The organism is Glycomyces sambucus (assembly GCF_900102815.1).
GTDB classification, from domain to species: Bacteria; Actinomycetota; Actinomycetes; order Mycobacteriales; family Micromonosporaceae; genus Glycomyces; species Glycomyces sambucus.
The window spans coordinates 622,195-677,928 of sequence record NZ_FNGF01000002.1; the positions used below are offsets into that span (position 1 = coordinate 622,195).

The 55,734-nt window shown below is 73.2% G+C and carries 50 protein-coding genes (1 of these 50 only partly in view); 14 read left to right on the forward strand and 36 right to left on the reverse strand.

The features are described 5' to 3' along the window. Positions 1-799, reverse strand: the 5' portion of a protein-coding gene (locus BLS99_RS08040; RefSeq protein ID WP_091046555.1) for a glycoside hydrolase family protein. The gene continues 170 nt to the left of window position 1, outside the view; only the first 799 of its 969 coding nucleotides appear in the window; its start codon is at positions 797-799; its stop codon lies beyond the left edge, outside the window. 224 nt (positions 800-1,023) lie between these two features. On the opposite strand from BLS99_RS08040, the gene BLS99_RS08045 reads away from it, so the two are divergent. Genes BLS99_RS08045 through BLS99_RS08065 form a run of 5 tightly spaced genes read left to right on the forward strand, consistent with a single transcriptional unit; the run spans position 1,024 to position 6,764 of the window. Next, the gene (locus tag BLS99_RS08045; RefSeq protein WP_091046558.1) at positions 1,024-2,061 is read left to right on the forward strand and encodes a LacI family DNA-binding transcriptional regulator; all 1,038 of its coding nucleotides are present in this window, start codon (positions 1,024-1,026) and stop codon (positions 2,059-2,061) included. An 8-nt stretch (positions 2,062-2,069) separates the two neighbouring features. Continuing rightward, complete coding sequence (locus tag BLS99_RS08050) at positions 2,070-3,665, forward strand: FAD-dependent oxidoreductase (RefSeq protein ID WP_091047826.1); 1,596 nt, start codon at positions 2,070-2,072, stop codon at positions 3,663-3,665. 39 nt (positions 3,666-3,704) lie between these two features. Continuing rightward, the gene (locus BLS99_RS08055) at positions 3,705-4,973 is read left to right on the forward strand and encodes an ABC transporter substrate-binding protein (RefSeq protein WP_091046561.1); all 1,269 of its coding nucleotides are present in this window, start codon (positions 3,705-3,707) and stop codon (positions 4,971-4,973) included. Further along, positions 4,970-5,917: a carbohydrate ABC transporter permease gene (locus BLS99_RS08060; protein ID WP_091046564.1), complete on the forward strand. Its 948-nt coding sequence runs from the start codon at positions 4,970-4,972 to the stop codon at positions 5,915-5,917. The genes BLS99_RS08055 and BLS99_RS08060 overlap by 4 nt, the downstream gene beginning before the upstream one ends. Continuing rightward, a complete protein-coding gene (locus BLS99_RS08065; protein ID WP_091046568.1) occupies positions 5,907-6,764 on the forward strand; it encodes a carbohydrate ABC transporter permease in 858 nt (285 codons plus the stop codon). The genes BLS99_RS08060 and BLS99_RS08065 overlap by 11 nt, the downstream gene beginning before the upstream one ends. Before the next feature lie 70 nt (positions 6,765-6,834). On the opposite strand, the gene BLS99_RS26120 is transcribed toward BLS99_RS08065, so the two are convergent. Then, positions 6,835-7,116 (reverse strand): hypothetical protein, encoded by a 282-nt coding sequence (locus BLS99_RS26120; RefSeq protein WP_091046571.1) that lies wholly within the window; start codon positions 7,114-7,116, stop codon positions 6,835-6,837. 111 nt (positions 7,117-7,227) lie between these two features. Between BLS99_RS26120 and BLS99_RS08075 the strand changes: the two genes are divergently transcribed. Together BLS99_RS08075 and BLS99_RS08080 are read left to right on the forward strand one after the other, a co-directional pair. Then, positions 7,228-8,856 (forward strand): phytoene desaturase family protein, encoded by a 1,629-nt coding sequence (locus BLS99_RS08075; RefSeq protein WP_091046574.1) that lies wholly within the window; start codon positions 7,228-7,230, stop codon positions 8,854-8,856. A gap of 9 nt (positions 8,857-8,865) precedes the next feature. Then, positions 8,866-9,534, forward strand: a complete 669-nt coding sequence (locus BLS99_RS08080) for a DNA alkylation repair protein (RefSeq protein ID WP_091046578.1) — start codon at positions 8,866-8,868, stop codon at positions 9,532-9,534. Here the strand turns inward: BLS99_RS08080 and BLS99_RS08085 are convergent. From BLS99_RS08085 to BLS99_RS08095, 3 genes are all read right to left on the reverse strand, one after another. After that, a complete protein-coding gene (locus BLS99_RS08085; protein ID WP_091046581.1) occupies positions 9,531-10,907 on the reverse strand; it encodes an NADP-dependent succinic semialdehyde dehydrogenase in 1,377 nt (458 codons plus the stop codon). The genes BLS99_RS08080 and BLS99_RS08085 overlap by 4 nt on opposite strands. Before the next feature lie 127 nt (positions 10,908-11,034). Continuing rightward, positions 11,035-11,439, reverse strand: coding sequence for a DUF7144 family membrane protein (locus BLS99_RS08090; protein ID WP_091046585.1), 405 nt, complete (start codon positions 11,437-11,439; stop codon positions 11,035-11,037). A 95-nt stretch (positions 11,440-11,534) separates the two neighbouring features. Next, positions 11,535-13,895 (reverse strand): acetate--CoA ligase family protein, encoded by a 2,361-nt coding sequence (locus BLS99_RS08095; protein WP_091046589.1) that lies wholly within the window; start codon positions 13,893-13,895, stop codon positions 11,535-11,537. Positions 13,896-14,089: 194 nt separating this feature from the next. Between BLS99_RS08095 and BLS99_RS08100 the strand changes: the two genes are divergently transcribed. Further along, complete coding sequence (locus tag BLS99_RS08100; protein WP_091046593.1) at positions 14,090-14,731, forward strand: response regulator; 642 nt, start codon at positions 14,090-14,092, stop codon at positions 14,729-14,731. Positions 14,732-14,746: 15 nt separating this feature from the next. On the opposite strand, the gene BLS99_RS08105 is transcribed toward BLS99_RS08100, so the two are convergent. From BLS99_RS08105 to BLS99_RS08150, 10 genes are all read right to left on the reverse strand, one after another. Then, on the reverse strand, positions 14,747-15,967 hold the full coding sequence (locus BLS99_RS08105; RefSeq protein WP_218126350.1) for a GAF domain-containing sensor histidine kinase: 1,221 nt from the start codon (positions 15,965-15,967) through the stop codon (positions 14,747-14,749). A 130-nt stretch (positions 15,968-16,097) separates the two neighbouring features. After that, positions 16,098-17,219 carry a DUF4185 domain-containing protein gene (locus tag BLS99_RS08110; RefSeq protein WP_091046597.1) on the reverse strand — a complete coding sequence of 374 codons (1,122 nt, stop codon included), beginning with the start codon at positions 17,217-17,219 and terminating at the stop codon, positions 16,098-16,100. After that, positions 17,216-18,385, reverse strand: coding sequence for a GDSL-type esterase/lipase family protein (locus BLS99_RS08115; protein ID WP_091046601.1), 1,170 nt, complete (start codon positions 18,383-18,385; stop codon positions 17,216-17,218). The genes BLS99_RS08110 and BLS99_RS08115 overlap by 4 nt, the downstream gene beginning before the upstream one ends. Continuing rightward, positions 18,382-20,523: a glucosidase family protein gene (locus BLS99_RS08120; RefSeq protein WP_091046604.1), complete on the reverse strand. Its 2,142-nt coding sequence runs from the start codon at positions 20,521-20,523 to the stop codon at positions 18,382-18,384. Before BLS99_RS08120 ends, BLS99_RS08115 begins: the two co-directional genes overlap by 4 nt. A gap of 7 nt (positions 20,524-20,530) precedes the next feature. After that, positions 20,531-21,358 carry a carbohydrate ABC transporter permease gene (locus tag BLS99_RS08125; RefSeq protein WP_091046606.1) on the reverse strand — a complete coding sequence of 276 codons (828 nt, stop codon included), beginning with the start codon at positions 21,356-21,358 and terminating at the stop codon, positions 20,531-20,533. A 2-nt stretch (positions 21,359-21,360) separates the two neighbouring features. Continuing rightward, the gene (locus BLS99_RS08130; protein WP_091046609.1) at positions 21,361-22,263 is read right to left on the reverse strand and encodes a carbohydrate ABC transporter permease; all 903 of its coding nucleotides are present in this window, start codon (positions 22,261-22,263) and stop codon (positions 21,361-21,363) included. Positions 22,264-22,270: 7 nt separating this feature from the next. Next, positions 22,271-23,533: an ABC transporter substrate-binding protein gene (locus BLS99_RS08135; protein WP_091046613.1), complete on the reverse strand. Its 1,263-nt coding sequence runs from the start codon at positions 23,531-23,533 to the stop codon at positions 22,271-22,273. Positions 23,534-23,564: 31 nt separating this feature from the next. Further along, positions 23,565-25,388, reverse strand: a complete 1,824-nt coding sequence (locus BLS99_RS08140) for a class I mannose-6-phosphate isomerase (protein ID WP_091046617.1) — start codon at positions 25,386-25,388, stop codon at positions 23,565-23,567. A 10-nt stretch (positions 25,389-25,398) separates the two neighbouring features. After that, positions 25,399-26,280 (reverse strand): ROK family protein, encoded by an 882-nt coding sequence (locus tag BLS99_RS08145; protein WP_091046620.1) that lies wholly within the window; start codon positions 26,278-26,280, stop codon positions 25,399-25,401. Positions 26,281-26,432: 152 nt separating this feature from the next. Beyond that, positions 26,433-27,449, reverse strand: a complete 1,017-nt coding sequence (locus BLS99_RS08150) for a LacI family DNA-binding transcriptional regulator (protein WP_091046623.1) — start codon at positions 27,447-27,449, stop codon at positions 26,433-26,435. A gap of 166 nt (positions 27,450-27,615) precedes the next feature. On the opposite strand from BLS99_RS08150, the gene BLS99_RS08155 reads away from it, so the two are divergent. Then, positions 27,616-29,373: a glycoside hydrolase family 35 protein gene (locus BLS99_RS08155; protein WP_091046626.1), complete on the forward strand. Its 1,758-nt coding sequence runs from the start codon at positions 27,616-27,618 to the stop codon at positions 29,371-29,373. Positions 29,374-29,401: 28 nt separating this feature from the next. On the opposite strand, the gene BLS99_RS08160 is transcribed toward BLS99_RS08155, so the two are convergent. From BLS99_RS08160 to BLS99_RS08190, 6 genes are all read right to left on the reverse strand, one after another. Continuing rightward, the gene (locus BLS99_RS08160; protein WP_091046630.1) at positions 29,402-31,057 is read right to left on the reverse strand and encodes a copper resistance CopC/CopD family protein; all 1,656 of its coding nucleotides are present in this window, start codon (positions 31,055-31,057) and stop codon (positions 29,402-29,404) included. Next, entirely contained in the window at positions 31,054-31,749 is a 696-nt protein-coding gene (locus BLS99_RS26125) for a YcnI family copper-binding membrane protein (RefSeq protein ID WP_091046634.1), read from the reverse strand. The genes BLS99_RS08160 and BLS99_RS26125 overlap by 4 nt, the downstream gene beginning before the upstream one ends. Before the next feature lie 722 nt (positions 31,750-32,471). Next, positions 32,472-32,888, reverse strand: a complete 417-nt coding sequence (locus BLS99_RS08175) for an RNHCP domain-containing protein (protein WP_091046641.1) — start codon at positions 32,886-32,888, stop codon at positions 32,472-32,474. Positions 32,889-32,901: 13 nt separating this feature from the next. After that, on the reverse strand, positions 32,902-33,261 hold the full coding sequence (locus tag BLS99_RS08180) for an RNHCP domain-containing protein (RefSeq protein WP_091046645.1): 360 nt from the start codon (positions 33,259-33,261) through the stop codon (positions 32,902-32,904). Positions 33,262-33,566: 305 nt separating this feature from the next. Further along, positions 33,567-34,340, reverse strand: coding sequence for an ABC transporter permease (locus BLS99_RS08185; protein ID WP_091046649.1), 774 nt, complete (start codon positions 34,338-34,340; stop codon positions 33,567-33,569). Further along, complete coding sequence (locus tag BLS99_RS08190) at positions 34,337-35,254, reverse strand: ABC transporter ATP-binding protein (RefSeq protein WP_091046651.1); 918 nt, start codon at positions 35,252-35,254, stop codon at positions 34,337-34,339. Before BLS99_RS08190 ends, BLS99_RS08185 begins: the two co-directional genes overlap by 4 nt. Positions 35,255-35,390: 136 nt before the next feature. Between BLS99_RS08190 and BLS99_RS08195 the strand changes: the two genes are divergently transcribed. Both BLS99_RS08195 and BLS99_RS08200 read left to right on the forward strand, forming a co-directional pair. After that, positions 35,391-36,509: an ATP-binding protein gene (locus tag BLS99_RS08195; RefSeq protein WP_091047833.1), complete on the forward strand. Its 1,119-nt coding sequence runs from the start codon at positions 35,391-35,393 to the stop codon at positions 36,507-36,509. Next, on the forward strand, positions 36,506-37,150 hold the full coding sequence (locus BLS99_RS08200) for a response regulator (protein ID WP_091046654.1): 645 nt from the start codon (positions 36,506-36,508) through the stop codon (positions 37,148-37,150). Before BLS99_RS08195 ends, BLS99_RS08200 begins: the two co-directional genes overlap by 4 nt. A gap of 198 nt (positions 37,151-37,348) precedes the next feature. Here BLS99_RS08200 and BLS99_RS08205 read toward each other — a convergent pair whose 3' ends face one another. From BLS99_RS08205 to BLS99_RS08230, 6 genes are all read right to left on the reverse strand, one after another. After that, entirely contained in the window at positions 37,349-38,617 is a 1,269-nt protein-coding gene (locus BLS99_RS08205; RefSeq protein ID WP_218126352.1) for a cellulase family glycosylhydrolase, read from the reverse strand. Between the two features lie 114 nt (positions 38,618-38,731). Then, a complete protein-coding gene (locus BLS99_RS08210; protein WP_091046657.1) occupies positions 38,732-39,529 on the reverse strand; it encodes an ABC transporter ATP-binding protein in 798 nt (265 codons plus the stop codon). Then, positions 39,519-40,508, reverse strand: coding sequence for an ABC transporter ATP-binding protein (locus BLS99_RS08215; protein ID WP_091046661.1), 990 nt, complete (start codon positions 40,506-40,508; stop codon positions 39,519-39,521). Before BLS99_RS08215 ends, BLS99_RS08210 begins: the two co-directional genes overlap by 11 nt. Continuing rightward, positions 40,505-41,347, reverse strand: a complete 843-nt coding sequence (locus BLS99_RS08220; protein ID WP_091046664.1) for an ABC transporter permease — start codon at positions 41,345-41,347, stop codon at positions 40,505-40,507. The genes BLS99_RS08215 and BLS99_RS08220 overlap by 4 nt, the downstream gene beginning before the upstream one ends. Then, complete coding sequence (locus BLS99_RS08225; RefSeq protein ID WP_091046667.1) at positions 41,344-42,351, reverse strand: ABC transporter permease; 1,008 nt, start codon at positions 42,349-42,351, stop codon at positions 41,344-41,346. Before BLS99_RS08225 ends, BLS99_RS08220 begins: the two co-directional genes overlap by 4 nt. A gap of 3 nt (positions 42,352-42,354) precedes the next feature. Beyond that, positions 42,355-44,079 carry an ABC transporter substrate-binding protein gene (locus tag BLS99_RS08230; protein WP_091046670.1) on the reverse strand — a complete coding sequence of 575 codons (1,725 nt, stop codon included), beginning with the start codon at positions 44,077-44,079 and terminating at the stop codon, positions 42,355-42,357. A gap of 188 nt (positions 44,080-44,267) precedes the next feature. On the opposite strand from BLS99_RS08230, the gene BLS99_RS08235 reads away from it, so the two are divergent. Further along, entirely contained in the window at positions 44,268-45,446 is a 1,179-nt protein-coding gene (locus tag BLS99_RS08235) for an ROK family transcriptional regulator (protein WP_091046673.1), read from the forward strand. Positions 45,447-45,617: 171 nt separating this feature from the next. Then, positions 45,618-46,289 (forward strand): DUF998 domain-containing protein, encoded by a 672-nt coding sequence (locus BLS99_RS08240; protein WP_091046676.1) that lies wholly within the window; start codon positions 45,618-45,620, stop codon positions 46,287-46,289. Here BLS99_RS08240 and BLS99_RS08245 read toward each other — a convergent pair. From BLS99_RS08245 to BLS99_RS08265, 5 genes are all read right to left on the reverse strand, one after another. Continuing rightward, positions 46,286-47,293 (reverse strand): N-acetylglucosamine kinase, encoded by a 1,008-nt coding sequence (locus BLS99_RS08245; RefSeq protein ID WP_218126353.1) that lies wholly within the window; start codon positions 47,291-47,293, stop codon positions 46,286-46,288. The genes BLS99_RS08240 and BLS99_RS08245 overlap by 4 nt on opposite strands. Beyond that, the gene (locus BLS99_RS08250) at positions 47,290-48,540 is read right to left on the reverse strand and encodes a family 4 glycosyl hydrolase (protein WP_091046683.1); all 1,251 of its coding nucleotides are present in this window, start codon (positions 48,538-48,540) and stop codon (positions 47,290-47,292) included. Before BLS99_RS08250 ends, BLS99_RS08245 begins: the two co-directional genes overlap by 4 nt. 206 nt (positions 48,541-48,746) lie before the next feature. Further along, complete coding sequence (locus tag BLS99_RS08255; RefSeq protein WP_091046687.1) at positions 48,747-49,934, reverse strand: IS701 family transposase; 1,188 nt, start codon at positions 49,932-49,934, stop codon at positions 48,747-48,749. A gap of 89 nt (positions 49,935-50,023) precedes the next feature. Then, positions 50,024-51,724 (reverse strand): SDR family oxidoreductase, encoded by a 1,701-nt coding sequence (locus tag BLS99_RS26865; protein ID WP_091046691.1) that lies wholly within the window; start codon positions 51,722-51,724, stop codon positions 50,024-50,026. Further along, entirely contained in the window at positions 51,721-52,722 is a 1,002-nt protein-coding gene (locus BLS99_RS08265) for an SPFH domain-containing protein (protein ID WP_091046694.1), read from the reverse strand. Before BLS99_RS08265 ends, BLS99_RS26865 begins: the two co-directional genes overlap by 4 nt. A gap of 69 nt (positions 52,723-52,791) precedes the next feature. Here BLS99_RS08265 and BLS99_RS08270 point away from each other — a divergent pair, with 69 nt between their 5' ends. Beyond that, the gene (locus BLS99_RS08270; RefSeq protein WP_091046697.1) at positions 52,792-53,472 is read left to right on the forward strand and encodes an NUDIX hydrolase; all 681 of its coding nucleotides are present in this window, start codon (positions 52,792-52,794) and stop codon (positions 53,470-53,472) included. Positions 53,473-53,591: 119 nt separating this feature from the next. Here BLS99_RS08270 and BLS99_RS08275 read toward each other — a convergent pair whose 3' ends face one another. The 4 genes from BLS99_RS08275 to BLS99_RS08290 all read right to left on the reverse strand — a co-directional run bounded on the left by BLS99_RS08275 (position 53,592) and on the right by BLS99_RS08290 (position 55,668). Further along, positions 53,592-54,014 (reverse strand): ester cyclase, encoded by a 423-nt coding sequence (locus tag BLS99_RS08275; protein ID WP_091046701.1) that lies wholly within the window; start codon positions 54,012-54,014, stop codon positions 53,592-53,594. After that, positions 54,011-54,496 (reverse strand): MarR family winged helix-turn-helix transcriptional regulator, encoded by a 486-nt coding sequence (locus tag BLS99_RS08280; RefSeq protein ID WP_218126356.1) that lies wholly within the window; start codon positions 54,494-54,496, stop codon positions 54,011-54,013. The genes BLS99_RS08275 and BLS99_RS08280 overlap by 4 nt, the downstream gene beginning before the upstream one ends. Next, positions 54,442-54,993: a hypothetical protein gene (locus BLS99_RS08285; RefSeq protein WP_176953253.1), complete on the reverse strand. Its 552-nt coding sequence runs from the start codon at positions 54,991-54,993 to the stop codon at positions 54,442-54,444. The genes BLS99_RS08280 and BLS99_RS08285 overlap by 55 nt, the downstream gene beginning before the upstream one ends. A 129-nt stretch (positions 54,994-55,122) precedes the next feature. Continuing rightward, the gene (locus BLS99_RS08290) at positions 55,123-55,668 is read right to left on the reverse strand and encodes a hypothetical protein (RefSeq protein WP_091046704.1); all 546 of its coding nucleotides are present in this window, start codon (positions 55,666-55,668) and stop codon (positions 55,123-55,125) included. Between the last annotated feature and the right edge of the window lie 66 nt (positions 55,669-55,734).

Sequence of the window (55,734 nt, forward strand, 5' to 3'; positions counted from 1 at the left end):
CGACGCGGATCGCGCCGTCGCCGCCGTGGAAGACCACGTGCCCGCCGCCGTTCTGCGACCAGTAGTGCGCCCCCGAGACCTGTCCGCCCTCGCCCGCGGCGGGCGAGATGAGCGGCTGCTGCTTGAACTGCCAGCCCGAGGTCAGCGAGTGCGACCAGCCGATGAAGATCTTCCTGGTCCCGGCCTGGTTCCCCATGAACAGCATGATGTTCACCCCCGACTGCGTCGGATGCGGGAAGACCCGCGCGTAGGACGCCTCGGTGACGTTGGACGGGAGCATCGAGGTGTGGAGGACCGTGCCGCCGTAGGTGAAGCTGCGCCCGTCGGTGGAGGTGGCGACGCGGGTGGTGCGGTTGTCGCCGTGGAAGTACAGGTACATCCGCCCGTCGGCCCAGTGGGCGTGCGGGCTCGACACGTGCGGCACCGTCGGGTAGTGCGGCAACCAGGTATTGGAGATGATCGGGTTCGCCGAGTACTCCTTCCAGGGCCCGGCGAGGGAGTCGGCGTAGGCGAGGCAGATCCCGCCCGGGTCGTCGTGCGGCGCGTAGTACATGTACCAGGCGCCCAAGGGGTTCTGGACCCGTCCGGCCACGTGCCGGATCGAGGGGAAGATGATCTCCCGCCGGGCGGGCGCGTAGCTGAGGGTGCTCTTGTCCATCGCCGCGCCCAGGCGCGTGAAGGTCGGGAAGCCGGCGGGGACGGCGGCCGCGGGGGCGGCGCCGAGGGCCGCGGCGGTGCCGAGGGCGGCCGCCCCGAGCAGCAGGCCGCGGCGGCCGAAGGGTCGTCGTTCGGCGTCCATGACGCTCTCCTGTCCGGCCCGGGCGGTCGCCGCCGCGCTCCGGTGCGCGGCGGTGCAGAGGCACCGCGGCGGGCCTGTGGAGGACGAGTCTCCGGTCCGGGGCGAGCGGAGGTCAAGATGATAATACGAATTATCATCTTGACGGTCCCGGAAGCGGCCGTGCAACATGATCACACGCACCAGTGGTTATACGCATTATCCCCTCGCCCGAGAAAGGCCCCTCCGTGACCGGACCCCGCCGCCGCGTGACGCAGCGCGACATCGCCCGCATCAGCGGCGTCAGCCAGGCCACCGTCTCACTGGTGCTCAACAACCGCCTCGACGGCGGCGTCAGGATCGCCCCCGAGACGCAGCAGCGGGTCCTCGACGCCATCCGCGAGACCGGCTACGTGGCCGACCCGGTCGCCCGGCGCCTCGCCGACCAGTACAACCGCATCATCGGCGTGTTCACCTACGAACCCGTGTTCCCCTCGGGCGCAAGGGACTTCTTCCACCCGTTCCTCCTCGGCCTGGAGGAGCAGGCCGAACGGCTCGGCTGCGACCTGCTCCTGCTCACCAGCGCGCCCGTGGAGGGCGGCCGCAGGCGCATGTTCGCCGACGGCAGCCGGATCCGCCTCGCCGACGGCTGCGTCCTCCTGGGCCGGGAGGTCGACCGCGGGGACCTCGAACGCCTGGTGGGCGAGGGCATCCCGTTCGTGTCCGTGGGCCGCAGGGACGACGCGGGCGGGCCGGTGCCGTACGTCGGCGCCGACTACCCGGCCGCGGTCGCCGCGCTCGTCGAACGCGCGGCAGCCTTGGGCCACAAGCGGATCGCCTATGTGGGCCGCGGCGAGGGGCCGGAGTCCTACGCCGACCGCCTGCGCGGGTTCCGCGCCGCCGCGGCGAAGGCGGGCGTCGAGTACGGCCGGATCGCCGCGGTCGCACCCGAACCGCTCGACGCGGCCGTCGCCGGTGGTGTGACGGCGCTGTTCCTCGAAGAGCCCGCCGACGCCCCGGCGGTCACCGCCTGGGCCGGCGCGCGCGGCCTCCGCGTCCCCGACGACCTCTCCCTCGTCGCCCTGGGCGACCCGACCCGGCCGGTGTCGATCGACCTCGACGTCGCCGGCTTCACCATCCCCCGCCGCGAGATGGGCCGCCAGGCCCTCGACGTGTTCTTCGCGCTCATCGAGGGCGCGGAGACCGACGTGCAGCGGCTGCTCCCGTGCGAGCAGCACGACGGCGCGACCCTCGCGCCGGCCCCCACCGGAAGGAACCGATCTTGAAGCAGGAACTGCAAGCCGACATCCTCGTCGTGGGCGGCGGGCTCGGCGGCACCGCCGCCGCGCTGGCCGCGCTGCGCGCCGGCAGGCGCGTCGTCCTCACCGAGGAGTACGACTGGATCGGCGGCCAGCTCACCAGCCAGGCCGTCCCGCCCGACGAGTCGTCCTGGGTGGAGCAGTTCGGCGTCACCGCCTCCTACCGGCGGCTGCGCGAGGGGATCAGGGAGTACTACCGGCGCCACTACCCGCTCACCGAGGCCGCCCGCGCCAGGCGCGACCTCAACCCGGGCGGCGGCCACGTCAGCCGCCTGTGCCACGAGCCGCGCGTGGCCGTGGCGGTCCTGGAGTCGATGCTCGCGCCCTACCTCGGGTCCGGGGCGCTGCGTCTGCTCCAGCCGTACCGGCCCGTCGCGGCCGACGTCGACGGCGACCGGGTCGAGGCCGTCACCCTCGCCCACCGCGACTCCGGTGACCGGATCACCGTGTCCGCGCCGTACGTGCTCGACGCGACCGAGACCGGGGAGCTGCTGCCGCTCACCGGGACCGAGTACGTCACCGGCTTCGAGTCCGGGAGAGAGACCGGCGAGCCGAGCGCGCCCGACGAGGCGCAGCCGGACAACATGCAGGCCGTCTCGGTGTGCTTCGCGATCGACCACGTCGACGGCGACCACACCATCGACAGGCCGGCCGACTACGGCTTCTGGCGGGACTTCCGCACCGACTTCTGGGGCGGGAACCTCCTGGGCTTCCGGGCCCCGAACCCGCGCACGCTCGAAGCCGCCGAGCGGACCTTCGAGCCCAACCCCGGCGACGACCCGCTCGCGGTCGTGGGCGACCAGCGCCTCGGCGGCGGGGACATGAACCTGTGGACCTTCCGCCGCATCGCCGCCCGCGACAACTTCACGCCGGGCGCGTACGCCAGCGACATCACCCTCGTCAACTGGCCGATGATCGACTACTTCCTGGCGCCGGTCATCGACAACCCCGACGCCGCACTGCACCTGGAGCGGGCGAGGGACCTGTCCCGCAGCGTCCTGTACTGGCTCCAGACCGAGGCGCCGCGCGCCGACGGCGGCACCGGCTGGCCGGGGCTGCGCCTGCGCGGGGACGTGACCGGCTCCGCCGACGGCCTCGCCCAGGCCCCCTACCACCGCGAGTCGCGGCGCATCAAGGCCGAGTACACCGTGGTCGAGCAGGACCTGTCGGCGGCGGTGCGCGGCGACAAGGGCGCCGTCTCGTACCACGACAGCGTGGGGATCGGCATGTACCGCATCGACCTCCACCCCTCCACCGGGGGCGACAACTACATCGACGTCGCCTCCTGCCCGTTCGAGATCCCGCTCGGCGCACTCCTGCCGGTGCGGGTCGACAACCTCCTCCCCGCCGGGAAGAACCTCGGCACCACGCACATCACCAACGGCTGCTACCGGCTCCACCCGGTGGAGTGGAACATCGGCGAGGCCGCCGGGGCCCTCGCGGCCTTCAGCTTCGAGCGGGGCCTGCCCCCGCGCGCGGTCGGGGACGACCCGGCGCTGCTGGCCGAGTTCCAGGACCGCCTGACCGCGCAGGGCTTCGAGCTGCGCTGGCCCGACGTCGCCGCCTACTGACACTTTGACAACGCCGTCAACCGAAAGGAACGACCCCTGATGAAGCACGCACGGATACTGCTGGCCGCCGCGGCGGCCGCGCCGCTGGCCCTCGCCGGCTGCGGCGGCGGCGAGGACGACGGGCCGGTGACGCTGCGCATGACCACGTGGTCGGCCAGCGAGGACCACCTCGCGATGCTCGACGAGATCGCGGACGCCTACATCGCCGACCACCCCGACGTCGAGGCGATCGAGTTCGACCCGCTCCCCTTCGAGGGCTACACGAGCACGCTCACCACCCAGATCGCCGGCGACAACGCCCCCGACCTGGCCTGGATCCTGGAGAGCGCCGCGCCGGACTTCGTCTCCAGCGGCGCGCTCGTGCCGCTGGGCGACACGCTCTCCGAGGCCGAGGGCTACGAGTACGACGACCTCGTGCCGGCCGCCACCGAGCTGTGGCGCGAGGGCGACGAGCTGTACGCGTACCCGTTCTCGACCTCGCCGTTCGGGGTGTTCGTCAACAACGACCTCCTCACCGCCGCGGGCCAGCCGACCGCCGCCGAGCTCGTCGCCTCCGGCGAGTGGACCTGGGAGCGGGTGGTCGCGGCCGGCGCCGCCGTCCACGCCGCCACCGGCACCGACGGGCTCGTCATCCGCGACTTCGACTACTCCGGCTGGGACAACCTCTCCACCCTGTGGACCGGCTGGGGCGCGCGGGCGTGGAGCGAGGACGGCACCGAGTGCGGCTTCGACGACCCGGAGATGACCGAGGCGCTCACGTTCATGCACGACGCGGTGTTCGCGCAGGAGGCCATGCCCGGCCCCGGCACCACCGCCGACTTCTTCGCGGGCGAGGCGGCCATGACGGTCACCCAGATCTCCCGCGCGGGACTGCTCGCGGAGGCGCCCTTCGGGTGGGACCTCGTGCCGCTCCCGGCCGGGCCCGCCGGCGAGTACTCCGTCATCGGCCAGGCCGGACTCGGGGTCCTCACCGTCGCCCCGCACCCGGAGGAGGCCGCGGACTTCCTGGCGTACATGACAAGCCCCGAGAACTCCGCCAAGCTCGCCCAGTACTTCCCGCCGCCGCGCGCCTCGCAGCTCACCGCCGAGGTCCTGGGCCAGGCCAACCCGCTGCTGACGCCCGAGCAGCTCCAGACCGTCGTCATCGACCGGATCGACGAGGGCGTCGTCAAGCCCGGCCACACCGGCCAGGCCCAGCTCGACCAGGCCGTGCGCGCCGCGCTCGACCCGCTGTGGACCCCGGACGCCGACGTCGCGGGCGTCCTCGCCGAGCTGTGCACCGCCATCGACCCGCTGCTGGCGCAATGACCTCCACGCGAGAGCGGACCGCCGTCCCCGGCCGGGAGCAGTCCCGGCCGGGGCGGCCCGGGTGGTGGACGGCGCGGCGCCGCGACCACCTCGCCGGATTCCTGTTCGTCGCCCCGCAGCTCGCCGGCACGCTCGTGTTCGTGCTGGTGCCGCTGGGCCTGATGTTCTGGTACAGCCTCCACGACTGGAACGTCCTCGCCGGGGGCTTCACGTGGACCGGCGGCGAGAACTACGAGCGCCTGGCGCAGGACCCGGCCCTGCCGGGCGTCCTCGGCGCCACCGCCGCGTTCTCGCTGGGCCTCGTGGCGCTCAACCTGAGCCTCGCGCTGGTCCTGGCGATCCTGCTCAACCAGAAGCTGCGCGGCACCGTCGTGTTCCGCACGATCTTCTTCTCCCCCGTCGCCGTGACGCTGGTGGCGTGGACGATCGTGTGGCGCTTCCTGCTCCAGGACGACGGCGGCGTCAACGGCCTGCTCTCCACGGTCGGCGTCGAGGGCCCGAACTGGCTGCGCGGCGAGACCACCGCGATGATCGCGGTGGTCGTGGTGCAGGTCCTCAAGAACGTGGGACTCAACATGGTCCTGTTCCTCGCGGCCCTGCAAGGGGTCCCGAAGGAGCTGTACGAGGCGTCGACCATCGACGGCGCCGGGGCGTGGACCCGGTTCCGGCGCATTACGATGCCGATGATCAGCCCCACGATCCTGCTCACCTCGATCATCACCGTGGTCGGCTCGCTCCAGGTGTTCGCCCAGATCGACGTGCTCACCAGCGGCGGGCCGGGCACCTCGACCACCGTCCTCGTCTACTACCTGTACCAGAACGCGTTTCAGTTCCACGACTTCGGCTACGGCGCGACCCTCTCGGTCCTGCTGTTCGCGATCGTCCTGGTGCTCACCGTGATCCAGTGGCAGATGCGCAGAAAGTGGGTCGTCCATGAGGACTGAGCGCCGCACCACCGCGCGCTCGCGGCGCGCGAGGCTCTGGCTGTACGGGCTCCTGTGCGTGCTCGCCGTGCCGTTCGTGTTCCCCACCTGGTGGATGGTCACGTCGAGCCTGAAGTCCGCGAACGAGATCTTCGCGTTCCCGCCGACCTTCGTGCCGACCGACCCGTCGCTGAGCGCGTACGGGCGCGTGTTCGAGTTCGCGCCGTTCGCCGCGCAGTACTTCAACAGCATGTACATCGCGGCCGCCGTCACGGTCGGGACGCTCGCGGTGTCGTCGCTGGCCGGGTACGCCTTCGCGCGCATCCGCTTCCCCGGACACAACCTGCTGTTCCTGGTGGTCCTGGTGGGCCTGCTCATCCCGAGCGAGGTCACCATCGTGCCGCTGTTCCAGATGTTCAACGGGCTCGGCCTGGTCGACACCCACTGGCCGCTGCTGCTCGTGCCGGTCTTCGGCGCCCCGAGCGTCCTCGCGACGCTCATCATGCGGCAGTTCTTCATCGCCCTGCCCGTCGAGGTCGAGGAGGCCGGGCGCATGGACGGCCTCGGGCGCCTCGGGCTCTACTGGCGGATCGCCCTGCCCCTGTCGCGCCCGGCCCTGGGCGCGGTCGCGATCTTCTCGTTCCTGCACTCCTGGAACCTGTACCTGGAGCCGGTCGTGTTCCTGTCCACACCGGAGAAGTTCACGCTCCCCCAGGCGCTCACGCAGTTCACCGATGCGTACGGCGGTCCCATGTGGGACGTGCAGCTCTCGGCGGCGACCCTGTCGGCGCTGCCGGTGCTCATCGTCTTCGTCGTGGCGCAGCGCCAGTTCGTCGAGGGCCTGGCGCACACGGGCCTCAAGGGCTGACAGCGGACGAAGCGGTGCCCCCGGCCATCGGCCGGGGGCACCGCTGCACGTTGTTCCAGAAGCCGCTTCGTTAAATGCCGTGCTGCCCGCGGAAGTCCTCGACGGCGCCCTGCGCGCCGTCCTGGGCGTCCTGCACGTAGTCGCCCGCGCCCTGCGCCGCGCCCTGCGCCGCGTCCTGCGCCCCCGCGACCGCGTCGCCGGCGTGCTCGGTGGCGCCGCCCACGTACTCCTCGTACGCCGCGCCGGCCTCGCCAGTCGCGTCGCCCGCCATCTCGCCCGCCTGGCCCTTGGCCTCCTCGACGGCCCCCGTGACCATGTCCTTCAACTCGTTGAACTTGTCCAGCAAGCCCATTGACCTACCCCCTCCTTGCTCGGTACGCCCCACTATAGGGGGATGCGCTCAATAGACAAAGTTTCCTGAACGAGTACACAGCAAACACTTCGGATCGTGTTAGGAATGTGCATGCCCGAGTACACCTCCTACGACGCCGCGATCGTCGGCGGCGGCCACAACGGCCTCGTCGCCGCGGCCTACCTCGCCCGCGCCGGGAAGCGCGTCCTGGTGCTGGAGCGCCTGGGCCGCACCGGCGGCGCCGCCGTCTCCGCCCCCGCGTTCCCCGGCGTCGACGCGCGGCTCTCGCGCTACTCCTACCTGGTCAGCCTGCTCCCGCGGAAGATCGTCGCCGACCTGGGCCTGCGGTTCCAGGTGCGCAAGCGGCACGTGTCCTCCTACACTCCGGCCGAGCGCGGCGGGCGCGACACGGGGCTGCTGGTCACCCGCGACGCCGCGCGCAACCGCGAGTCGTTCGCGCGCCTCACCGGTTCCGACACCGAATACGAAGCGTGGCAACGGTTCTACGCCGACGCGGCCCACGTCGCCGAGCGGGTCTTCCCCACGCTCACCGAGCCGCTGCCCTCCGAGGACGAGCTGCGCCGCCGCGTGGGCGACGACCGGATCTGGGACATGCTCTTCGCCGCGCCCCTCGGGGCGGCGATCGAGGCGAGCTTCCGGGACGACCTCGTGCGCGGAGTCGTGCTCACCGACGCGCTCATCGGGACGTTCACCTCCGCCTGGGCCGCGGACCTGCGGCAGAACCGGACCTTCCTGTACCACGTCATCGGCGGCGGCACCGGCGACTGGGACGTGCCGGTCGGCGGCATGGGCGCCTTCACCGACGAGCTCGCCGCCGCGGCCCGGGCCGCGGGCGCCGAGATCCTCACCGGCCACGAGGTCACCGCGATCGGCACGGACGGCTCGGCGGCCGAGGTCGCGTTCGCCACGGCAGACGCCACCGGCACCGTCGCGGCCCGGCACGTGCTCGTCAACGCCTCCCCCGAGGCGCTGGCCGACCTCCTCGGCGAGACGGCGGCCGAGCGGGCCGAAGGCGCGCAGCTCAAGGTGAACATGCTGCTCAAGCGGCTGCCGCGGCTGCGGGACGCGAACGTGGACCCGCGCGACGCGTTCGCCGGGACGTTCCACGTCTCGGAGTCGTACGCCGAGCTGGAGGCCGCGTACGCCGAGGCCGCCGCCGGGCGGTTCCCGACGCGGCCGCCCTCGGAGATCTACTGCCACTCGCTCTCGGACCCGTCGATCCTCGGCGCCGACCTGGTGCGCGAGGGGTACCAGACGCTGACGCTGTTCGGGCTGCACACGCCCGCGCGGCTGTTCGGCAGTGTCAGCGGCAGTGGCAGTGGCAGTGGCAGTGGCAGTGGCAGTGAGAATGGCAGTGAAAATGGCAACGTCGAGCGCGAGGCGAAGGCCGCGCTGCTGGACGCCACCGTCGCGCAGCTCGACCGGTACCTCGCCGAACCGCTCGCCGACTGCCTCGCGACCGACGCGGACGGCAACCCGTGCATCGAGGCGAAGACCCCCACGGACCTGGAGCGCGACCTGCGGCTGCCGGGCGGGAACATCTTCCACCGGGACCTGTCGTGGCCCTACCGGACCGGCGGGGAGCAGGGCCGCTGGGGCGTGGCGACCGCGCACCCGAACGTGCTGCTCTGCGGCGCCGGGGCCGCGCGCGGCGGCGGGGTCAGCGGCATCCCCGGGCACAACGCGGCCATGGCCGTCCTGGAGTCCGGCGCGGCCTAATATCGGGGGATGGACACCACGACCGCCGAGGTCATGGCCGAACTGGCCGCCCTCGACGACCCGAAGATGCGCGAGGCGAACGAACGGCTCGGCGACGACCACGGCGTCAACCTCACCAAGCTCCGCGCCGTCGCCAAGCGTCTGAAGACCCAGCAGGACCTGGCCGTGGACCTGTGGGCCACCGGCGACAGCGCCGCGCGGCTCCTCGCGCTCCTCGTCTGCCGCCCGAAGGCGTTCGATCGGGCGCGGCTGGACGCGATGCTGCGCGAGGCCCGCACCCCCAAGGTCCACGACTGGCTCGTCAACTACGTGGTCAAGAAGAGCCCGCACGCCGAGGAGCTGCGCCTCGCGTGGACCGGCGACCCGGACCCGGTGGTCGCCAGCGCCGGGTGGGCGCTGACGACCGAGCGGGTCGCGAAGCGGCCGGCCGGGCTCGACCTGCCGGGGCTGCTCGACGTGATCGAGGCCGAGATGAAGGACGCGCCGGACCGGTTGCAGTGGGCCATGAACCACTGCCTGGCGCAGATCGGCATCGACCACCCGGACCTCCGGGCCCGCGCGATCGGCATCGGCGAGCGGCTGGAAGTGCTCAAGGACTACCCGACCTCGCCGGGGTGCACGTCGCCGTACGCGCCGGTGTGGATCGAGGAGCTGGTGCGGCGCAAGGAGAACGCCTAGCCCTTCCAGACGGTCTTGAGGTTGGTGAACTCGCGGATGCCCGCGGCGGCGAGTTCGCGGCCGTAGCCGGAGTGCTTGACGCCGCCGAACGGGAGCTCGGGGAACGAGACGGTCATGCCGTTGACGAAGACCGCGCCCGCGTCGAGGGCGCGGACGAAGCGCTCCTCCTCGTCGGGGTCGTTCGTCCACACGGAGCTGGAGAGCCCGAAGGCCGTCTGGTTGGCGATGCGGGCGGCGTCGTCGGCGTCCGCGGCGCGGTAGAGGGCCGCGACGGGGCCGAACGCCTCTTCCTGGACGATGCGGGCGTCGTCGCCGAGGTCGGCCAGGACGGTGGGCGTGTAGAACCATCCGGCCCGGTCGGGGGCGCCGCCGCCGGTGAGGACCTTGGCGCCCTTGGCGACCGCGTCGTCGACGAGTTCGGCGAGGTCGCTGCGGCCGGACTCGGTGGCGAGGGGGCCGACGTCGGTGGCGGGATCGAGGGGGTCGCCGACGGCGAGGGCGGCGACGGCGCCGGTGAAGCGGCGGGCGAACTCGTCGTAGACGTCGGTGTGGACGATGAAGCGCTTGGCGGCGATGCAGGACTGGCCGTTGTTGATGGTGCGGGCGGTGACGGCGGTGTCCACGGCGGCGTCGAGGTCGGCGCTGGGGAGGACGATGAAGGGGTCGGAGCCGCCGAGTTCGAGGACGGTCTTCTTGATGCGGGCTCCCGCGGCGGCGGCGACGGCGCGGCCGGCGGGTTCGGAGCCGGTGAGGGTGACGGCCTTGACGCGGGGGTCGTCGATGACGGTCTCCACGGCGTCGGAGCCGATGAGGAGGGCCTGGAAGGCGCCTTCGGGGAATCCGGCGCGGCGGAAGAGGCCGTCGAGGTAGAGGGCGGTCTGGGGGACGTTGGAGGCGTGCTTGAGCAGGCCGGTGTTGCCGGCGGCGAGCGCGGGGGCGGCGAAGCGGAGGGCCTGCCAGACGGGGAAGTTCCAGGGCATGACGGCGAGGACGACGCCGAGGGGTTCGTAGCGGGTCCAGGCGCGGGAGGCGCCGACGGCGGCGGGGTCGTCCAGGGGCTCGTCGGCGAGGAAGCCCTCGGCGTGGTCGGCGTAGAAGCGGAGTCCCTTGGCGCTCTTGTGGATCTCGGCCTCGGCCTGGGCGAGGGGCTTGCCCATCTCGATGACGATGGTGCGGGCGGTGGCGGCGGCCTCGGCGTCGAGGAGGTCGGCGGCGGCGCGGAGCCACTGGGCGCGGTGGACGAAGGAGGTGGTCTTGAGGGCTTCGAACGCGTCCTGGGCGAGGCCGGTCCGCCGGTCCACCTCGGCGGCGGTGTGGGGCTCGAACTCGCGCTCGGTGGTGCCGGTGGTGGGGTTGACGGTCGCAATCGCCATTGGTCGTCCATTCGCTCGGGGGCCTGGGACCCGTTGCATACTAGCCGGTCGGTAACCCAGCTTAGGCGATCGCCGGCCGTGCGTCGCGCGGTCCCGGCGCGAGTGCGCCGGGACCGGGGCGGTCCGGTCAGGACGGCGAGTTGACCTCCGCGAGGACCACTGCCAGCGCCCAGATCACGAACACGCAGAACGCGATGATGACCAGGCCCCACAGCGGGTAGTACGGCAGGAAGAAGAACTGGTTGAGCGCCGAGACGGCGGCCAGGCCGATGCCCACGCCGTACGCCCAGCCGCTGCCTTTGAGGACGAACACGCCGACGAGCGCCAGGAGGGCGCCGAGGACGATGTGGATCCAGCCCCAGCCGGTGGTGTCGATCGCGAACGTGTAGTCGCCGACCTCCGCGAACAGCCGGTCGCTGGCGACGGCCGCGATGCCCTCGAAGAGCTGGAACAGGCCCACGGTGATCATGAGCGCGCCCGCGGCCACCGCACCCGCGGTGGCCCATGCGAGCCTGCCTTCGTCGTCGGACATGGCCGCCTCCAGGTGCGAACGGGACGGCGCACGCCGTCCTCTCGCTTCTGTGTACCCCCGTCGCGGCCGGTCGGTGGCGGATCGCGCGAATCGGGTCAGGCGGCGGTGCGGGAGAGGCGGAGCTTGACGTCGACGGCCTGGACGCCGTAGCGCAGGGGCATGACGGGGTTGAGGTCGAGTTCGGCGATCTCGGGCAGGTCCTCGGCGAGGCGGCCGAGCCTGACGAGGAGGTCGGTGAGGGCGTCGAGGTCGACGGGGCGGGAGCCGCTGTACTCGGTCAGCCGTTCGCCCGAGCGCAGCGAGCGCCACATGGACTCGGCGTCGTCGCCGGTGAGCGGCAGGATGCGGTGCTGGCGGTCCTCGGGGGCGCCGCCGAGGCCGAGGACGACGAGTGAGCCGAAGAGGGGGTCGTGGACGATGCCGGCGGCGAGTTCGATCCCGGCGTCGAGCATGGGCTGGACGACGACGGCGGCGTGGTCGTCGCCGTCGATGCGGGCGGCGACGTCGGCGAACGCGGAGCGGACCTCGTGGGCGTCGCTGAGTCCGAGGTGGACGCCGCTCTCGCCGCCCTTGGGGACGAGGTCGGGCTCCTCGGCCTTGACGGCGACGGGGTAGCCGACGGCGCGGGCGGCGGCGACGGCCTCCCCTTTGGAGATGACGTGCAGGGCCTCGATGAGCTGGATGTCGTAGCAGGCGAGGATCGCGGCGGCGTCGGCCGCGGTCTGCCAGCCGCCGCCGGCGCGCAGGAGGCGGTCGACGATGGCGCGGGCGCGGTCCCGGTCGATGCCGGGGAGGGCGGGGCGGGCGCCGAGGGGGCGGGCGCGCCAGGCGGCGTACTCGGCGGCGCGGCCGAGGGCGGCGACGGCGGGTTCGGGGAAGTCGAAGACCGGGATGCGCCTGGCGCCCAGGGTGAGCGGTGCGTCGGGCAGGCCCATGGCGACGACGGCGGCGGGCAGGTGCGGGAGGCCGTCGAGCGCGTCGCCGACGGCGGCGAGGCGGTCGCGGTCGTCGCCGGTGGCGGTGATGACGGCGAGGACGGCGTCGACCTCGCCGGAGGTGCCGAGGACGGCGAGCGCTTCGGCAAACGCGTCGGGGTCGGCGGCGGGGCCGAGGTCCACCGGGTTGTCGGCGGCGGCCGCGCCGGGGGCGATCTCGGCGAGGTGGCCGAGGGTGGCGGCGCCGAAGGCGGGGAGGCCGAGTCCGGCGGCGGCCGCGGCGTCGGCGGCGAGGGTCCCGGCCCCGGCGGCGTCGCCGACCACGCCGAGGCGCCGCCCCTGCGGGAGGGGCCGGCCGATGAGGACGCGGGCGGTGTCGGCGAGCTGCGCGAAGGTGTCGCAGCGGATGACGCCGGCCTGCGCGAACAGGTCGTCCACGGCGGTGTCGGAGGCGGCGGCCCCGGCGGTGCGGGCGAGGCCGGTGCGGCGGCCGGGTTCGACGCCGCCGCCCTTGACGGCGAGGACGGGCTTGCGGCGGGCGACGGCGCGGGCGAGGCGCGCGAAGCGGCGGGGGTTCCCGAACGACTCGGGGTAGAGGGCCACGGCGGCGGCGCCGGGGTCGTCGTACCAGTGGGCGAGGAGGTCGTTGGCGGACACGTCGGTCTTGTCGCCAAGGGCGACGAAGGCGTGGAGGCCGAGGCCCGCGCGGGCGGCGTGGGCGAGGGCCGCGGCGGCGACCGCGTCGGACTGGGCGACCAGGCACAGGCCCCCGGGCCGGGGCGGTTCGGCGGCGAGGCCGGCCTGGAGGCGGTTGGGGGTGCTGACGACGCCGAGGCTGTCGGGGCCGACGAGGCGGATGCCGTGGGCGCGGGCGACGTGGAGGAGCCCTTCCTGGGCGATGGTCCCGGCGGTGCGGCCGGTCCCGGTGGAGAGGATGACGGCGGCGCGGGCGCCGGCGCGCCCGGCGCGTTCGAGGACGTCGGCGGCGGCCGGTGCGGGGACGGCCGCGATGACGAGGTCGACGGGTTCGCCGTCGGCGGGCAGGCGCGGGACCAAGGTCCCGGTGAAGCCGTGGTCGAGGAGGGACCGCAGGACCGCGGCGGCGGGCCCGGGCCGCTCGGTGCCGACGACGGCGACCGCGGCGGGGTCGAGGAGGGGCCGGAGCGCCGACTGCTCGGCGGCGGGGGCGGGGTCGGCGGCCACGTCCTTGATCCCGGCGGCGGCAGCGGCGGCCCTCAGGTGCTCGGCGAGGAGCGTGCGCAGGCCGCGCTTCGCGTGGGCGGGGGCGACGCTGACGTGGAGCCGGGCGCGCTTCGGTTCGGCGCCTTCGACTTCGAGGACGGCCGCGGCGAGGGGTTCGCCGTCGGCCTCGGCGACGGCGGCGAGCGCGGTCCCGTGCCCGTGCGGCGGCGCGCCGGCGGGGAAGAGCGCGTCGGCGTCGCCCGGGGTGCGCGGGCGGAGGCGGACGATCCGGCCGTCGGCGTCGAGGACGTCGGCGGCCGGGATCGGGCGGAGGTTCATGCGGTGGCTCCTGGTCGTGGGGGCGGTGCGCGGGGGTTCCCCGCCGATCCTGCGCCCGGGCGGACCGGCGGGGACAGTGCCGAACGCCCGGGTTCGGCGGGACGTTGGTCCCGCCGCGGTCCCGGGACCTTGGTCCCGTACCGGGCGGACCCGGGCGGGGTGCGGTCCGTCGCGAAGGGGCCCATACTCGAAGGATGGACGCGGCGAAGATCAGGGTGTTCCTCCTGGACGACCACGAGGTGGTGCGGCGGGGGCTGTGCGAGCTCCTGGAGCGCGACGGGGACATCGAGGTCGTCGGGGAGGCGTCGGACGTGGCCGAGGCGATGCGCCGCATCCCCGCGGCTCGCCCGCACGTGGCGGTGGTCGACGCGCGGCTGCCCGACGGGAACGGGGTCGAGGTGTGCCGCCGGGTGCGCGGGGCCGACCCGGCGGTGGCCGTCCTCGTGCTGACGTCCTATGAGGACGACGACACGCTGTTCGCCGCGATCGAGGCCGGGGCGGCCGGGTTCCTGCTCAAGCAGGTGCGCGGCAACGACCTCGTGGAGGCCGTCCGCAAGGTCGCCGCGGGCGGGTCGCTGCTCGACGCGCGGGTCACCGGCGCGGTCCTCGAACGGCTCCGCTCGGGCCCGCCGAAGACCCCCGAGCTCGAAGCCCTCTCCGACCAGGAGCGGCGCATCCTCGCGCTCATCGGCGAGGGGCTGACGAACCGCCAGATCGCCGAGCGGATGCACCTGGCGGAGAAGACCGTCAAGAACTACGTGACGCGGGTGCTCGCCAAGCTCGGCCTGGAGCGGCGCACCCAGGCCGCGGTGCTCGCCTCACGGCTCCTCGGCTGACTCGGATCGGTCGCGCTACAGCGGGATCGTCCAGCGCAGGCGGGTCCCTGGCTCGGCGTCTTCGAACCCGAACGTGCCGCCCAGAGCCTCGGCGCGGGACGCGAGGTTGTTCAGGCCCCGGCGCGGGGCGTCGGCCGGGATGCCGCACCCGTCGTCGGTCACCGTGATCGCCAGCGTCTCGTCCTCCACGGCCACACTGATGTCCACCCGCTCGGCCTGCGCATGGCGGGCGGCGTTGCTCAGCGCCTCGCGGAGCATCGCGAGGACTTCGATGTGGACGGACTCGGAGACGGCGCCGTCCACCGGGCCGCTGAACGCCACTTCGGGCATGAAGCCGAGCTGGTGGCGGACCAGCCCGAGCAGGCTGCGGACCGCGGCCGACAGGTCCTGGTCGGTGTCGGTGTGGAGGCTGAAGATCGCGGCCCGCAGGTCGCCGATCGCGCCGTCGATCTCGTCCACCGCAGAGTTGATCCGCGCGGCGGCCTCGGAGGCGTCCACGAGGTGCACGATGGACTGGAGCTGGAGGCCGGTCGCGAAGAGGCGCTGGATGACCAGGTCGTGGAGGTCGCGGCCGATGCGGTCGCGATCGCGGAAGACCACCAGGCGCTCGCGCTCGGCCTGGGAGGCGGCGAGTTCGCTGTAGAGGCGGGCGTTGTCGATCGCGACGCCCGCGGCCGCCGCGAGGGCCTTGATGATCGCCTCGTCGTCCTCGGTGAACAGCTCCCCGCCGCGCTTGTCGGTCAGGTAGAGGTTCCCCCACGCCTTGTCCCCCACCGTGACCGGCACGCCCAGGAACGTCCGCATCGGCGGGTGCCCGGGCGGGAAGCCCACCGAGGCGGGGTGCGAGGAGAGGTCGATCAGGCGCAGCGGCTGCGGGTGGTCGATGATGTGGCCGAGGATGCCGCGCCCGGCCGGCGGGTCGCCCAGCGCGGTGATCTCCTCCAGGCTCAGGCCCTGGGTGCGGAAGTCGGCGAGGCCCCCGGCGTCGTCGAGGACGCCCATGGCGCCGTAGCGGGCGTCGACCAGGGTGAGCGCGGCGGCCACGATCCGGTCGAGGATCGCGGCGAGCTCCAGGTCGGAGCTGATGCTGATCACGGCGTCGAGCAGCGCGCGCAGCCGCTCGCGGTCCATCACGATCTCGTCGACCCGCGAGGCGAGCTCGCTCAGCAGCAGGTCGATCGGGGTCCGCGGTTCGAGGGCGCCGTGGCCGGGGGGTTCGAACATCGGTTCGGCCATGGGCCGATCGTATCCAGTCCCCTCTGGAACACCGGTACCGCCCGGCATCGGCCGAAAAGGGGAGGGCGGGGCGCAGGGCGACACGGGGGGAGGGACCGCCCGGGGGTCGCCCGGGCGGTCCCGCTTTCGATCAGCGGCGCCGGCCCGGGATCTCGAGGTCGACGTCGACGTAGCGCGGGCGGTACAGGTGCGCGTCGGCGTACAGGTCGTCGCCCACGAAGCTGTTCACGTTGTAGGTGATGACCAGCGTGTCGCCGTCGCCGAGCTGCGGGTGGGCCTTCGCGTTGTAGGTGAAGACGTTCCCGCCGGTCTCGGGGGTCGTGTAGAGGACGGTCTTGTCGGTGTAGGGGCCTTCGAGGTCGTCGCTGCGGTACATGACGATCTTCGCGCTCAGCGCCTCGGTGGCGTCGCCGGTGACGAGCGTGAACTTCCCCTGGTAGCGCTGGACGCTGAACTCGTTGGAGACGCCTTCGAGGATGCGGCCGGAGGCGTCGGGGTCGGCCGACCAGGTGCCGTCCGCGAAGTACTCCCACGGCGCGGTGGCGAGGCCACCGGAGGGCACGCGGGCGAGGTGGGCGTACTTCTGCGCCTGGTTGTCCTCGACGCCGAACACGTAGGTGTAGCCGTCGTTCGGGTCCTCGTAGATCGCCGAGCCCCAGTTCACGGTGGACTCGGGGAGGTCGGTGATCGCGGTGAGCGCCATGGTGTCGGCGTCGAAGCTGGCGACGGCGTTGCCCGCGAAGGCGAAGTCGAAGACGCCGGAGCCGGTCTTGACGAACTCGAGGAGCATCACCTGGAGGGTGTCTCCTTCGACGGTCCCGTCGCCGAACCAGTACCAGTTCTGCATCTCGTCGCCGCCGGGGACCTTGACGAGGGACTCGGGGGCGGCCTCGGTGCCGCCGGTGACGGTGGTGAGGTCGTCGTCGACGGCACTGGCGTCCACGATGATCGAGTTGTGCAGCAACGGGGAGTCGATCGGCCGGGAGAGGTCGTCGTTCACCTCGCCCATGAACGTGTCGGAGTACAGCCAGGCGGTGGAGCCGTCGGGCAGCGGGACGCTGTAGGCGGAGTCGGCGCCGGTCCAGCGGCCCGCGGTGTCGCCGTAGGTCCCGAAGCGCTCGGTGAGCTCCTCGTTGACGCTCGCGTCGATCTGCGGCTCGCAGGCGGTGGCGGCCTGCGCGGCGGTCGGGACGGCGGCGACCGCGAGTCCGGTGAGGACGGCGGCGGCGACGCTGGTCGGTCGGTGGGTCATGTACTGCTCCTTTGCAGTTCGGGGGTGAACTCGGTCAAGACGCGCTCGGCGAAGCGTTCGCCGATGAGGCGCTGGACGTCGGGTCCGGGGTGGAGGTTGTCGGGGAGCGGTGACGCGGCGGCGTCGATGCCGCTGTAGAGGGTCAGGCCGTCGAGGTGGTGGAGGCGGTGGTCGTCGTCCTGGCGGCGGTCCACGATGGCCGCGATCTCGGCCCGGATCACCTGGAGGGACAGCTTTCCGGCGCGCACGTCGGCTTCGGTGCCCCCGGCGACCGACCACTCCTCGGCGCGGTCGGGGTCCTGGACCGTGGGTCCGGCCTTGGTCTCGACGGGTTCGCACCAGATCGGGGAGACGAGGACGATCGGCGTCTCGGGGTGGCCTTCGCGGATGGTGTCGAGGAACCCGTCGACGGCGGGCCGGAACGCGCGCACGCGCATGACGTCGCCGTTGACGAGGTTGATGCCGGTCTTGAGAGTGATGAGGTCGGCGGGGGTGTCGCGGATGGTCCTGGCGGTGAACGGGTCGAGCATCGCGTTGCCGCTGAACGCGAGGTTGGTGAGGTGGACGCCGGCGCGCAGGGCCGCGACCGCCGGCCAGGTGCCGGTGGTGGTCTCGGCCCGGTAGCCGTGGCTGATGCTGGAGCCGTGGTGGACCCAGCGGAGCGCCCCCGTGTCCGGCTGGGCCGCGACGGGAGCGTCGGCGCGGAGTTCGAGGAGTTCGACCGCGTCGTGGTAGGGCAGCCAGAGTTCGAGGTCGCGTTCGGCGCCGTTGGCGAGGCCCGTGAAGCGGACCGTCGCGTCGGGGCCGGGGACGATCTCCCCCTCGGGCCGTTCGAAGGTGAACACGAAGCGGGAGCCCGCGACCGCGGTCGCGACGGCCGCCACCGCGCCCGCCTCGGTCAGCTCGTAGGTGCTCGGCGGGAACGGCGTCTCGGCGTCGGCGGCGATGCGCCGGGCCTGCACGTCGAGCTCGATGACGTCGGCCGCCGTGCGCAGGGCCAGGCGCACGCCCGTGCTCTCGGCACTGGTCTGCACCATGAAGCGGTCGGGGATCTGGCGGCGGGCCCAGCGCGGCAGGCGGTGCGGGAGGAGGCCGCGGCCGGTCGCCTCCAGCTCCACCGCGCCGCGCACCATCGCCGGGTCGATCGCGATGCGCTGCAGCGTCATGCGGCGTCGACCACCGTGCCGTCGGCGTGCACGTCAACGAGCCGGTCGCCCAGGCGCAGACCGCGCAGGACCGCGTCCGGGTCGAGGGCGGCGATGCACGCCTTCGCCGTGTCGAGCTCGGTGGAGCCGACCACCGGGTCCACCCCGAAGAACGACTCGATCACCAGGGCCACATACGATCCGGCGGAGGAGCAGGCCCAGTCGATGATGTACGGGAGCTGCGGCGGGGCCTTGCGGGCGCCGCCGTTGACCGCGGGCATCGCCTCTTCGGTGAAGTGGGCCTGGCCGGGCGGGCCCTGGTTGGCGGAGCGGGCGAGGCCGGGGATCCAGTCGATCGCGGCCTGCGGCTCCCCGAGGGCCACGAGGGCGCGGGCCGCGTCGGCGGGCCACGCCGGGTAGGCGCCGTTCCACTGGTGGTCGGGGCGGGGGCTGAAGCTCGCGTCGGGGTCCCACGGGGACAGCGAGCGGAGCCACACGTCGGTGCGCAGCTCGCGGTCGAAGAACGCGGTCATCTCGCGGCGCACCTCCTCCCCCAGGTCGGCGGCGATCGTGGTGCCGACGACGGAGAAGTCGTAGACGTGGCGGACCGGGACGCGGGTGCCGTCGGGCTGGCGGGCGGCGAAGTGGCCGCTGCCGCTCACGTAGAGGTCGGCGACCTCCTTGACGAGCGCGTCGGCCTCGGCGGCGAGGGCCGCGGCCCCTTCGGCGTCGCCGCGGGCGGTGAGGATCTCCGCGACGGTGCGCAGGTTCCACACGTTGGCGGCGTTCAGGCTCGCGACCTCGTGGGTGTAGGAGCTGACGCATTCGAGGAGGTTGTCGATCTCGCCGTAGTCGGCCAGCGGCGAGTTCCCGCGCAGGCCCTGCCAGGCGTGGGCCCAGTCCTGGAGGTGCTCGGCCACGGTGGTGCCGCCCGGGGCCGCGGCGTCGCCGCCCGGGATGCGGTCCAGGAGCGCGGTGTCGCCGGTGAAGCGGAGGTAGTCGTGGACCAGGCGGGTCATCGCGTAGTCGTTGACGGAGTACCAGCGCCCGACGGGCCCGCCGGTGAGCGAGGAGGTCCCGAAGTGGGTGTGGATGTCGGAGGCGATCCAGTGCTCGACCTGGCGGCGCATGACCGCGGGGTCGAGGAGCGCGTGGGTGATCGAGGAGAGGCTGTAGTCCCAGATGAACGTGGTGGTGGCCCAGTAGTTCGGCATGAGGGTGTCGTAGCTGCGGCCCAGGACGTTGCCCTGGAAGTCGCGGCGGAACCAGATCGTGCCGAGCACGCCCCACCAGTAGAGGCGCCGCAGCGGCGCGGAGGCGGTCTCCAGGACCGGGAGGTGCCCGGAGAACTCGTCGTTGCCGGGGGTGAAGGCCGCCGCGAGCTGGTGGTCCCAGTACCGCTCGGCGTCAGCGACGGCGCCGGGGACGTCGGCCGCGATGCGGTCGAACGCCGCGGCGGCCTCGGCCTCGGTGGCGGCGACGGTGTGGACGTACCCGAAGCGGGCGGACTCCCCCGGGGCGAGGTCGAGGGTCACGGTGACCTCGCCGCCGCGCTCGATGCCGCCGATGCCGACCTCGTGCTCCCCCGCGGCGGGGGCGATCCCGGAGAGGCGGACCTCGGCGTCGGTGTCGACGCCCTGGACGCTCCAGGCGGTGCCGGCGCCGTTGCGGAAGACCAGGCGGGAGGGACCGGTGGCGGCGCGGTTGCGCTCCTCGGGGGCGACGGCGTCGAGCCACGCCTCGGTGGAGCGGGCGGCGCCCGCGGCGAGGGAGAGCGTGACGGCGACCGTGCGGGGCGCCTCGCCGGTGTTGGCGGCCCGCACGTCGATCGCGACGCCGGTCTCCCCTGGGGCGCACACGGTGGTGGTGGCCAGGTCGAGGCCCGGGAGGGACACCGAGCGGCGGACCCGGTCGGGGCGCCACTCGTGGGTGATCGGGGCGCCGTAGGACTCCACCAGGCGGCCGTCCACGAAGGAGGCCGCAGTCCTGGTGAGGCCCTGCGAGACCGGCGGGAAGGTGACGGCGCTGACGGCGGTGAGGTCGTGGTCGACCCGCACCGTGCCGAGGAGGTTCGTCAGGCCGCTGGGCGCGACCATGTCGTCGTAGTGGTGCGACACCGGGTCGGCGGCCAGGTCGTTCACCGTGGGGATGTGGCGCATGGGACTCCTAGTACTGCCCGAGGGCGAGGCCGCGGGCGAAGAACTTCTGCGTGAACAGGAACAGGACCACCGTGGGCAGCGAGACGAGCAGGCCGCCGGCGAGGACGGTCGACATCTGCGCGCCGCCGTACGTGCTCTGCATCCCCGCGAGGCTGGTGACGATGGGCCGCACGGTGTCGGACTGGCTGAGCACCAGGCCGAGCAGGAAGTCGTTCCAGATGAACGTGGCCTGGAGGATGAAGATCGCCACCAGCGCGCTCGACGCCATCGGCAGGTAGACGCGGGCGAAGATCCGCCAGGTCGAGGCGCCGTCGATGACGGCGGCCTCGAACACGTTGTGCGCGATGCCGCTGAAGAAGTTGCGCATCACGAACGCCGAGAACGGGATCGAGATCGCCGTGTAGACGACGATCATGCCGCCCTGGGTGTCGAACAGCCCGGTGCGCGAGTACGCGTCGAACAGCGGCAGCAGGATCATCTGGAGCGGGAACACGGTGCCGCCGAAGATCGCGACGAACCACGCGAAGCCGTGCCTCAGGCGCAGCGCGACGATCGCGAACCCGGCGGCGGCGCCGACGAGCACGGCGATCGCGGGGGCGACGACCGCGTAGAGGAGGGTGCTGGCGGCGCTCTCGGCGAGGCCGGACAGCTCCAGGGCCTCGGCGATGTTCCCGAACAGCGCGAAGTCGGTGGGCACCCACGACTCCTTGGTGGTGAACGTCTCCGGGGACTTCGCGGCGTTGACCAGCAGCAGGTACACCGGCAGCAGCCAGATCAGGCCCAGGACGGCGAGGACGGCGGTGCGCAGGGCCGGTCCGGTCTTCTTCAACGACATGGTCACACCCCGTGCTTGCTGGAGAGCTGCTGGCGCAGGTAGAGGATGGAGGCGATGAGCGTGACGACGGTGAGGAACACGGCGATCGCCGAGCCCAGGCCGTACTCGCTGTTCACGAAGGTCTCCTTGTACATCGTCAGCGCGAGGGTCTCGGAGTCGCGCCCCGGACCGCCCTTGGTCATGCCCTGCACGATGTCGAAGGTCTTCAGCGAGGCCACGATCGAGAGGCCGACCACGACCGCGGTGAGCGGGCGCAGCATGGGCCACAGGATGCTGCGGAACAGCCGCATCCCGTTCGCGCCGTCCATCCGCGCCGCCTCCAGGGGCTCGCGCGGGATCGACTGGAGGCCGATCGTGAACAGCAGGGCGTTCACGCCGACGCCCTGCCACGCGGTCGCGAGGATCATCACGACCGTGTTGAGCGGGGCGTCGACGAGCCAACGCGGCGTGTCGGCGATCCCGAAGGCGGCGAGCGCCTGGTCGAGGGCGCCGTCGCCGGACAGGATGAACGACCAGATGACGCCGACCCCGATCCCCGAGAGGGCGTACGGGATCAGGAACGGCAGGCGCAGCCAGGTGCCGCCCTTGAGGTTCCAGGTGAGCAGGGCGACCCCCAGCCCGATGCCCACCGGCACGAGCAGGGTCCCCCCGACCCACAGCAGCGTGTTGAGCACGGAGCCGATGAAGCCGGGGTCGTCGAACATCTCGACGTAGTTCGCGAGGCCGGTCCACTCGGGATCGCCCAGGCCGTTGTACTCGGTGAGGCTGAGGAAGGTGGTCCACAGCAGCGGCAGGTACAGCAGCACCGCCACGATGAGCACGCCGGGCGCGATGAACCCCAGGGCCGACCAGCGGTACTGGTCGCGCTGCCGGAGGGCCTTCGGGCTGAGGGTCTTGTCGGTCATGCGGGTGCTACTCCTGGTCTGCCCAGTAGTCGTCGGCCTCGGCCTGGATGGCCTCCAGGAACGGCACCGGGTCGGACGGGTTGGCGATGAAGGCGCCGAACTGCTCGAGCGCGACGGTGAGGATCGGCGTGGGCGTGGCCTCGTAGTAGCGGTCGTAGAGCTCGTAGCCCTCGCCGGTGACGGTGGTGCCGAGCTCTTCGAGCATCGGGTCGGCGACGGTGGCCTGCGGGTTGAACGCGACGTCGCCGCGGGCGGCGCTCCAGGCGGTCTGCGCCTCGGGCGACATCCACCACTCGGAGTAGGCGAGGCCGAGGGACTTCTGCGAGGAGTTCTCGGCGACGCAGAGCGGGCCGGACTCGACCGCGACGGGGGTCTTCTCCAGGCCCTCGTTCACCGCGGGGATCACGAACATGTCGTAGTCCTCGCCGGAGACCATGCCGGCGCCGTCGAGGGAGCCGTTGAAGAACGACCCGAAGTTGATCATCGCGTAGTCGCCCTGCTTGAGGCCGACGGCGGGGTCGACGGTGGAGCCGGCGTCGGAGAACCAGCCGGCCTCCTCCTGGTCGAGCCAGGTGTTCATGATGTCGACGATCTCCGGGTCGGTGTACTTGACCTCCCCGGTGGCGAGCCCGTTGTACAGCTCGGGGTCGGTGCCGGCGACGAGCTGCTGGAACCACTGGAACGTGAACAGCGTGCTGGTCTGGTAGTACGGCGTGATGCCGGCGTCGGCGAGCTGCGCGGCGGCGGCGTCGAGTTCGGCCCAGGTGGTCGGCTCGGCGATGCCCTGCTCGTCGAAGATCGCCTTGTTGTAGTACATGACCCAGTAGGCGATGTTCATCGGGACGCAGTACTGCTCGCCGTCGATGGTGTACGAGTCGCGCAGGTCGGGCGAGACCCAGCCCTCGTCGACGGCCTTGGTCCAGATGTCGGTGGTCTGGGCGATCAGGTCCTCTTCGACGAGCTCGTTGAGCGAGGGCCCGGTCTGCCAGGTGAACAGGCCGGGGCTCTTGTCGGTGCGGAAGGACTGCTTGATGAACGCGTCGTACTGGGCGGCGTCGGAGTACCCCGTGGTGTCCAGGGTGATGTCGGCGCCGGACTCGCTCGTGGCGTTGAGCTCATCGAAGTCGGGCTCCCACGCGGCCTTGTTGGTGTAGAAGTCGAGGGTGCCGGTGGTGGCGCCGTCGTCCTCCGCGCCGCCGCCGCAGGAGGCGAGCACCAGGCTCGCCGCGGCGGCGGCCGCGATGGTGAGGGGGATCCTCGGGGATCTCATGTCGAACTCCTTTGTTCTCAAGGGGTCTGGGCTATGCCTCGCCGGTGCGGGTGCCGCGGACCGAGGCTTTCACGGTTCCGAACCGCTCGGCGCGAGAACGCGCCGAACGCCGGATCAGATAGGGGCCCACGGCGGCCGGGACGATGAACGTCTCGGCGTAGTGGACGGTGTAGGGCGCGAACGCGCCGGTGGGGCTGGCGACCTCGGCCTCGTCGCCCTCCACGAGGTTGAGGACGTTGACGGTGCCCTCGGTGTCGTGGCGGACCTCGTCGGCGAACCAGTGGCGGCGGACCTCGATGAACTCGAGTTCGTGGAGGCCGGTGCGCTCTTCGAGGGTGTCGCCCTCGCGCGAGACGACCCGGGCCTGGTCGACCAGGTTGGCCTCGGTCCACGCGGTATCGCGTTCCCAGGCGAGGTTGCGCTCGCCGTGGTCGAGGTGGACGGGGCGGGGGACGCCGTCGAGGCCGACGCGGCCCCAGTCCCAGAGCTTGAAGGTGAAGATGAACGGGGTCGCGGAGATCTCCAGGACCATGGAGTTCGCGCCGGAGGAGTGGACGGTGCCGGCGGGGATGAGGAAGTGGTCGTGCTTCTTGGCGGGGAAGGCGTTGACGTACTTCTCGGCGTCGAAGGGCCGCTCGCCGTCCTCGGCGGCGCGCAGGTCGGCCATCATGGCGTCCCGGTCGATGCCGTCCTTGAAGCCGAGGAAGACCTTGGCGTCGTCGCCGGCGTCGAGCATGTAGTACGACTCGTCCTGGGTGTAGGCCATGCCGAAGGTCTGCTGGATGTAGTCGGTGAGCGGGTGCACCTGGAGGGAGAGGTTGCCGCCCTCCATGGTGTCGAGGAAGTCGAAGCGGATGGGGAACTCGGCGCCGAAGCGCGCGTAGGTCCGCTCCCCGAGCAGGGCCTTGGGCTGGGTGAGGACGAGGTCGAGGGAGGGGATCTCGACGATCGCGCCGTCGGCGTCCTCCAGCAGGAGCGAGTTCTCCTCGGGGACGCAGTCGAAGCACCACGCGTAGTTGGGCTGCGCGGGGTCGAGGTCGAGCTTCTCCTTCATCCACTGGCCGCCCCAGACGCCGGGGTCGAAGAAGGGGACGACCCGGAAGGGGGCGCGGGCGGCGTTGGCGATCGCGGTGCGGAACGCGTCGCCGGCGACCATGCCGGCCGCGCGGCCGGTGGGGGCGGCGGCGCCGATCGCGTTGGCGTCGAGGACGAAGTCGACGCGGTCGAACATGGTGCGCTTGTGGCGGTCGGCGGCGCGCCACTCGACGAAGAAGCCGCGCTTGTACTTGCGGAGGCGGTCCTCGGCGGGGTTGGCGGCGCGCCAGTTGGGGGCGCCGTCGCGCTGGCGCAGCTGGATCTCCCAGCGGGCCATGTCGGCGAGGACGAGCGCGTAGGGGGCGCCGGTGCGGCGGGCGACGAGGTCGGCACCCCAGCCGAGGAGGACCACGGGCCGGTCGTCGCCGTCGACCTCGACGGCGAGCTTGGCGAGGCGCTCGGGGTCGTAGAAGGCGTCGACATTAGCGTGGGAGAGGACGCCGAAGACGCGGTCGTCGGTGAGGTTGTCGGCGAAGCGGGCGTCGAGGACCTCGGCGGGGAGCGCGGCGGCGTCCTCGACGTCGACGATCGTCCAGTCGGGGAGCGCGTCGGTGAGGGCGTCGGCGAGGCGCGGGAGGTCGGCGCCGGGGTAGGCGTCGACGACGAGCAGCGGGGCGCGCCCGGCGGCGCGGGCGACGGCGGTCTCGGCGGCCGCGTTCCAGGCCCTGTCGCCGGTGAGGACGCGGGCGTCGGCCGGCAGCGGCACGGTCGGCTGCTTCTCGTAGCGGCCGATCGGTTCGGACGGACTGGCGGTTGGCACGTGCGCTCCTTCAGGAATGGGCTCCGGCGGCGAGGACGGCGAGTCCTCGGAGCACGGAGAGGTCGGGTCGGTCGGGGACGGTGAAGGAGGGGCGGTGCGAGCTGGTCCACAGGTGCTCGCGGACGTAGGCGGCGACGGGGGCGGCGACGCCGTCGCCGGCGCGCATGATGCCGCCGGAGAGGACGACGACGTCGGGGTCGTAGGCGTGGCAGAGGGAGACGGCGGTGGCGCCCCAGGCGCGGATCGCGCGGTCGCGGAGCGCGGCGGCGGTGGTGTCCCCGGTGGCGGCGGCCGCGAACATCTCGCGGACGTCGGTGACGGCGTCGCCGCGGGCGGCGAGGTCGCGGCGCAGGGCCCAGGCCCCGGCGATGGACTCGGCGCAGCCGGTGTTGCCGCAGTTGCACAGGGGCGCGTCGAGGTCGACGGTGAGGTGGCCGCCGAGGATGCCGGCGTGGTCGTGGGCGCCGCGCAGGAGGACGCCGTCCATGAGGGCGGCGGTGCCGATGCCGGTGCCGAGGGTCATGAGGACGGCGTCTCGGGCGCCCGCCGCGGAGCCGGTGGTGGTCTCGCCGACGAGGGCGGCGCGGGCGTCGTTCTCGACGACGGCGGGGAGGCCGAAGGACTCGCGGGCCCAGGCGACGAGGTCGAGGCCGTCGAGGCGCGGGTGCTTGTCGTGGGCCTTGACCAGGCGGCCGGCGGCGCGGTCGACCACGCCGGGGACCGCGATGCCGGCCGCGACCGGGGAGTGATCGGCGGCGAGGGCCCTCGCGGCGGCCGCGGCCGCTTCGAGGTCGCCGTCGCCGACGGGGACGGTGGCGGTGCGGACGGGCTCGCCCCTGTCGACGACGCCGAGCTTGATCTCGGAACCGCCGAAGTCGATGCAGAGCTCCATCGCCCGCTGCCTCCTGGTCTGTTGACGGCCCGGCGTGGTGGTGGCCCGGCCTCGTGTGGATCGCGGGGCCGCCTCGGGGCGGTCCTGCGGTTGGTAACGTTACCAACATAGCGCGCCGGATTGCAACCCGGTCGCAAGGGGCGGGTGTGTCGTCAGGGGAATTCGATGGTGACCGGCAGCTCCACGGTCCGCGCCCGGTCCTCGGCGGAGCCGTCGAGGCGGGAGAACAGCAGCGTGGCGGCCTCGCGGCCGAGCAGCCGGGCGTCGTGGTCGATCACCGTCACCGGCACCGGCATGAGCTCGGAGAGCTCGAAGTCGTCGAAGCTGACGACGGCCGGGCGCGGCCCGGGGACGCCGTCGCGGATGCGCCGCCCGATCTCGCGCATGGCGCCGATCGTGTTCCGGTTGTTGGCGCTGAAGATCGCCGTGGGGGGCTCGGCGAGGTCGAACATGGCCCTGGCGGCGCGGCTCGCGGCGTCCACGTCCTGCTGGTCGCGGGCGACGATCGCCGGGTCGACCGCGACGCCGCGCTCGGTCATCGCCCGCTCGTAGCCGCGGTAGCGGCGCTCGCCGGTGAACACGGAGCTGCGGTTGCCCAGGAACCCGATGCGGGTGTGCCCGGCGTCGAGGAGGGAGACGGTGCCGCGGTAGGCGCCGCCGACGTCGTCGAGGAGGACCGTGTCGACGTCGAGGCCCGGGACGCGCCGCGAGGCGAGCACCAGCGGCACGTCGCCGAGGCGCTCGGGCCGCAGGTGCGCGGCGTCGCCGCTGGTCGGGACCAGGATCAGCCCGTCGACCTGGCGGCCGATGAAGTCGCTGACGAGCTGGCGCTCCCGCGCGTCGTCCTCCCCGGAGTTGCCGAGGATGATCCGCCGCCCGTGCTCGGCGGCGACCTCCTCGACCCCCAGCGCGAAGTTCCCGTAGTAGGGGTTGGCGAGGTTGGTGATCGCGACGCCGACGAGGCCGCTGGGCTGGCCCGGGCGCAGGCTGCGGGCGTTCTCGTTGCGATAGTAGCCGAGTTCGCGGACCGCCGCCATGACGCGCTCCTGCACGTCCGGGCGCACGTTCCGGCCGCCGGCGAGGGTGCGCGAGACGGTCATCGGACTCACCCCGGCTCGACTGGCGACCTCTTTGATCGTCGGCTGCCGCGCACCTCGAACCGTCGACATGCCCGCCCTTCCACGCGTAGTGCGCCAATCCTATGCGAACCGCCGGGCGCGCGGCGGCCCCCCGGAAGGGGGCCACCTCACGGCGCGAGGGGCGGCATGGCGCCGGGGTCCTCGGGCCGGGTACTTTTTCCAATGGACATAATTACCCCGAACGAAGGACCAGCGCATGAGCCGCTTCGCGATCGGCGAGCACGACTTCCTGCTCGACGGCGAGCCCCGCCGCGTGCTCTCGGGCGCGATCCACTACTTCCGCGTCCACCCCGACCACTGGACCGACCGCATCCGCAAGGCGCGGCTCATGGGCCTGAACACCGTCGAGACGTACGTGCCGTGGAACCTCCACGAGGTCGAGCCCGGCTCGTGGACCGAGGAGGGGCGCCTGGACCTGCGCCGGTTCCTGGAGGCCGTGGCCGCCGAGGGCATGCACGCGATCGTGCGCCCCGGCCCGTACATCTGCGCCGAGTTCGACAACGGGGGCCTGCCCGCGTGGCTGTTCGCCGACCCGGAGGTGGGCGTGCGCCGCGGCGAGCCGCGGTTCCTCGCCGCGATCGAGTCGTACCTGGCGCGCGTGTGCGCGGTCGTGGCCCCGCTCCAGGTCGACGCGGGCGGGCCGGTGATCCTCATGCAGGTCGAGAACGAGTACGGCGCCTACGGCGACGACACCGAGTACATCGAGACGCTGACGGGCATGTTCCGCGCCAACGGGATCACCGTGCCGCTGACCACGGTGGACCAGCCGGAGCCGTGGATGCTCAAGCGCGGCTCCGCGCCCGGGCTCCACATGACGGCGTCCTTCGGGTCGCGCTCGGACGCGCGCCTGGACGTGCTGCGCGAGCACCAGCCGACCGGGCCGCTCATGTCCTCGGAGTACTGGGACGGCTGGTTCGACTCCTGGGGCACCCACCACCACACGACGCGGGCCGACGAGGCCGCCGCCGACCTCGACGTGCTCCTGGGCCGCGGCGCCTCGGTGAACCTCTACATGTTCCACGGCGGCACCAACTTCGGACTCACCAGCGGCGCCAACGACAAGGGCACCTACCTGCCCATCACCACCAGCTACGACTACGACGCCCCGCTGGACGAGGCCGGGCGCCCGACCGCGAAGTACTGGGCGTTCCGCGAGGTCCTGGGCCGGTACACCGACCTGCCCGCGGAGGTCCCGGACCCGCCCGCGCCCGCGCCGACCGGCGAGGCCCCGCTGCTTCGGGCCGGCGCGCTCCTCGACGCCGCCCGCTCGCTGCCGGAACTGGCCACAGTGGAGGTCCCGGGCTTCGCCGAGGCGCGGCACGACGCGGCGTTCCTGCTGCACGAGAAGGCGTTCGCGGCCGAGGCCGGCGTGCTCACCATCGGCGAGGTCCGCGACCGGGTCCACGTGGTGGTCGACGGCGTCACCGTGGGGGTGCTCTCACGGGAGCTGCACCAGCGCGCGATCGCGATCCCGGCGGTGGCGGCGTCCCTGCGGCTGCTGGTGGAGAACCAGGGCCGGGTGAACTACGGGCCGCGCCTGGGCGAGGACAAGGGCCTCGTCGGCGGCGTACGCCTCGACGGGAAGGCGCTGACGGGCTGGACGACCCGGGCGATCGGCGAGGGCGACCTGCTCGCGCTCGCGCAGGACGCGGTCGGGGCCGGACCGGCGCTGCCTGGGCTGGTGTTCGCGCGCGCCGTCTTCGAGGTCGAGGCCGAGGCCGAGACCGCCGCGGACCGGTTCCTCGACACCGCCGCGCTCGGCAAGGGCATCGCCTGGATCAACGGGTTCTGCCTGGGCCGCTACTGGTCTCGCGGCCCGCAGCGCACCCTGTACGTCCCGGGCCCGGTCCTGCGGCCGGGCCGCAACGAGGCGGTGCTGCTCGAACTCGACGGCGCCCCCGAGGCGGTCCTGCGGTTCGTCGCCGCACCGGACCTGGGCCCGCTGGAGTTCTAGCGCTCGGCGGCGCCGTCCGCGGTCGGCCTCAGTCCGCGGTGGCGGGTCCGATGTCCACGGTGATCGTGGTCGCCGGGGCGTCGAACTCGGTGGTGCGGGCCTGGACGGTGACCTCCCAGGCGCCGGCGAGCGGCAGGTCCATCGCGCAGTGGTACTGGCCGGGCGCGAACTCGTGGATCTCGGCGGTGACAGGCCCGAAGTCCTCGGCGGGCAGGACGGCGGTGACCACGGGCGGCTCCAGCGGCACGAGCGGGAGCCCGGCCGCGTCGGTCAGGGTGAGCATGAGCATGTTCTCCCCCGTCAGGCCCGGGGCGAGGTTCGCGGTGAAGGTGCCCTCGCCGAGGGCTCCGTCGACGGTGACGACGCCGCCGGTGGGGAGCGGCGCGGGCGCCGGCTCCTCCACGGGGACGGTCGGGCTCGCGTTCACGAGCAGGCCGGTGAGGACCGCGGCCGCGGCCACGGCGGCGGCCTCGACGGTGAGGATGCGGCGCAGGCGCGGCAGGCCCGAGGCGGCCGCCGCGGTGACGACGGGGACGAGGCGGAACCGGTTCCAGCCCGCCAGCGCGAGGGCGAGGGCCACCAAAGCGAGCTTGGCGACGAGGGTCCGGCCGTGGTCGGATCCGGTGAACGCGTCCCATTCGCGGTGGATGGAGAGGGCCATGACGAGGCCGCTCGAGGCGAGGAGCGCGACGCTCCAGCCCGCGCAGGCGGAGAAGCGCGCGACGGCGAGGGCGGAGCCCGCGGCCTCGCCGGGGCGGCGGCGGTGGGCGAGCATGACGAGGAGGCCGGCCAGCCCCCCGGCCCAGAGCGCGGCGGTGGCGAGGTGGACGGTGTCGGCGCCGATCATGATCCACTGCACGCCGAACGCGATGGAGTGTCCGGCGAGCGCGGGTGCGGCGACGGCGAGAAGTGCGAGGGCCAGGGCGGTCCGGGGATGCCGGTTGCGGACGGCGTAAGCGCCGCCGACGCCGGTCGCGGTGAGCGCGAGGACGGTGAGGGAGGCGCCGGTGGCCGATCCGGCCCAGGCGCCGACTTCGAAGGCGTCGCCGAGCGGGAGTCCGGCGATCTCCAAGGCGCCCAGGGGGACGGCGAGGGCGGCGCCGAGGATCGCCGCTGTCGCGCCGGCGCGGAGGAGGCGGCCGCGGGGGCGGGCGGGCCAGGCGTCGCGGGCGATGGCGGTCCGGAAGCAGAGGTAGCCCGCGAAGACGAGCAGGCCGAGGTAGTGGAGTGCGGCGGCGCTCGCGGGGGCCCAGTCGGGGATCTCGGCGGGCGGGTCGATCGGCGCGGGCGCGGTGCCGGGCTGCGCGCTGCCGATCGTGAAGGCGAGGACGCCCGCGATGGGGTGGGCGTCGGCGGAGACGACGCGCCAGTTCAGGTAGTAGGCGCCGTCGGGGAGGTCGTCGGGGAGGTCGACGACCACGTCCTGGTCGCGGGCGGTGACGTCGGTGGCGTGGTCGCCGCCGTTCGCGTCGATGAGGCGGGTGGAGTCCGCGACGGGTTGCACGGGTTCGTTGAAGCTCAGGGTGATCGCGTCGGGGGCCGCGGCGAGGACGGCGCCGTCGACGGGGTCGGTCGCGAGGAGCGCGGCGTGCGCGGAGGCGGCGCGGGCGGGCGCGAGGGCAAGGAGGAGCGCCAGGGCGAGCGCGGCGGCCCGCCCCGGCAGTCGGCGGTGGTGGGCGGTCACGCCTCGCGTCGTCCTCTCAGGAGTCCGAAGGCGCCGAGGCCGGCGCCGAGCATGCCCACCGCGAGCGCGACGTAGACGACGGGGTCGGTGCCGCCCTCGGTGTCCTCGCCGGCGGTCGCGGCGGCGGGTTCGAGTCCGGCTCCGGGGGCGGCGACCTCGATGAACGGTGCGGGCGAGGCGAGTTCGTCGGGGTCCTGGCCTTCGGCGGCGATCTCGATCCAGGGGTGCTCGGTGGTGGTGCAGGTCTGGACGACCGGGAAGTGGAGGGTCTGGCCGGCGGTCTCCTCGGGGAGGCGCAGCGAGAGTTCGAAGGCGTCGCGGAGGTCGTCGGGGAGGGGGTGGTGCGCGGTGTAGACGACCTGGTCGACGCGTTCGGTGACCTCGTTGCCGTGGGCGTCGACCACGGGTGCGGGCAGGTCGGTCATGACCTTCTCGACCTCCCAGTTCGGGTTGACGGTGGGGGTGACGGCGTTGATCGGTTCGGGGATCTGGACGGCGACGGCTGTGGTGGCCTCGCCGTCGCAGCCGTGGGGGACGCTGACGGTGAGGAGCGTGTAGGCGCCGGCGACGGCGCTGGGGGTGCTGACGGTGACGTGCGCGGTGGCGGGTGCGGCCAGGGAGACGGCGGCGGTGGCGGCGGCGCTGAGGACGGCGGCGCGCGCGAGGGCGCGCCGGAGGTGCTGGGAAGGCATGGTGGAAGCGGCTTTCTGGGGAGGCCCGCGGTGCGGGGGTGGACGGGGGGTGCGGTGCGGCGGGGCCGCGGCGGTCCCCGGACCGCGATCGAGCCGGCCGTCCACTGCGGTCGCGGCGCTTCGGCCGGTCGCGGCGCCGGTGCGTTCGCGACGGGCGGTGTCGAGGGCTCGGGGAGGCGCAGGCGTGCGAACAGCCGGCCGAGGGCAGCGGCGAGGCGGGCGCGCAGGCGCGGGAGGGCCGGTTCGAGGCGGGTGGTCCAGAGGACGGCGGCGACCGCGGCGCCGAGGTGGAGCAGGGTCATGGCCGCGGCTTCGCGCCCGCCGTGGGCGGCGTGGGCGGAGGTCTGCGCGAAGAGGCTGTGGAGGGCGGCCTGGGCGACGGTGAAGACGCTGAAGAGCCATGCGGCCCTGCGGGGGCCGCGCTGCGCGAAGAGGTGCGCGGTGGCGATGATCGGGAGGGCGGCCAGGGCGACCGGTTCGAGGGCGATCGTGCCGCCGGCGAGCACGTGGGCCCCGGCCGCGACGGGCGCGCACACGAGCGCGAACCCGGCGGCCTTGGCGGCCCGGATCGTCATGTCCCGCTTGTGCACGGGTCGATCATCCCAGAAGATCGACAAATATCAATAAGACATCTCAAAAGGCGGCACGGTGCGAGGAGCGCGCTCCCGTGCGGGAGCGCCCGGGGCCGTCCCGGCCGGGGGCGGGCACGCCCCCGGCCGGGGTCAGAGGTTGATCAGCGTCCGGCTCGCCCGGTCCGTGTCCTGGAGCGGTCGCAGCGCCAGCCGCACCAGGGCGAGCGCGTTGTCGTCGCCCGCGATGCGGTTGGAGCTGAGCTCGTCGCAGGACAGGCACTGGTGGACGATCATCCACTCCCCGTCGGGCCTGGTGAAGACCGCCAGGGCCTCCATGCGCCCGCGGCACTCCGACGCGCGGTCGCCGGGGATGCGGCGGTCGACGTGGAGGCTCGCGAGGCACTGCGGGCAGTGGTTCCGGTGCGCGGTCCCCGGCGCGTCCACGGACACGTCGAGGCGGCATCCGACGCAGCGGAAGTCGTTCGCGCGGCGGCCCTGGTCGTGCAGGACGTCCTTGTGCCGCTGGCGGCGCTGGTCCTGGGCGCGGGGCCGGGTCCTTCGTGGCATGTCGGACCCCCCTCTACAGACTGCCGAGCGCTTCGAGCGGGAACGGCGGCTGCGCGAGCGGGCGCACGGCCATGCGCATGAGGATGAGCTGGTTGTCGTCGGCGCACACCGGGTTCGAGGTGAGCTCGTCGCAGCGCACGCAGCGGTGGACGAGCATCCAGTCGCCGGTGCGGAGTACCGCGATGGCGATCGGGCTCATCCGCCCGTGGCACTCGCTCGGGCCGCCCTCGACTTGGTCGGTGACGTGCTGGGAGTGCAGGCAGGACGGGCAGTGGTCGCGCAGGGCGCCGTCGGTGGTCGACTTGGTGGCGGTCAGGCCGCACCAAGCGCAGGTGAAGGTGTTGATCTTGAGCGTGTTGCTGGTGTTGGACACCCGGAGCTCCTTGCTGGAGGTTGCAGTGGCAGCAAGAGCAGGCCGAGCGGCTGGTCGGAGGACGCGTGCGTCCGGTGCCGCGCGGGTGCGCGGCGGGTGGACGCTCAGGCGAGGCTGCGAGGCGCGCTCGGCGCGTACCGGGTCATAGACACTTCTCTCCAGGGCGGACGCCCGATCGGTGCCCGCACGGGAGCGGACCCGACCACGGTAGGAAACGCGGTCGGGTCCTGTCAACGAATTTATCCGAGGGCGGGCGGGGCCGCACCGTCCGGTGCCGGACAGTGTCGCCGGGTGGCCCTGACCGCTCACTCCCAGCGGAAGCACCGCACCGCCAGCGCCGAGCTGACCAGCACGGCGACCGCGAGCGCGATCAGGTGGCCGGGCTCCTGCGGCAGGCCCGACCAGGCGCGGCCGACCGCCTGGACCGCCGCCCCGAACGGCAGGGCCTCCCCCACCGCCGCGAGCGGGCGCGGCAGCGAGTCGGTCGACCCGAACATGCCGCCGGTGGCGCCGAGCGCGAAGAACAGCACCAGGCCGATCGCGGCGGCGGCGTTGCCGGTGGGGGCGAGGGCGGCCACGAGCATCCCGATCGCGTACATCGCCAGCGCCGCGAGGGCGAAGACCCCGAGGGCGGTCCAGGGGCGGGCGGGGAGGCCGACGCCGAAGAGAGTCATAGCCGCGCCGACCCCGAGGGCGACCCCGACCGCGGACTGGGCGGCGCTGACGGCGAGCTGCGCGGTGAGGATCATCCCGGGGTGCGCGGGGGTGACGGCGAGGCGGCGCAGCAGGTGGGCCTTGCGGTAGTAGGCGAGGAAGCTCGGCATGTTCACGACCCCGACGGTGGCGATGACGATGACGAGCACCAGGGGCAGGACGTACCGCTCGAAGACGTTGACGCCGTCGACGACCGCGGTGTCGGCGGTGCCGAGGCCGTTCATGACGAGGATGAGCAGCGGCAGGCCGAGGGGGATGACGAGCCCGGCGGTGTCACGGGCGACCATGCGGGCCTCGGCGGCGATGAGGGCGAGCCAGGCGCGGGGGCCGGGGCGGCGGGCGGGGAGGGTGTCGGCGGTGGTCATCGTCCGCTCCTGTCGAAGGGGCTGCCGGTGAGGGCGAGGAAGGCGTCTTCGAGGGTGGCGCGCTCGAAGCGGGTGTCGAGGGCGGTCACGTCGGCCCTGACGAGGGCGGTGCTGACGGCGTGGAGGAGGTTCCCGCCGCCGGTGGCGGTGACGAGGCCGTCCTCGGTGCCGACCGAGCGGACCTCGGGGACCCGGTCGAGCACGGCGGGGTCGAAGGGCGCGGCGGTGCGGAAGCGCACGACCTGTTCGAGGCCGGCGCGGGCGACGAGCCCGTCGGGGGTGTCGACGGCGGCGACCCGGCCGCGCTCGATGAGGGCCACGCGGTCGCAGAGGCGCTCGACCTCCTCCATGTGGTGGCTGACGAGGACGACGGTGACGCCGCCGTCGCGCAGCTCCTCGACGGTGGCCCACATCTGGCGGCGGGCCTCGGGGTCGAGGCCGGTGGTGAGCTCGTCGAGGATGACGGCGCGGGGTCGTCCGGCGAGGGCGAGGGCGATGTTGAGGCGCTGCTGCTCGCCGCCGGAGAGGCGTTCGAAGCGGGTGCGGCGCCGCTCGGCGAGGCCGACGCGGTCGATGAGCTCGTCGGGGTCGGCGCCGTCGCGGTAGAAGGACCGGTAGAGGCGCACGAGTTCGGTGACGGTGAGGGCGGAGTGGAGCGCGGCGTCCTGGAGCTGGACGCCGAGGACCTGGCGCAGGCGCCTGCGGTCGCGGCGGGGGTCGAGGCCGAAGACGCGGATGCGGCCGCGGTCGGGGCGCCGCAGGCCGGCGACGGCCTCGACGGTGGTGGACTTCCCCGCGCCGTTGCGGCCGAGGACGCCGTAGATCTCGCCGTCCTCGACGGTGAGGCTGACGTCCTCGACGGCGACGGTCGCCTTGTAGCGCTTGTGCAGGCCCTGCACTTCGATGGCGGCCATGGCGTCCTCCCGGTTCCGGTGTCCTCTCGAACGCTAGGCGCGCGGGAGCGTCCGGCGCGCGTGCGAGAGGTCATGGACGGCGGGGGTGACTTCCGGCAGGGGCGGGAGGGCGCCGTGCGCGCCTATGCTGAACCGCATGCAGCGGTTCACGGCGGACGTGTGGGGCGGGGTCTGCGTGACCCTGGTGTGCCTGGCCGTGCCCGTGCCCGTGGTGATCGCGATGGCGCAGGGCCGCGGGATCGGGGACCTTCCGGCGATCTGGTGGCTCGCGGCGTACGCGGGCTTCGCGGTCGCGTTCCTGGTGTCGATGTGGCTGGTGGACCTGGCCCCGCGCCGGGTCGTGGCGGCGGCGCTGGTCGCGCAGACGGTGCTGGCGCAGGTGCTCGTGCTCAGCGCGCCGCGCACGGGCTGGACGCCTATCCTGCTGGTGCTCGGGGTCGCGGTGAGCGCCTACCGGGTGCCGCTGCGCGTGTCGGCGGCGGTGATCGCGGCGAACACGGTCGTGATCGCGCTCGCGAGCGCGCGGATCGCCGAGACGTCCCTGGAGGTCGGGATGGTCGCGGTCCTGTACCTGATGCTCCAGGCCGCGAGCGTCATGAGCGTGCACGCGCATCTGAGCGACATCCGTTCGCGGCGGCGCCTCGCCGAGGCCCACGTGCAGTTGCAGGCGGCGTCGGCGCTCCAGGCGGAGGCGAGCCGGACCGACGAGCGGCTGCGGATCGCCCGGGAGCTGCACGACGCGGTGGGGCACCAGTTGACGGTGCTGTCGCTGGAGCTGGAGATCGCCTCGCACCGGGCCGATCCCGGTGCGGCCGAGCCGATCGCGCGGGCCAAGGAGGTCACAGGGCAGCTCCTGGCCGACGTGCGGTCCACTGTGGGCGAGATGCGCCGGTCCGGTCCCCCGCTGCGCGAGACGCTGGCGTCGGTGGTCGCGGACCTGCCGGAGCCGGTGGTGCACCTGCGGATCGACGACGCGGTGGACGCCGACCCGGAGGTGGCGCGGGCGCTGGTGCGGTGCGTGCAGGAGGTCGTCACGAACGCGATCCGGCACGCGCGGGCCGAGCACCTGTGGATCGGCATCGGGGCCGAGGGGGACCGGATCGTCTTCGAGGCGCACGACGACGGGCCGGGCGATCCGGGCTTCGCGCCGGGGAACGGGCTGCGGGGCATGGCCGAGCGGATCGAGGCCCTCGGCGGGTCGGTCGGGTTCTCGGGCGCGGCCGGGTTCCGGGTGCGGGCGGCGGTGCCGCGGTGATCCGGGTGTGCCTCGTGGACGACCAGCACCTGGTGCGCCAGGGCGTCAAGCGGCTGCTGGACCTGAGCGACGCGGTCGAGGTGGTGGCCGAGGCCGACGACGGGATGGCGGCGCTGGCGGCGATCGGCGAGAGCCGGCCCGACGTGGTGCTGCTGGACCTGCGGATGCCCCGCCACGACGGGATCTGGACGCTGCACGCGCTGCGCGAGAGCGGGATCGAGGTGCCGGTGCTGGTGCTGACGACGTTCGACGACGACGAGCTGGCGCTGGCGGCGATCCGGGCGGGCGCCCGGGGCTACCTGCTCAAGGACGTGACGCTGGCGCGGCTGGTGAGCGCGGTCCGGGAGCTCGCCGCGGGGCGGATGATGCTGCGCCCGGCGATCACCGACCGGATGCTGCGGTCGCTGGGGGCGGTGCCGGACGCGAGCGGGTCCGAGCCGCCGCCGCAGCCGCTGACCGGGCGGGAGCTGGACGTGCTGCGGCTCCTGGCCGCCGGGTTCAGCAACCGCGAGATCGCCGAGTCCCTGTTCCTGGCCGAGGGGACGGTGAAGAACCACGTCTCCGGCGTCCTGCTCAAGCTCGGCACGCGGGACCGGACCCGGGCGGTGCTGCGGGCGCTGCACCACGGCCTGCTCGACTGAGCCTCGAAGGGAGCGGGGTCTCTGAGAGAGCGGGCTTCTGCGGGATCGGGCTTCCGGGACTCGGGATGCGGGGAGCACGGCCGCGACGAGAACCGCTGCGGGACAGGCGTGCCCGTGCAAGGGAGACGCCCGCGATCCGGGCCCTCACCGGATCGCGGGCGGTGTGCGGCGGGGGCGGCGCCCCCGCGGGTCAGCGGGTCAGGCCCTCGCCCACAGGGCGGGGACGTTCGGGGGCTCCCAGCCGGTCAGCGCGGTGTGCGCCTGGAGGCAGCGGTAGGTGGTGCCGCCGTAGGTGACCGTGGCGCCGACGGCGTACGCGGTGCCGGACTTCCAGGTGCCGGAGGGGGCCGCGGTGGTCTCCTCCTCGGTCGGCTCCTCGGTGGGCGGGGAGCTGGTGCCGCCGTCGAGGATCGCGTCCCGGATCCACTCCCCCGCCTCCTTGAGGTTCCCGCCGGCGCCGGTGAAGGGGCCGCCGGGGCAGGTGCCGGGCTCGAACGCCGCTCCCGTGCGGTGGTCGTCGGAGTAGTTCCAGTTGACCCAGCTGATGCCCTTGTCCTCCATGAGGTCGAGGTAGCGCTGGGCCATCGCGAAGTCGTTCGGGCCGTCGCCGGTGTACTCCTGCGTGCCGAACTCGGTGACGAACATGGGGATCTCGTCCGCGGCGCGGGAGAGCCCGTCGAGGTACCAGTCGTCGTGCGAGGCGGCGTAGAAGTGGAAGGTGTACATGATGTTCGCGGCGTTCACCTGGTTGTCGATGACCTCCTGCTCGTTCGAGCCGCCGGAGAGCCCCAGGGAGGACCAGTCGGGGGTGCCGAGCAGGATGATCCCGTCCTGGTCGTACTGGCGGATCACGGGGATGATCTGCTCGTGGTAGGACTTGATCCGCGACCACGCGACGCCGCTCGGCTCGTTCGCGACCTCGTAGAAGATGTTGTCCTGGTCGCCGTGCTCGCTCGCGATCTCGGCGAAGAACGTCTTGGCCCGCGCCAGGTTGAAGTGCGGGTCGCCGGGGCTGAGCATGTGCCAGTCCACGATGACGTACTGGCCGCGCGCGGTCACCTCGTCGATGAGGTCGTGCATGCGCTGGGTGAAGCCCTCGGGGTCGGTCTCGTAGCCGCCCTCCTGGATGTACATCGACAACCGCACGATGTCGGCGCCCCAGTCGTAGGCGAGGGCGTCGAGGGACGCGTCGTTGACGCACTGGGAGTACCACTGGAGGCCGTGGGTGCTCATGCCGCGCAGCTGGACCGGGTTCCCGGACTCGTCGCACAGCGTGGTGCCGCACACGGACAGCTGACCGTGCTCGGCGGTCGGGGTCGCCGCGGCCGCGACCTGGCCGTCGGCGGTGCCGGGACCGTCGTTCTGCTCGCCCGAGGCGGCGCCGATGCCGAGCGGGGCGATCACCGCGACGGCGGCGAGGACCGCGAGCAGGCCGAAGAGCCGCTTGCGGCGGGGTGGGAGCGACATGGACTCCTCCTCAATAGTTAGGCAGTATTACTATCTATTGATCACCTTACGGGGACCGCGAATACGAGTCAATAGATTGATTAGTACCAATATTGTCGGATTCGCGGCCCCGGCTCAGGCGCCCCGGTGGAGCTTCGGCACGTCGGCCAGGAGCGAGCGCGTGTACGCGTGCTCCGGTCCGCCCACGACCTGCTCGGCGGTGCCCGACTCCACGATGCGGCCGCGGTGCATCACCGCGATCCGGTCGGCGAGGTAGTACGCCTGCCCCAGGTCGTGGGTCACGAACAGCACCGTCATCCCCCGCTCGTCGCGCAGGTCCGCCAGGAGGTTGAGCACCGTCACCCGCACCGAGGCGTCCAGCATGGACGTCGCCTCGTCGGCGATGAGCAGCCGCGGGCGCAGCATCAGCGCCCGCGCGAGCATGACGCGCTGGCGCTGCCCGCCCGAGAGCTCGTGCGGGCGCTTCGCCAGCGTCTCGACCGGGTCGAGCCCGACCGCCGCCAGCGCCTCCCCCATCGCCTCGCGCCCGGCGGCGCGGGCCTCGGACGGCATGAGCTGCAACGCGGTCGCGAGGGTCGCCTCGACGCGCCGGTACTGGTGGAAGGCCGCGAACGGGTCCTGGAACACCGCCTGGACCTCGCGCCAGTAGTCGCGGCGGGCCGCACCCTTGACGCCGGTGACGTCGCGGCCGTCGAAGGCGACGCGGCCCGCGGTGGGGTCCATGAGCCGCAGCAGCAGCCGGCCGAGCGTGCTCTTGCCCGAGCCGCTCTGCCCGACCAGGGCGGTGACCTCGCCGCGGCGCAGGCTCAGGTCGACGCCGTCGACGGCGCGCACCTCGTCCCTGCCGCGGCCGAAGACCTTCGTCAGGCCCGCGGTGCGCAGGAGCTCCGGGGCGGTCGTGTCAGCGGACATGGGCGGCCTCCTCGGCCTCGGCGCTGCGCCAGCAGGAGTCGTCGCGCTCGCCGATGACGAGGCGCGGCGGGCGCTCGTCCGCGCAGCGGTCGAGGGCGTGGGCGCAGCGGGGGGCGAACGGGCATCCGGGGATCGGCGCGCGCAGGTCGGGCGGGGCCCCGGGGATGCCGGTGACCCGGTGTCCGCGCGTGCCCGGTTCGGGCACCAGGACCGAGGCGAGCAGCGCCTGGGCGTACGGATGGCGCGGGGCGGCGACGAGGTCCTTCGCGGGGGCCTCCTCGACGACCCGGCCCGCGTACATGACGGCGATGCGGTCGGCGAGCTCGGAGAGCAGTGCCACGTCGTGGGTGATGAACACGATGCCCTCCACGAGCCCGTCGGCGACGAGGCGGCGCAGCAGGTCCACCAGGAGCCGCTGCGAGGACACGTCCAGGGCCGAGGAGGGCTCGTCGGCGACCAGCAGCCGCGGGTTGCGCAGGGTCGCCAGCGCGGTGACGACGCGCTGGCGCATGCCGCCGGAGAGCTGGTGCGGGTAGGCGCGCAGGACCCGGGGCGGCAGTTCGAGGGCTTCGAGGCGGGCGGCGGTGCGCCGCAGGGACTCCGCGCGGGTGATGCGCCGGTCCCCGGCGGCGAGGATGTCGTGCGCCATGGCCCCGACCCGGCGGGTGGGGTTGAGCGCGTTGAGGGCGCCCTGCGGGAGGAGGGCGACGGTGCCGCCGCGCAGGGCGCGGTGGGAGGCGGTGTCGGTGAGGTCGACGTCGCGCCCGCCGATGGCGAGGGTGCCGGAGGTGACGCGCAGGGACGGCCCGGGGTTGAGCGACAGGACCGAGGCCATCGTGGACTTGCCGCACCCCGATTCGCCGACCACGCCGAGGACCTGGCCCGGCCGCACGTCGAGGGCGACGTCGTCGAGCGCGTGGAAGCGCTGGTCGCCCGCGGTGTAGTGGGCGGAGAGGTTGGTGATGCTCGCGAGGGTCACCGGGCCGCCTTTCCGACCCGCAGGCGCGGGTTGAAGACCGTGTCGAGGCTCGACTGGACGAGGAGGAGGGAGAAGGTGATCGCGGTGATGAACACGGTGGGGGTCAGGAAGACCCACCACTGGCCGCCGCGGATGGACTCCCAGGCGATGGCCCAGTGGAGCATCACGCCGAGGGAGGCGGTGCCGGAGGGGCCGAGGCCGAGGAGGCTCAGGGCCGCTTCGGCGAGGATGGCGCCGTAGAGCTGGATGACGAAGGCCATGACGATGTAGGACATCATGTACGGCAGCAGTTCGACGGCGATGATCCGCCAGGTGCGCGAGCCGGAGAGGCGCGCGATGTCGACGTGCTCCCTCTGGCGCAGGCTCGCGATCTGGGAGCGGACGGCTCGGGCGGTCCAGGGCCAGGAGACGGCGCCGATGCAGATCCCCATGACGGTGACCGAGCGCGTGTCGAGGCTGATGGACAGCAGCAGGAGCACGATGATCGCCGGGACGGTGATCATGATGTTGGTGAGCCCCATGAGGATCTCGTCGGCGAGGCCGCCGCGGTAGCCGGCGAGGGTGCCGATGAGGACGCCGAGGACGGTCCCGGCGACGCCGGCGAGGAGGCCGATGTAGAGGGAGGTGCGGATGCCGTGGACGAGCTGGACGCCGACGGACCGGCCGAGGTGGTCGGTGCCGAGGAGGAAGTCGGCGCCGGGCGGCACGAACGGGCCGCCGAGGAGGTCGCCGGGGCCGGCGGTCGCGGCGAGGGGTCCGGCGACGCCGGCGGCGGCGATGAGCAGGAAGACCGCGGCGGCGATGTGGAATCGGGCCGGGAGTGCCTTGAGCGCCTTCACCGTTCGCCCCTTTCAGCGGCGCGGATGCGCGGGTCGATGAGGCCGTAGAGGACGTCGACGAGGAAGTTCGCGACGAGCACGACGATGAGGACGAGCAGGGTGACGGCCTGGATGACCGGGTAGTCCTTGTTGAGGATGGCGTCGTACAGGAGCGTCCCGATCCCCGGGTAGGAGAACACGATCTCGGTGAGGAGCGCGCCGCCGACGAGGGTGCCGATGGCGAGCGCGAGTCCGGTGATCTGCGGGAGCATGCCGTTGCGGAAGATGTAGCCGACGATCTTGCGGTCGGGGAGGCCGAAGCTCTCGGCGAAGCGCACGTAGTCGGCGTCGACCTCGTAGACGGCCATGGAGCGCATGCCGATCGCCTGCCCGCCGATGAAGACCAGCAGCAGGGACAGGAACGGCAGGAACCAGTGCGAGACCGCGTCCACGGCGAACATCGCGGACCACTCGGGGCTGTTGCCGAAGGACCACCCGCCCCCGGTGGGGAACAGCGGGAGGGCGACGGCGAGGCCGTAGAGCAGCAGCACCGCGAGGCAGTAGTAGGGGGCGGCGGTGAGGAACAGGCTGGAGAGGTAGACGCTCCGGTCGAAGCCGCCGCGGCGGTAGGCGGCGACGGCGCCGACCAGGTTCCCGATGATCCAGCCGAGCAGGACCGCCGGGAGCTGGAGCGCGATGGTCCAGGGCAGGGCGTCGCCGATCATGGTGGCGACCTCGGCGGGGTAGCGGCTGAACGAGGTGCCGAAGTCCCCTTGCAGCGTCTTGCCGATGTAGGTGAGGAACTGGGACCACAGGCCCTGGTCGAGCCCGAACTCGGCGACGTAGGTCTCGTAGACGCGCTGCTTGGTCTCGGAGGAGGCGTGCCCGCGCAGCGCCTGCCCGATGAGCGTGTCGACGGGGTTGCCCGGGAGCAGTCGCGGCAGGAAGAAGTTGAGCGCCAGCGCCGCGGCGAAGGCCGCGGCGTACCAGCCCAGCTTGGAGAGGATGTGGCGGAGGAGGGCCATGTCCTACTGCTCGACCGGGGTGATCTTGGAGAGGATCTGGATGCCGGTCATGCCCTGCATGGGCGCGCAGTACGGGTCCTCCTTGGTGGGGAAGCCCGTCCAGTTCTTCTCTGAGAACTGGTAGAACTCCAGGGGGCGGTACATGAGCGGGATGGCGGGGGCCTCGGCGCGGATGATGTCGTCGAGCGCGGTGTAGGCGGCGGTGGCCCCTGCGGGGTCGGCGGCGGTGGCGGCCTCGTCGAGGAGCGCGGGGACGTCGTCGTGGTGGAAGCGCCCGAAGTTCCAGAAGGCCATCTCGCCCACGGGCGGCACGTCGCGGTCGTCGATGAGGTCCCGGATGCGCGACCAGGGGCTGGAGGGGGCGACGTCCGAGACGTACCACAGGACCATGTCGAAAGCGCCGTTGCCGAGGTTGTCGTTGACCTCGGAGAAGTCGCTGAACTCGGTGGCGACCTCGATGCCGGCCGCGGTGGCGGTGGTGGCGACGATGTCGAGGGCGGCGTTCCAGTCGGTCCAGCCCTGCGGGGTGGCGGCCTTGAACGGGCCGAGGCGGGTGCCGTCGGGCAGGACGTAGATCCCGTCGTCGCCCTTGGCGGCGCCCACCTCCTCTTCGAGGATGCGGGCGGCCTCGGCGGGGTCGTAGGACCAGCCGGCGGCCGCGGCCTCGGCGTTGAAGTGGACGCTCTCGGCGCCCTCGGGGAGGATGACGCTGGCCTGGGCGGGGTCGCTCATGCCGGCCATGGCGCTCTCGGCGATCTTGGCGTAGTCGATGGCGTGGGCGAGCGCGCGGCGCACGCGCGCGTCGGCGAGGGGCCCGGTGGTGGTGTTGATGATGAGCATCGGGATGGAGCCGGGCAGGTGGTAGGGGGCGTCGGGCTCCCAGGTCTTGACCGGCAGGTCCTTGTCCTCCCACAGCTCGTTGACGCGCGGCAGGAAGTAGGCGGAGAGGTCGATGTCGCCGTTCTGGAACGAGAGGTTGGCGGCGTCGTTGCCCTCGTAGGTCGCGTGGACGACCTTCTCGGGGACGGGCTTGCCGTGGACGGCGGCGCCCCAGTAGTCCTCGTGGCGGGCGAGGGTGACGTCCTGGTGGGTGTAGGACTCCAGCCTGTAGGGGCCGGAGCCGACGGGCTCGGTGTTGGCGAACTCGGTGAGCTCGGCGTCGGCGACCCCGTCCCACAGGTGCTTGGGGAGGATGTACGTGAAGCAGAGCAGGTCCATCAGGCGCAGGCGCTGGGGGCGCGCGGCGTTGAGGGTGAACGCGATCGTGCGGTCGTCGGGGGCCTCGACGGCGTCGACGTAGGTGTGGATGTCGCCGTAGGCGATGCCCTCGTTGCGGTCGCCGAGGGCGAAGGTGGCGACGACGTCGGCGCTGGTGAGCGCGGTGCCGTCCTGCCAGGTGGTGCCCTCCTGGAGGGTCACGGTGCCGGTGTTCCCCTCCCAGGCGATGCCGGAGGCGAGGAGCGGTTCGGACTCGCCGGTGAGGAGGTTGAAGTTGAAGAGCGTCTCGTAGAGGTGGACGGCGTAGTTGCCGACCGGCCAGGCGGCGGTCCAGCCCAGGGGGTTGAAGTTCGCGGGCTCGCCGTCCTGGAGGCCGGCGGTGTAGAGGACCGTGGCGGTGCCGGAGGCGCCGCCGGTCCCGGTGCAGGCGGCGAGGAGGCCGCCGGCGCCGACGGCGGCGGACGCCTGGAGGAGGAAGCGGCGGCTGGGGCGGCCGGGGCGGTAGGTCATGCGGTGTCCCTTGCTCGGGGCGACGGAGGGGTCGCCAGGTGTGTACGGCGTCGACGAGGAGTTTAATAGTTAGATAAGATTACTAACTTATAAGCGCCGATAGTATACTCAGCGAGCCCCCGGGTCAACATCGGCGCCGAGAATTTCGCCGCACGCCCGGTCACCTGCGCACACGAAGAAGGACGCCCATGCGAACGAACGGCACGCCGGACTCCCCGGTCCCCTCCGGGTCCTCGCACCTGCTGCGCACCATCAACGAGCGCGCCGCGCTCTACCACCTGCTGGAGAACGACACGCTCACCCGCGTGGAGCTGCGCAAGCTCACCGGCCTGGCCAAGCCCACGGCCTCCCAGGTGATGCTGCGGCTGTTCGAGGCCGGGCTCGCCGTCACCCTCGGGCGCACCACCGCCAAGCAGGTCGGCCCCCGCGCCGAGGTGTACTCCGTCAACGCCGACCACGCCTTCGCCGCCGCCGTGACCCTCCACGAGCCCGACGGCGTCACCGTCGCCGTACGCGACCTCAAAGGGCGCGAACGGGCCTCCTCGACCCGCCGGATCGACTTCACCGCCGTGCCCGTCGACCGCGCCGTCCAGAACATGCTCGGCGCCACCGTCAGGGACGCCGAGATCGACCGCGAGCGCGTCGCCGTGGTCCACCTGGCCGTCCCCGGCGCGTACGACGCCGACAACGACACCATCGGGTACGCCGACCTCCCCGGCGCCCCCGAAGTGCGCATGCGCGAGGCGATCGAGACCTACATGGGCTGCCCGGTCACCATCCACAACGACGTCAACGCCGCCACCGTCGCCGAGCGCCGCAACCCCGCCGTCTCCGGCGGGCTCGTGCTGCTGTGGCTCGGCCGCGAGGGCATCGGCTCGGGCATCGACCTCACCAGTGGACTCGTCGTCGGCTCCCGCGGCGCCGCGGGCGAACTCGGCTACGTGCCGATCCGCCCCGACCGCAACGGACCCGACGACCCGACCTACCAGGACTGGATCGGCGCCCCCGCCGTCGTCGCGATCGGCCGCGAGCACGGCGTGCGCGGCGCCGACGCCGTCGCCGTCATGGCCGCGGGCGTCAAGACCGGCGCCGACGGCTTCATCGACGAGTACGCCGAGCGCGTCGCCGGGGCACTCCACCTGCTCACCAGCCTGCTCGACCCGCCGAGCCTGGTCCTGGGCGGCGAGATCGCCCGCGCGGGCGGCGAGACCCTGGTCGAGGCCGTCCGGCGCCGCGCCGGCGCCCTCGCCGACCGCATCCTGCCCTCGGCGGTCTACGGCGACGCCGTCGCCATCGGCGTCCTCGACCTGGCCTACGACGACCTCAAGGCCCGCGTGCTCGACGCGGCGCTGCCCGAGCAGCGCTGAGCGATCCAGTCTGTCCCCCAGAGTGAACGGCACTGACGGGAGGCAATGCGGAGAGGCACTGAGAAGCGACACCGACGGGCGGGCCTGCGGAGCAACCCTGACGAACGGCACCTGTGCCAACGCCTTGCGCTGCCTACGCTGAAGGGCACCATCGCTCCTCAGGAGGCGCCCATGCGTTCGTCCACACGGGGACTCCTGTTGTCCGGCGCCGCCGCTGGGCCGCTGTTCCTCACCGCCGCAACGGTGCAGAGCCTCGTGCGCGCCGGGTACGACCCGGTCCGGCACCCGATCAGCTCCCTGGCCATCGGCGGGCACGGCTGGGTCCAGGTCGCGAACTTCGTCCTCACCGGCCTGCTCACCGTCGCGCTCGCGCTCGGCGTCCGCCGGGCGCTCGCTCCGGCCCGCGGTTCGGCGGTGTGGGGCCCGATCCTGCTGGCCGCGTGGGGCATCGGGCTCATCGGCGCGGGCGTCTTCGAGTCCGACCCGGTCGGCGGCTACCCGCCGGGCACCCCTGAGATCCTCTCCGAGTACACGACCGCCGGGGCCCTGCACGACGTCTGCTCGATGCTCGCCTTCGCCGCCCTCATGGCCGCCGGACTCGTCCTCGGCACGCGCACCGAACTGACCGACCGGCCCTGGGCGGTGTACTCGGTCCTCACGGTCGCGGCCTTCGGGGTCCTGCTGGTCCTGGCGAGCCTCGGGTTCGGCCAACACGACTCGTTCGCGGCACACGCCGGCCTCTACCAGCGGGCGTCGCTCCTCGTCGGCTTCACGTGGACGACGGCCCTCGCCGTCCGACTCCTCCGGCGCGCACCGGAAGCGGACGGCGAGGACGGTCCCTAGAGCACCCGGACCGGCTCGCGCGCGGCGATCTCCTCGCCGAGGCGGTCGTGCGCCGGGCCCGCGCTCGCACCGGTCAGCGCATCCAGCGCCGACCAGGCGGCGCCGAGGACCGGAGGCCGGTGGAGCGAGGTGTACACCGCGAGCGGGAACTCCGCGGCCAGGCGCGGCTCCAGGTGCCCCAGCAGCACCGCGGGCGCCGCCGCGAGGACCCCGCCCCCGCCCACGATCGTGAACGGCGACTTGCCGAGTCCGAGCCGGCGCACCGAGACCCGGACCATCGCCGTGATCTCCTCGGCCTGGCGCGCCACGACTTCGACCGCGCACGCGTCCCCGGCCTCGGCGGCCGCGAACAGCCGCGGCACCAGGCCGTGGACCAGGTCGCGCTCGAACCGCCCCAGGTGGAGGCCGATCGCGGCCTCCTCCACCGTGCCGGTCCCGAAGTGCGCCATGACGGCCGCGCCGAGCGCCGTCGCCGGCCCGCGGCCGTCCTCGCCGCGCGCGGCGTGGAACAGCGCGGCGTCGCCCAGGTCCTCGCCGCCGCCCCAGTCGCCGGTGATCGGCCCCAGGGCCGGGAACCGGGACCACTCGCCGGCCGCGTTGCGGCCCACGCTGTTCATGCCCGCCCCGCAGATCACCGCGACCGCGTTCCGGTCGCCGGTCCCCGCGCGCAGCAGCGCGAACGTGTCGTTGTCGAGGCGCACCCGCTCGGCCCACCCGCGCGAGCGGGCGTCGGCGTTCAGCCGCTCCACCTCGACGGGCAGGTCCGCCCCGGCCAGGAGGGCGTCCACGCGCGCCAGCGGCGTGCCGCTCCCCCAGCCGGCCTCGCTGCGGACGATCTCGATCAGCTTGCCCAGCAGGTCGACCGACTCGCGGTAGCCCAGCCGGTGCGGCGAGGTGGTGCCGGTCCGCACGTAGGCGTGGACGCGGCCGTCGTCGGTCGCGGCCACCACATCGGTCTTCGAGTTGCCCCCGTCGACGGCGACGAAGGCGCGGGTCCCGTTCACGCCCAAGGCAGGTGGTCCCGCCCGGTCGCGATGAGGCGGCGCGTCAGGCCCTCGGCCAGGTCGTGCTGGCCGACCAGCGGGTGCGCCAGCAGCGCCTCGTAGACGCGGCGCTCGCCGCCGTGGACCGCGGCGGCCACGCCCAGCTCCTCGTAGGCGGAGACGGCCGCGACGAGCCCGCGCTGGCGCGGGCCGAGCGGGGTCCGGACCGCGGGGGTGATCGCGGCGTCCACGATCGCGGACACCTCGATGACGGCCTCGTCGGGCAAATACGGCAGGAAGCCGTCGTTGCGCACGTTGACGGCGTGGACGGCGCCGTCCTCGGTGAGCAGCGAGCGCATGAGCGCCACGGCCGCCTCTGAGTAGTAGGCGCCGCCGCGCCGCGACAGCTGCTCGGGCTTGTGGTCGAGGGTGTCGTCCCGGTAGACCTCCCAGAGTTCGGCCTCGATCCGGGCGACCTCCTGGCCGCGCGAGGGCGCGGTGCGCAGCCGCTCGACCTCCTGGTCGTGGCCGTAGTAGTAGCGCAGGTAGTAGGAGGGCACGAGCCCGTCGGCGAAGACGGCCTCGGGGAGGTCGACCTCGTCGGCGAGGGCCGCGCGGTGCTTCGCGAAGAGTTCGGGGAGGACGTCGCGGCCGTCGACGCGGACGCCGGTCTCCCAGGTGAGGTGGTTGAGGCCGACGTGGTCGAGCACGACCTCCTCGGGCGCGCGCCCGAGGAGCCCGGCGAAGCGGCGCTGGAACCCGATCGCGACGTTACACAGGCCGATCGCGCGATGGCCCGCGTCCAGGAGCGCCCGGGTGACCATGCCGACTGGGTTGGTGAAGTCCACGATCCACGCGCCGGGCGCGGCGAGTTCGCGCACCCGCTCGGCGATCGACAGCGCGACCGGGATGGTGCGCAGGGCCTTCGCGAGGCCGCCGGCACCGGTGGTCTCCTGGCCGACGCAGCCGCATTCGAGCGGGAACGCCTCGTCCCCGATCCGGGCCTGCTGCCCGCCGACGCGGAGCTGGAGCAGGACGAGGGAGGCGCCCTCGACACCCCGGTCGAGGTCGTCGGTCCAGGCGACGCGGGCCTCGCTCCCGTGGCGGCGCACGATGCGGCGCACGAGCGGGCCGATGACCGCGAGCTTGTCCGCGGCCGGGTCGACGAGGACGACCTCGTCGATGCCGAGGGCGGCGGCGTTGGCGCCGAAGCCTTCGGCGAGCTCAGGGGTGTAGGTGGATCCGCCACCGACCACGGCGATCTTCATCAGGGTCCTCTCGGTCGTCGACCGGCCGGGGGACGGCCGTCATAAATAGTCAGGTTAACTAACTAACTCATCGATGTCAACGTGCGAATCGGACGCGAGTCCCCCGAGAGAGGCCGATTGCCTCGGTGTCGATATAACTCTCATTGCATTCCGGGGACGGCGGGCCGCCGTCCCCGGAACCCTATTTCGTTCCCGCGCCGTGGTGTTCAGCGCCAGCGGATCGCCCGGGGCCCTTCGGAAACGCCCAGCTCCCCCGGAGCGCGGTCGGCGGCGGTGGTGACGGCGAGGAACGCGTGGGCGAGCATCGCCAGCGTCACGTGCCGGTACCACCCCTCCCACCGGCGGACCTGGTAGTGGTCGAGCCCGCATTCGGCCTTCGCGGCCAGGAGGCAGGCGGCCATCGCGCGGCGGGCCTCGGCGGTGCGGACGATCTCCTCGCGCCGCACCGCGTCGGCGTGGAAGCAGAGGTAGTACACGAGTTCGGCGGGGCGCTGGGTCGAGCGGCGCACCAGCAGGGTCCGCACGAACCCCGGCGGGAGGTCGTCGGCCGCGGGCAGGGTCGCCCAGGCCCATTCGTGTTCGCCCGCAGCGCAACCGCCCGGACGGGGCGGCATCCGGTGCCACGCCGATGCGGGGGCGCCGCTGGCGAGGACGTCGACCCGGCCGCTCGCGTCGGACTCCGGGAGCGTCTGCGTCAGCGGCACCTCGACCACGTACGGCAGGCGCCGCGAGGACAGGAACGCCAGGAACGCGCTGTCGCGGCCGTAGGTCGCGTCCGCGGCGACCCAGCCGGCCTCCACCCCGGCGGCCACCGCGCGCCCGATCATCGCCTCGGCGAGGCGCGGTTTCGCCAGGGCCCCTGCGGCGACGCGCCCCGCGGGGACGCCCGCGGCGGTGCAGCGGTCGGGGTCCTCGGCCCACGAGGGCGGCAGGTAGAGCTCGCGGTCGATGAGCGCCGAACCGCGCTCCCCTACGTAGGCGAGGAAGATCCCGACCTGGCAGTTCTCCGTTCTCCCGGTGGCGTGCAGGTACTGCCGCTGCACGCCGGCGGAGGAGGGCCCGCGCTTGGGGAACCCGGTCTCGTCGACCACGAGCGCGCCGCCGGGGCCCGCGAGGTTCGCGGCGGCGTAGGTGCGCAGCGCGTCGCGCACGAGGTCCGCGGACCACACGGCACGGCTCAGGAAGTGCTGCACGCGAACCGGTGTGGGGTCGCCGGCGGCCGCGGCGAGCTGCCATCCGGTCTTGCGTTCCAGGGGCGAGAGCAGGCCGACGAGGTAGGACCTCGCCCGGCGCCGGAGCTCCACTCTGCCGAACAGTCCCGCCATCGTAGAGAAAACCTCGTCCAATCGTGAGCGCCAGCTCGTGATCTCTTGGGGTGCAACGTCTTCGATCATCGATTGCAATTGTAGAAAGTCACGGAAAGCGGCTTTCGCCCCAGTTTCACCCCGGGGTTCGCGAACCGGCGGCGCTCCCGTTCGGCGCGCTACGGCGCGTGCTTGAAGGCGAGCCAGCCGCCGTCGACCGGGAGCTCGGCGCCGGTGACGTAGCTGGCCTCGTCCGAGGCGAGGTACGCGACGGCCGCAGCGACCTCGTCGGGGCGGCCGATCCGGCCGACCAGCGTGCCCTCGCCGGCGCGCACGATCTCCTCCGCGGAGGTGTCGGCCCAGTGCGTGGTGTAGATCGGTCCCGGTGCGACCGAGTTGAACCGGACCTCGGGGGCGTACTCGACGGCGAGCTGGCGCATCAGCGCGCTCAGCCCGCCCTTGGCCGCGGCGTAGGCGGTGTAGCCGGGGTGCGAGCGGTGGGCGTGGACCGAGGAGACGGCCACGACCGAGCCGCGGGCCTCCCGCAGCGGCGCGATGAGGGCCTTGACGCCGAGGTACGCGGCCTTGAGGGTCACGTCGAGCGTGAGGTCCCAGTCCGGTTCGGCGAGTTCGTGGGGCGCACCGAGGACGGAGGCGAACGCGTTGGACACCAGCACGTCGACGCGCCCGTGGGCGGCGAGCGCGTCGGCCGCCAGCGCCTCCCAGTCGGCGGCGCTGGCGGCGTCGGTGCGTCTGAAGTGGACGGTGCCCTCGGTCTCGGCGGTGATCCGGTCCCCGGCCGCCTCGTCAGTGTCGGCGACGTACACGACCGCCCCCTCTCGCGCGAGCCGGGCCGTGCAGGCCGCTCCGATGCCCTTCGCCCCGCCGGTGACGACGGCGACCTTGCCTTCGAATCGGTTCATCGGCTTACCGTAGCGCCGGGAGCCGCTGGGCCGTAACCGGATGCGACGGGCCGCTCGCGGCACGACGAGGTGGAGGCGGCGGTCGGCGAGGCCGATGGCGACCTGCTGCCCCCAGGTGACGGTGAGGTGGTCGGACTCGACGCCGTCGGCGAAGACGACCAGTCGCTCGCTCTCGCAGACGATCCGCAGCTCCTCCCCCTTGCCGAGGACGCCGGCGCTGAGGGTGGTGCCGGTGGCGGGCGAGGGCCACGCCTCCCTGACGAACCAGGACAGGGCGTCGGCCTCGAAGGGCGGCAGGATCTCGCGGCGGTCGCGTTCGGACGCGATGGAGGCGCTCCAGCCGGTGGCGCCGGCGCCGGTGCCGACGAGGACGCCGGAGGAGGACTGGCGCTCGCCGCGGCCGCCGGCGTCGACGAGGCGGTAGCGGGCGGACTGGTGCCCGGCGTGGCCGGCGTAGACCTCGTTGAGGCCGTTGATCTCCTGGCCGTCGTCGAGGCGGGCGGCGACCATCGAGAGCGCCAGGACGGCGGCGCTCTCGTCGTTCACGGCCTTGAGGGCGCGGGCGACCTCGTCGGCGCCGAAGCGGACGAGGACGCCCGCGTTGCGACCGGGTTCGGGGTCGACGCCGACCACCGGCTGGTCGGCGAGGTACTTGGCGAGGTTGGCGACGAGGCCGTCCTGGCCGACGGCGACGACGATGTCCTCGGGGCCGAAGAGGAAGCGGGGCAGGTCGTCGCGGTCGACGGCGCCGCGGCGCCAGTCGGCGGGGACCGCGGCGTCGACGGCGGTGAGGGCGGCGTCGAGGGCGTGGTGGCGGGCGGTGACCTCGTCGAGGTCGCGCCCGCGCTGGCGCAGGAAGTGGGCGGCGGCGGCGCGGGTGCCGTGGCGGACGAGGAGTTCGTCGAGTTCGCTGCGGCGGCTGACGACCACGACCCGGGGGGCGAGGGTGGCGCTCACCGGTCGCCGTCCGCGAGGCGGGCGAGGGCGCCGGTGAGGAGGTCGGGGGTGATGGTGAGCTGGCCGATCTCGGGGAGGTGGCCGGCGATCTCGCGGAGGGCGAGGGCCTGGAGGACGGCGACGGGGAGGTCGCGGTAGACGGCCATGCGGGCGGCTTCGGCGTCGGCCTCGGCGCTGCCGACGCCGCGGACGCGGTCGGCCTGGGCGGCGGCGAGGGTGCGGGCCTTCTCGGCGGTGCCCTGGGCGGCGGCGAGGTCGGCGGCGGCGGCGAGTTCGGCCTTGCGGCGGTCGTTGGCGCCCTTCTGCTCGACGAGCTGCTGCTCGCGGCGGGCAAGTTCGATCTTGTTCTGGAGCTCGTTCTCGGCGATGGCGCGCTCCTGCTCGACGGCCTGGGCGCGGCGGGCGTAGGTGGCCTTGTCGGCGTCCTGCTGGACGGCTTCGCGGGTGGGAGTCTGGAGGGACCGTTCCAGTTCGGGCTCGGGGCGGATGGCGACGACGCGGGCGCTGACGACCTCGACGCCGACGTCGCTGAGGCGGGCCTCGGCGGCGAGGGCGGCGGCGACGGTCTCGCGGATCTCGGTGATGGTCGTGGTGAGGGCGTCGGCGAGGGGGACGCGGGCGAGGAGGTCGAGTGCGGGCTGCTGGGCGAGTTCGGTGAGGAGGGTGGCGATCTGGTCCAGAGGGCGGGCGCGGGCCTGGCCGCGGTAGGGGTCGACGGAGAAGTCGAGGCGGGTGGCGGCGAGGGCGGGGTCGGCGATGCGGTAGGTGACGGTGGCCTGGACGGTGACGTCGGCGAAGTCGGCGGTGCGGGCGTGGAACATGAGCGGGAGTTCGCGGTCGTCCACGGGCACTTCGGAGAGCACGGCGGTGAGGGGGCGGTACCAGAACGACCGGCCGGTGCCCTCACTGCGGGTGCGGCCGCGCTGCTGGAAGCGGACCCAGATGGTGGGGGTGCCGCGGAGGTGGCGCAGGAACAGGAGCCTGGTGGTGTCGGCCATGGGGAGGGCCTCCTTTTCTCGTCACCTTGACGATAATCGTCGTGATAGCTTATCGTCAAGGTGGTGATAATGAGTTATCCGGTGTTCGCGGTCACGGTCGACCTGGTGGTGCTGACGGTCAGGGAGGGCGAGCTGCAGGTGCTGCTGGTGCGGCGCGGGTGCGAGCCGTTCCTGGACCGGTGGGCCCTGCCGGGCGGGTTCGTGCTCGCCGACGAGGACCTGGCGACGGCCGCACGGCGCGAGCTCGCCGAGGAGACGGGCCTGGACGGGCCGGGCGGGCACCTCGAACAGCTCGCCAGTTACGGTGCGCCCGAACGGGACCCGCGCGGCCGCGTCGTCACGGTGGCCTACCTCGCGCTCCTGCCCGACCTGCCGGCCCCGACGGCGGGCACCGACGCGGCGGAGGCCGAGTGGCGGCCGGTGGGCCAGACGGGTCTGGCGTTCGACCACGACCGCATCCTCGCCGACGGGATCGAGCGGGCCCGCTCCAAACTGGAGTACACGCCGCTCGCGGCGGCGTTCTGCCCGCCCGAGTTCACCGTCGCCGCGCTGCGGCAGGTCTACGAGGCGGTCTGGGGCGAGTCGATCGACCCGCGCAACTTCCACCGCAAGGCGACCACCACCCCCGGCTTCATCGACCCGACCGGGGGCGCGACCGAGGGCGGCACCGGCAGGCCCGCGCGGCTCTACCGCCGCGGCGAGGCGTCCCTCCTCAACCCGCCGCTCCTGCGCCGCAGGCTCGACGGCTGACGGCCGCGCCTGGCGCGGACCTGCTGTGCCTCGTGCGATGCGATGCGGTGCGGTGCGGTGCGGTCCTGCGGTGCGGTGCTTCGGGACGGGCGGGGACCGATGCGGCCCCCGCCCGCGCCTCACTCGCCGGCGAGCTGGCGCATGAGCGTGGCGGTGTCGGAGCAGATCCACTCCTCGGCGAGCCGGCCGTCCTCGATCCGGTAGATCTCGATGCTCGTGTACTCGACCTCGCGGCCGGTCGGCGCCATGCCGAGGAACTCGCGGGTGTGCTTCCCGCTGAAGGTGAGGCGCACGGTGACCTTGTCGCCGGCGCCGAAGATGTCGTGGACGTCGGCGCGGATGCCCGGGAAGGCGTCGTGCATGGTCCGGAAGTTCCGCGACCAGGCTTCGAGGCCGCGCTCCTGATAGGGCATGCCGGCGATGTTGATGGCGAAGTCCTCGGTCAGGAACGCGAGCGTCGCGTCCAGGTCGGACTCGTTGAACGCGTCGAACGCCCTGCGGACGAGGTCGACGTTGGCTTCGGTGGCGGTCTCGGTCGTCATGGTCGCTCCCTGGTGTCGTCGGGGGCCTGCGGCTCCTCGGCGAGGACCGCGGCCTTGAGCCGGTCGATCACGTGGTCGAGGCCGCGGCCCAGCCGGTCGCGCTCCGCTTCGGAGAGGTCCCCGAAGAGCAGCGCCGCGAACTCGCCCTGGCCGCGCTCCAGTGATCGGGCCGTGTCGGCGCCGCGGCCGGTGAGCGTCACGAGGGTCGCACGGCGGTCGGTGGGGTGCGGCTCCCTGGTGACGAAGCCGGTCTCGACCATCGCGTCGACCAGTCCGGTGACGTTGCGCGCGGAGACCCCCAGCGCCTCGGCGAGGTGCCGCTGCGTCGCGGGGCCGTCCTGGTGCACCAGCCACAGCAGGTGGGTGCGCGACTGCGTGAGCCCTTCGCGCGCGAACATGCGCTCCATGTCGGCGTTCAGGATGACCGTCAGCTCCAGGAGCCTGCCCAGCATCGCGATGTCGCCCGCTTCGCGTTCCACCATGATGATGAGTGTACATCATAGTGAAGCAGGTTCACTAAATCGGTGCGCTCCTCGGCGATCGCGGCCGCGGTGCGGGCGATGGCCTCGGAGATGAGCTGCCCGTACGGGTCGTCGGCGAGGATCGCGGCGCTGTCCTGCGCGGCGGCGATGTGGCGGCGGGCCGCGTCGAAGGAGGCGAGGCGGCGGTAGCCCTCGGCGAGGTTGAGGTGCAGCGAGGGGTACAGCCCCGCGGCCTTGAGGCCGGGGTGGTGGGCGCCTGTGCGCTCGTCGGTGAGGGCGTCGGCGGCGTCGAGCGCGCGGACGTCCCAGGCCAGGGCCTCGGCCGGGTCGGCGTACAGGTCGGCGAGGTGGTGCGCGAGCGTGCAGCGGTGGAGCGGGTCGCCGTCGGGGCCCGCGGCCTCCCACATCGCCAGCAGCCGGGCCTTCGCGCCCTCGGGGTCGCCGGTGTGGCCGTCGGCGACGGCCTTCGCGATGGCGTCCATGGTCGCGTCGGTCATGGGAGTCCTCGAAGTCGTCGGCGCGGTCGGCGGGGCCGGTCCAGCGTAAAGGCACCGGCGGTCGCCGCGGCTGCTCCCCCGGGGCCGCGGGCGCGGTGCCCGCCCCGGAGGGCGGGCACCGCCGGGACGCTAGCTGATCTGGTAGGAGCCGGCGCGGTTGCTCCAGCCGATGGTGTCGAGGTTGGCGAGGTTGTCGATCCAGGTCGACGAGGCGCCCGAGAGGGTCACGGTGTCCCAGAGCTTGATGTCGCACGAGCGGTACGTGTGCACGGAGCTGGCGCGGTTGCTCCAGCCGGCCGCGTCGAGGTAGTCGACGCTGAACTCGACCGGGGAGTACGCGGCGGTGCAGGTGTAGTTGGTGGCGACGAAGGAGCGGGTGCCGCCGGCCGGGTCGTAGTTCGTGCGGTCGTACATGGTGATGAGCACGGTGTCGGCGAGGACCCCGGCCTCGGCCGAGGCGGCGCGGTCCTCGGCGAACGCCGCGGCCTGCGTCGCCGCGCAGCTCACCTCGTCGGTGACGAGGTTGACCACGCAGTGGTCCGCGGCCGGGGCGCCGTGCGCGGCGGCCGGGGCGAGGGCGACGAGGGCGAGGACGGCCGGGAGCGACAGCAGGGCCGCGATCAGCGTGCGCCCGCGGTTCGCGGCCTTCGGGGTGAGTTGTTCGAGTTTGCTCATGCCGCAAGGGTATTGGACGGAAGGGGCGCGACGGACCGCGGAGGCGGGAATCGATCGTTGACTATG

Excerpts from the sequence above, each read along its gene's own strand:
- BLS99_RS08270 (WP_091046697.1), top strand. The coding sequence starts at position 52,792 with ATGAGTTATCCGGTGTTCGCGGTCACGGTCGACCTGGTGGTGCTGACG.
- BLS99_RS08265 (WP_091046694.1), bottom strand. The coding sequence starts at position 52,722 with ATGGCCGACACCACCAGGCTCCTGTTCCTGCGCCACCTCCGCGGCACC.
- BLS99_RS08150 (WP_091046623.1), bottom strand. The coding sequence starts at position 27,449 with ATGTCGACGGTTCGAGGTGCGCGGCAGCCGACGATCAAAGAGGTCGCC.
- BLS99_RS08125 (WP_091046606.1), bottom strand. The coding sequence starts at position 21,358 with ATGTCGTTGAAGAAGACCGGACCGGCCCTGCGCACCGCCGTCCTCGCC.
- BLS99_RS08240 (WP_091046676.1), top strand. The coding sequence starts at position 45,618 with ATGCGTTCGTCCACACGGGGACTCCTGTTGTCCGGCGCCGCCGCTGGG.
- BLS99_RS08120 (WP_091046604.1), bottom strand. The coding sequence starts at position 20,523 with ATGCGCCACATCCCCACGGTGAACGACCTGGCCGCCGACCCGGTGTCG.
- BLS99_RS08250 (WP_091046683.1), bottom strand. The coding sequence starts at position 48,540 with ATGAAGATCGCCGTGGTCGGTGGCGGATCCACCTACACCCCTGAGCTC.
- BLS99_RS08175 (WP_091046641.1), bottom strand. The coding sequence starts at position 32,888 with ATGCCACGAAGGACCCGGCCCCGCGCCCAGGACCAGCGCCGCCAGCGG.
- BLS99_RS26125 (WP_091046634.1), bottom strand. The coding sequence starts at position 31,749 with ATGCCTTCCCAGCACCTCCGGCGCGCCCTCGCGCGCGCCGCCGTCCTC.
- BLS99_RS08055 (WP_091046561.1), top strand. The coding sequence starts at position 3,705 with ATGAAGCACGCACGGATACTGCTGGCCGCCGCGGCGGCCGCGCCGCTG.
- BLS99_RS08115 (WP_091046601.1), bottom strand. The coding sequence starts at position 18,385 with ATGACGCTGCAGCGCATCGCGATCGACCCGGCGATGGTGCGCGGCGCG.
- BLS99_RS08210 (WP_091046657.1), bottom strand. The coding sequence starts at position 39,529 with ATGTCCGCTGACACGACCGCCCCGGAGCTCCTGCGCACCGCGGGCCTG.
- BLS99_RS08130 (WP_091046609.1), bottom strand. The coding sequence starts at position 22,263 with ATGACCGACAAGACCCTCAGCCCGAAGGCCCTCCGGCAGCGCGACCAG.
- BLS99_RS08275 (WP_091046701.1), bottom strand. The coding sequence starts at position 54,014 with ATGACGACCGAGACCGCCACCGAAGCCAACGTCGACCTCGTCCGCAGG.
- BLS99_RS08280 (WP_218126356.1), bottom strand. The coding sequence starts at position 54,496 with ATGGTGGAACGCGAAGCGGGCGACATCGCGATGCTGGGCAGGCTCCTG.
- BLS99_RS08145 (WP_091046620.1), bottom strand. The coding sequence starts at position 26,280 with ATGGAGCTCTGCATCGACTTCGGCGGTTCCGAGATCAAGCTCGGCGTC.
- BLS99_RS08190 (WP_091046651.1), bottom strand. The coding sequence starts at position 35,254 with ATGGCCGCCATCGAAGTGCAGGGCCTGCACAAGCGCTACAAGGCGACC.
- BLS99_RS08230 (WP_091046670.1), bottom strand. The coding sequence starts at position 44,079 with ATGACCTACCGCCCCGGCCGCCCCAGCCGCCGCTTCCTCCTCCAGGCG.
- BLS99_RS08100 (WP_091046593.1), top strand. The coding sequence starts at position 14,090 with ATGGACGCGGCGAAGATCAGGGTGTTCCTCCTGGACGACCACGAGGTG.
- BLS99_RS08065 (WP_091046568.1), top strand. The coding sequence starts at position 5,907 with ATGAGGACTGAGCGCCGCACCACCGCGCGCTCGCGGCGCGCGAGGCTC.
- BLS99_RS08225 (WP_091046667.1), bottom strand. The coding sequence starts at position 42,351 with ATGGCCCTCCTCCGCCACATCCTCTCCAAGCTGGGCTGGTACGCCGCG.
- BLS99_RS08105 (WP_218126350.1), bottom strand. The coding sequence starts at position 15,967 with ATGGCCGAACCGATGTTCGAACCCCCCGGCCACGGCGCCCTCGAACCG.
- BLS99_RS08155 (WP_091046626.1), top strand. The coding sequence starts at position 27,616 with ATGAGCCGCTTCGCGATCGGCGAGCACGACTTCCTGCTCGACGGCGAG.
- BLS99_RS08110 (WP_091046597.1), bottom strand. The coding sequence starts at position 17,219 with ATGACCCACCGACCGACCAGCGTCGCCGCCGCCGTCCTCACCGGACTC.
- BLS99_RS08095 (WP_091046589.1), bottom strand. The coding sequence starts at position 13,895 with ATGAACCTCCGCCCGATCCCGGCCGCCGACGTCCTCGACGCCGACGGC.
- BLS99_RS08090 (WP_091046585.1), bottom strand. The coding sequence starts at position 11,439 with ATGTCCGACGACGAAGGCAGGCTCGCATGGGCCACCGCGGGTGCGGTG.
- BLS99_RS08255 (WP_091046687.1), bottom strand. The coding sequence starts at position 49,934 with ATGATCGAAGACGTTGCACCCCAAGAGATCACGAGCTGGCGCTCACGA.
- BLS99_RS08135 (WP_091046613.1), bottom strand. The coding sequence starts at position 23,533 with ATGAGATCCCCGAGGATCCCCCTCACCATCGCGGCCGCCGCCGCGGCG.
- BLS99_RS08185 (WP_091046649.1), bottom strand. The coding sequence starts at position 34,340 with ATGACCACCGCCGACACCCTCCCCGCCCGCCGCCCCGGCCCCCGCGCC.
- BLS99_RS08080 (WP_091046578.1), top strand. The coding sequence starts at position 8,866 with ATGGACACCACGACCGCCGAGGTCATGGCCGAACTGGCCGCCCTCGAC.
- BLS99_RS08205 (WP_218126352.1), bottom strand. The coding sequence starts at position 38,617 with ATGTCGCTCCCACCCCGCCGCAAGCGGCTCTTCGGCCTGCTCGCGGTC.
- BLS99_RS26120 (WP_091046571.1), bottom strand. The coding sequence starts at position 7,116 with ATGGGCTTGCTGGACAAGTTCAACGAGTTGAAGGACATGGTCACGGGG.
- BLS99_RS08235 (WP_091046673.1), top strand. The coding sequence starts at position 44,268 with ATGCGAACGAACGGCACGCCGGACTCCCCGGTCCCCTCCGGGTCCTCG.
- BLS99_RS08285 (WP_176953253.1), bottom strand. The coding sequence starts at position 54,993 with ATGACCGACGCGACCATGGACGCCATCGCGAAGGCCGTCGCCGACGGC.
- BLS99_RS08290 (WP_091046704.1), bottom strand. The coding sequence starts at position 55,668 with ATGAGCAAACTCGAACAACTCACCCCGAAGGCCGCGAACCGCGGGCGC.
- BLS99_RS08085 (WP_091046581.1), bottom strand. The coding sequence starts at position 10,907 with ATGGCGATTGCGACCGTCAACCCCACCACCGGCACCACCGAGCGCGAG.
- BLS99_RS08075 (WP_091046574.1), top strand. The coding sequence starts at position 7,228 with ATGCCCGAGTACACCTCCTACGACGCCGCGATCGTCGGCGGCGGCCAC.
- BLS99_RS08195 (WP_091047833.1), top strand. The coding sequence starts at position 35,391 with ATGCAGCGGTTCACGGCGGACGTGTGGGGCGGGGTCTGCGTGACCCTG.
- BLS99_RS08060 (WP_091046564.1), top strand. The coding sequence starts at position 4,970 with ATGACCTCCACGCGAGAGCGGACCGCCGTCCCCGGCCGGGAGCAGTCC.